This is a genomic window from Amycolatopsis sp. NPDC051102, assembly GCF_040682815.1.
GTDB lineage: Bacteria > Actinomycetota > Actinomycetes > Mycobacteriales > Pseudonocardiaceae > Amycolatopsis.
In genome coordinates, this window is record NZ_JBFBBT010000001.1 from 1,258,070 (window position 1) to 1,299,993 (window position 41,924).

Here is a 41,924-nt window from a genome sequence, read left to right on the forward strand (position 1 = left end):
CCCGCCGCCCACAGCTTATTGGGTCGACGCCTGTGGCGTGTTGTGGTGTGACAATTCAAACCCACCCACCCACCCCACCCCCCACCACGGTGGCGGGTGCTCCCAGATGGTCGCGGACGGCGGCGATCACCTTCTCCGTCTGGGCCCGCAAGGCAGCCAGCCCGGCTTCCTCGTCGGCCGAACCGACGTAACCCGCCGGGTCCGCGCGGACCCCCTGCTTCCACACCGCGGTGAGCCGCTGCGTCGCCGCGATGTCCTCGTCCGGGCGGCCGTCGACCAGGACGAGGTCGGCGCGCAACCCGGAGCGGATCCGGCCGCGGTCGGCCAGCCCGAACGCGTCCGCGGGACGGGCCGTCGCCGCGGTCAGCGCGGCCGCCGGCGCAAGCCCTGCGGCCACGAGGTGTCCCAGCTCGCGATGCAGGGTCGCGCCGTGCACGGTTCCCGGGTTGGGGGCGTCCGTCCCGGCGAGCAGCGGCACGCCGGCGTCGTGCAGCAGCCGGGCGTTGGCCCGCGCGACCGCGAAGTCCGGCAGCTGCGGCGGCAGCCAGCGCTGCGCCTGCCGTTCCAGAACCGTGCGCCACGCCGGACCCAGCCGGGGCACCAGGGCGGGCTCGTCGAGCAGAGAGCCGCCGGGGAAGCCGTCGGCCACCGACAGCGTCGAGATCACCGCCACGCCCGCCGCGGCGATCGCGTCGGCCTGTGGCGGGGACAGGGCGTCGAAGGGCACGTGCGCGAGCACGTCCACCCCGGTGGGCAGCAGGTCCACGGCGGCGCGCGCGGTCGACACGTGCGCCGCGACGACGAGACCCGCCCGGTGCGCCGCCTCGGCCAGTGCGGCGATCGTCGGCACGTCGAGCGATGGCATCGGCATCGGGCCGCCGATGCCGTCGTCGTAGAGCACCTTGAGGTGCGCCGCGCCCTCGGCGACGCGGCCGGCGACGAACCGCTCGGCGTCCTGCGGGCCCGTCACGTACGGGAAGGGCGCGTACATCATGCTCGGGTGCCCGCCCGGCGCCGTCGCTCCGACGCTGGACGAGCGCACGTCGGCGCAGTCCGGCCCGGCGGCGCGGGTCAGGGCCTCCCGGACGGTGTCCGGTTTGCTGAACATGTCGAGCACGGTCGTGACGCCGAACGTCAGCGCCTGCCGGGGCGCCCCGGGCAGCAGGTGCACGTGGGCGTCGATCAGGCCGGGCAGCAGGGTGCCGCCGCGGGCGTCCACGTGCTCGTCGCCGGGGCGGCGCAGCGTGTCGTCGCCGACCGCGTCGATGCACCCGTCCGTGAGCCGGACGGCGGTGTGGTCGGAGAGGCGCTCGCCGTCGAAGACGCGGGCGCCGGTGATGGTGGTGGTCACAGCGACGACGGTAGAAGTTGACATCGTGTGAAGGTCAATTCCAAGGTGAACGGATGCAGTACTCGATCAGCCAGGTCGCGAAGGCGTCCGGCGTGTCGGCGCGGATGCTCCGCCACTACGACGCGATCGGCCTGCTGACGCCGGCGTCCGTGGCGGCGAACGGTTACCGCTGGTACGGCCGGTTCGAGCTGCTGCGCCTGCAGCGCATCCTGCTGCTGCGCCGGCTCGGCCTCGGCCTCGCCGAAATCGGGGCCGTGCTGGGCGAGCAGGTCGACGAGGCGGCCGCGCTGCGCGGGCACCTGGCCCAGCTCGAGGAGGAGCGGCGCCGGCTCGACCGGGTGATCGCCACCGTCGGGGAGACGATCGCCGATCTCGGCGACGCCCGGATCGACGACCCGGACCGGTTCTTCGCCGGCCTGCGCAAGGACGGCGCCGCCATGCGGCAGACCTACCGCGAGACGTTCGGCGAGGGCGCCGCGGAAGCCTTCGACGTCGCCCAGGCCGCCCAGGAGGGGCTCACCGCCGCGGACTACCGGCACGCCGCCGCCCAGAGCGCGGCGCTGTTCCGGCGGCTGGCCGCCGTCATGCGTTCCGGCGCCGCACCGGAGGATCCCGCCGCGCTCGACGCCGTCGCGGAGCACTACCGGTCGGTGAGCCACTTCTGGCAGCCGACGGCCCCGGCCTACACCGCCATGGGCGGGCTCTACGTCACCGATCCCCGGCAGCGGGAGCTGGCCGCGCAGGCCGACCCGGAGCTGCCGGGCTGGCTGGCGCGGGCCATCGAGGCGTACGCCCGGGTGAGGCTCGTCCCACCGCTCGGGAAGGCCTGACCCGGCAGCCCTTACAGTCGGGGTATGCAGACTTGGTCATCGGTCGACGTGCCCCGCATCCCCGGCACCCCCCGCCCGCTGCGGCTCCACGACACGGCCACCGGGCAGATCCGCCCGACCGCGCCCGGCGCCACCGCCCGGATGTACGTCTGCGGCATCACGCCCTACGACGCGACGCATCTGGGGCACGCCGCGACGTACCTCGCCTTCGACCTGGTGAACCGCATCTGGCGGGACAACGGGCACGACGTCCACTACGTGCAGAACGTCACCGACATCGACGAGCCGCTGCTGGAGCGCGCTGCGCGCGACCAGGACGACTGGGTCGTGCTGGGCATGCGCGAGACGGCGTTGTTCCGCGAGGACATGACGGCGCTGCGCGTACTGCCGCCGAAGCAGTTCGTCGGCGCGGTGGAGAGCATCCCGGAGATCGTCGAGGTCATCGCGAAGCTGCTGGCCAACGGCGCCGCGTACCGCGCGGACGACCCGGAGTTCCCGGACGTCTACTTCGACCACACGGCGACCGGCAAGTTCGGCTACGAGTCGAACTACGACGCCGAGACCATGGCGAAGTACTTCGCCGAGCGCGGCGGCGACCCCGACCGCGCCGGCAAACGCCACCCGCTGGACGCGCTGCTGTGGCGGGTGGCCCGCGAGGGCGAACCGTCGTGGGAGTCCGAGCTCGGCGCCGGCCGCCCGGGCTGGCACATCGAGTGCAGCGCGATCGCGGTCAACCGGCTGGGCCTCGGCTTCGACCTCCAGGGCGGTGGTTCGGACCTCATCTTCCCGCACCACGAGTACAGCGCGGCGCACGCCGAAGCCGTCGCCAAGGACGGCCCGTTCGCCCGCCACTACGTGCACGCCGGGATGATCGGCCTCGACGGCGAGAAGATGTCGAAGTCCCGTGGGAACCTGGTGTTCGTCTCGCGGCTGCGCGCCGACCGGGTCGACCCGGGCGCGATCCGGCTCGCGCTGTTCGCCGGCCACTACCGCGAGGACCGCGCCTGGACGGCCGGGCTGCTGACGGACGCCGAAGCCCGCTTGGCGCGCTGGCGCGAGGCCGTCTCCCTGTCCACCGGGCCGGCGGCGGAGGACACGGTCACGCGGCTGCGCGACCACCTGTCCGACGACCTCGACACGCCGAAGGCCCTGGCGGCGGTCGACGCGTGGGCGAACGAGGCCCTGCGCCGCGACGGCACCGACCCGACGGCCCCGGGCGCGATCCGCGACGCCGTCGACGCCCTCCTCGGCATCGAGCTCTGACCCCGTAAGGGGGCACTTTCACGTGAAAGTGCCCCCCTTCCGGGTGTATAACGACCTATACGGCGACCGGGTGGCCTGCGGTCAGTTCCAGGTGGTCGCCTGACCAGTCCCGGCGCAGCCAGCGGTCGTGGGACGCGATGACGACCGCGCCCGGCGCCGGCTCCAGGGCCGCGAACAGTTCTTCCGCCAGGGTCAGCGAAATGTGGTTCGTCGGCTCGTCGAGCAGGAGCACGTCCGGCGGGTCGGCGAGCAGGATCGCCAGCGCCAGCCGCCGCCGCTGACCGACCGAGAGCGCTCCGACCGGCTGCCGGAGGTCGCGCGACGCCAGCAGGCCCAGCCGGCTCAGCGGGGGAGCGTCCTCGCCGAGCGCGTCCCGGTAGACCCGGGCCGCGGTCCGTTCCGGTCCGGCGAACGCGACGTCCTGCTCCAGCAGCCCGACCCGCACGCCGTGTCCGAAGTGGACCGTCCCGGCCGCCGGCGTGAGCCGCCCGGCCAGCACCGACAACAGCGTCGACTTCCCGGCGCCGTTCCCGCCGGTGACGAGCAGCCGGGCCGAACCGCCGACGTCGAGCCGCGGGAGCGACAGCCGTCCCGGCACCTCGAGCGAACGCACCGAGATCGCCGGGCCGTCACCCGTGACGCGGCCGGTGAGCTCGGCCCGGAACCGCAGCGGCGCCGGGGGTTTGCGCACCTGGTCGCGTTCGAGGTGCTCCAGCCGCTGCTCGGCGTCGCGCACCCGCCGCGAGATCGTCTTCTGGACGCGGGCGCCCTTGAAGGCGTGGATGAACTTGTCGTTGTCGCGCGGGCCGCGGCCGTAGGCGACGTTCCGCGCGGTGACGGCGACGGTTTCCCGCAGCTCCTTCAGTTCCTCCTGCTCCTCGGCGTAGCGCTGCTCCCACCGTGCCCGCTCGGCCTTCTTGTGGCCGAGGTAATCGGTGTAGCTGCCGCCGTAGCGGACCGCGCCGCCGGCCTGGCGGTCGGCCGCGGCCGGGTCGAGGTCGACGATGTCGGTGCAGACGGCGTCGAGGAACACGCGGTCGTGCGAGGACAGCACCACGATCCCGGTCAGCTCGGTGAGGTGGCGTTCCAGGAACTCCATCGCGGTGTCGTCGAGGTGGTTGGTCGGCTCGTCGAGCAGGAGCGTCTCCGGCTGCCGGACCAGCAGCGCGGCCAGGCCGAGCCGCGACCGCTGCCCGCCCGACAGCGTGCCGAGCCGCCGGTCCGGTTCGATGCCGCCGAGGCCGAGCCCGTCGCAGACGAGCTTCGCGCGGCGGTCGGCGTCCCACAGGTCGTGGACCTGGGCCCACTCCAGCACGCGGCCGTACTCGTCGAGCACCGCCGGGTCGTCGGGCCGGGCGGCCATCGCCGTGGTCAGCTCGTCGAGCCGGGCCGTGGCGGCGCGGATCTCGGCGAGGGCGTCGTCGAGGACGTCGGCGAAGATGGCGTCCATGGGATGCGGCAGTTCCTGCAGCAGGAACCCGACGTCCGGGCCGCGCAGCACCTCGCCGGAGCGCGGCTCTTCGAGCCCGGCCAGCAGGCGCAGCAGGGTGGACTTGCCGGTGCCGTTCTCGCCGACCAGGCCGAGCCGCTGCCCGGCCGACGCGGTCAGCGAGACGCCGTCGAGGACGACGCGGGTGCCGTAGCCGAAGACGACGTCCTTGGCCTGCAACGGAAAAAGGGGGGACATGGGTGATCACCGGGCCCTGGGGGAAGAAAGCGGAAATCCCGGCCGGGCGTCGTGGCACGCGGGAGCGTCGGCTCGACCGGGTGCCGCCTCAGGCGGGACGGGCGCAGTTCAGTTCCTCATAGTGGAACCAGGCTAACGCAACACCAGTAGAGTTAGTCAATCGGTTATGGCCTGGGTCACATCCGGCAGGTCGGCCGTCGACCGTTCCGCCGCGGCGGTGCCGTCGGTCAGGAACTCGAGCAGCGCGGTCAGCTGACGGCGGTCGAAGCGGGCGAGGCGCTCGCCGACGAACCGGGCCATCGGCGCGTACAGCTCGGCGAGCTCGGCCATCCGGTCGGGCAGCGGCCGGACCACGAGCCGGCGCCGGTCGGCGGGATCGGGGGCGCGCTCGGCGAGGCGGTGGCGTTCCATCCGGTCGAGCAGCCGGGTGAACGCGCCCGTGCTCATCCCGAGCAGCCGCGCGAGCTCGGTCGGGGAGTCGCTGACGCCGCCGTGAAGCAGGTGCAGGCAGTGCAGCTCGGTCGGGGTGACGGCCATCCGCTCGGCGACCGCGGCGTGGAAGAGCGCGGTCGAGCCCACGAAACGGGGGAGGGCCAGGGCGGCGGCGGTGGCGAGTTCGCGCTGGTCGGGCAACGTCCATCCAAGGTCGGGTGCTGGCGCAGTCACTGCTCGGTGCAGTCACTGCCCCGCGAACGATAGCGAAGCCGGTTGACAAACCCGCAGGCGGGACCAACTATGAAAGAGTACTTTCGAAATAGTTCTTTCAGATTGGACGACCGATGGCCGGGCTGCCGCCGCGCAAGCGGATCGAAGACGTCGAGCTGCTGCGCGCGCTGGCCCACCCGCTGCGGTCGGCGCTGCTGAACCACCTGACCGCCGTCGGCCCGCGCACCGCGAGCGAGTGCGCCGAGGCCGTCGGCTCGACGGCGTCCAACTGCAGCTGGCACCTGCGGCAGCTGGCGCAGTACGGCCTGGTCGAGCGGGCCGAAGGCGAGGACGGCCGCGAACGTCCGTGGCGAGCCCGGCAGGTCGGCCTCGAGATGGGCGAGCTGGCTGACGACCCGGCCCACCGGGCCGCCCAGCTGGGCGTGGTGGGCGCGCAGCTGACCCACGAGCAGGAGCTGACCCAGCGGTACCTGGACTCCCTCGACGACCTCGATCCCGCCTGGCGCGCGGCGGCCGGGCTGTCGACGTACGCCCTGCGCGTCACCCCCGCGGAGCTGACGCGGCTGACCGAAGCGATCGACGCGCTGGTCCGGCCGTACATCGGTGCCATCCGGACCGACGCCCCGGCCGGCGCGAGCTCGGTGCACGTCGGCTTGCGGGCCTTCCCACGCATCGAACACTCGGGGAAGGCGGAGGAATGAAGCAGCTGCTGGGGGTGCCGGCGTTCGCGCGGCTGTGGGTGGCCGCGTTCTTCGGCGAGACGGCCGAGTGGATGCTGCAGGTGGCGCTGCCGATCTTCGTCTTCCAGCGCACCGGCTCCGCCGCGACGACGGCACTGAGCATCGTGCTCGGCCTGCTGCCTGCCGTGCTGCTCAGCCCGGTGGCCGGCGTCGTCGCCGACCGGTGGAACCGGCGCGCGGTGCTGTTCGGCGTCTGCTGCGGCCTGGCCGCCGTGGCCCTCCCGCTGCTGGCCGAGCCCGGCGTCACCGTGGTGTACGCGGTGATGGCCGCCCAGGCGGCGCTGGCGTCGGTGTTCGAACCCGCGCGCAACGCGCTCGTGCCGGAGCTCGTCGGCGTCGCGGATGTGACCGCGGCGAACGGCCTGATGAGCGTGAACGGCAGCGTCGCCCGGCTGGCCGGCGGCTGGGCCGGCGGGGCGCTGCTGGGCTTCGGCGGCCTCGCCGACGTCGTCACCGGCTACCTGGCCGTCCTCGCGGTCGCCGCGGGCCTGCTGGCCAAGCCGTTCCGCCGGACGGCCGCCCCGGCGCTCGCGGCCGCGCGGGAACCGGTGGTGCGGGCCTGGCTCGACGGCCTGTGTGAGCTGACAGGTAACCGGCGCTTGCGGCGCACCGGCGTCGCGTTGGTGTGCACGTCGCTGGCGCAGGGCATGTTCCTGGTGCTGTTCGTGGTCTACGTCCTGGACGTGCTCGGCGGCAGCGAAGCCGACGCGGGCCTGCTGCGGGGCGTGCAGGCGCTCGGCGGGCTGGCCGCCGGGTTCGCCCTGGCCACCGTGGCGCGGCGGGTCGCGCCGGCCGCCCTGCTGGGCTGGGGTGCCCTCGCGCTGGGCCTGCTGTCCGCCGTGATCTGGAACCTTTCGCCGGTCACGACGGCGTTGGGGGTGTACGTCGGGTTGTTCGTCGTGGCCGGGGCGCCGGGCGTGGTCGTCGGTGCGGGGGTGCTGTCGGAGATCCAGAGCGTGGTCGCGCCCGAGCGCGCCGGGCGGGTGCTGAGCACGACGTTCGCCGTGGTGGCCAGCTGCTCGACCGCCGGTGCGCTGCTGGCGGGCACGCTGGTGGCGACGACCGGGCCGGCGGTGCTGCGGAACGTCCAGGCCGGCAGCTACGTCCTCGCCGGCGTGCTGATGCTGGCCCGGAAACGCAGGTTTCGCGTAGCTTCCTCGCCCGCGGTGGTTACGGTGGAGGGGTGCCGCACCTCTTCGCCACCAGCGACCTCCACGTGACCCACGAGGGCAACGGCCCGATCCTCGACTCGGTCGTCCCGGAAACCCCCGAAGACTGGCTGCTCGTCGCCGGCGACGTCGCCGAGCTGGCCGAAGCGACCATCGGGACGCTGAAGACCCTGCGCAGCCGGTTCGCGAAGGTCGTCTGGGTGCCGGGCAACCACGAGCTGTGGACGACGAAGAACGACGAGTGCCAGCTGCGGGGCCAGGCCCGGTACGAATACCTCGTGGAGCAGTGCCGCGAGATCGACGTGCTCACCCCCGAGGACGAGTTCCCGGTCTGGCGGCACGGTTCGCGGCCGCTGACGATCGCGCCGCTGTTCCTGCTCTACGACTACAGCTGGCGGACGCCGGACGCCGAGGGCAAGTCCCTGGAGGAGGCCCTGCGGCAGGCCCGCGAGGCCGGGGTGGTCTGCACGGACGAGTACTTCCTGTACCCGGACCCGTACCCGAGCCGCCAGGCGTGGTGCGAGGACCGGCTGAAGCTCAGCACCGAACGCCTCGACGCGATCCCGGCGGACCACGGCACCATCCTGATGTCGCACTGGCCGCTGCACCGGCACCCGACGGCCCCGCTGTACTGGCCGGAGTTCGCGCTGTGGTGCGGCACGACGAAGACCGAGGACTGGCACGTCCGCTACCGCGCGGAGATCGCGGTCTACGGCCACCTGCACATCCCGCGCAGCACCGAGGCCGACGGCGTCCGGTTCGAGGAGGTCTCGCTGGGCTACCCGCGCGAATGGCGGAAGCGGGCGCGGGGCGCGGTGCCGATGCGCCGGCTCCTCTGGCCGTCATGATCCCGCGCGACGCCGTTCCCTGAGCGCGCGCACCCGGCCGCGGCTGGCGCAGGCCGGGGACGGGCACCAGCGACGCCGTCCACCCGGATCGGCGAAGACACCCCGGCAGTCCTGCTCGGGGCAGGCTCGCAGGTCGTGCCGCAGGGGACCGGTGAGCCAGTCCGCGGCCTGGTGCGCCAGCCGGGCGAAGGCGGCGGCCGCGGTCGGCGGGGCGCTCCGGTGCAGCCGGTCGAGCGCGGCCAGGTGCACCGGTTCGGTCCCGAGGAAGGCCGTCAGCGGGCTCACCTGGTCGGCTTTCGGCGGAATTCCGTCGACCGCACCCAGGGCGAGTTCGCGCAGGACCTCGCGGAGCCGGTGGGCTGTGCGCAGGTCGTCGTGCGTGACGGGGGTGAGCGGGGTCAGCTCGACCCGGGCCAGCCAGTCGCGCAGCCGCTCGGTCGTCGGGATCCGTTCGACCGGCTGCGGCCCGAAGTGGCGGCCGCGGGTGGCCAGGAGGTTCAGCCAGGGTGCGCCCATGTCGAGGCGGAAGTCTTCGGACACCTCGCCATCGTAACGGTTGAGGCGTTACACTCGGCCGCGTGACTGGGGAACCCAAGGTCCGCACGGTGCTGGGGGACATCGATCCGGCCGAGCTCGGCGTGACGGACTCGCACGACCACCTGTTCTTCGCCTCGAAGCTGCTGCCTGGCCAGGAGCTGGACGACCCGACCGCCGCCGCCCACGCGCTCCTCGAGTTCAGGACGCGGGGCGGCGCGGCGCTCGTCCAGTGGACGCCGTACGGACTGACCCGGCGGACCCGCGAACTGGCCTGGATCTCGAAGGAGGTCGGGGTGCACGTGGTCGCGGCCACCGGGCTGCACCGCGCTGAGCACTACGCGCCGGTGATCCTGGACCGCGTCGTCGACGGCCTGGTCCAGGAGTTCGTCGCCGACCTGACCGAGGGCACCCAGCCCGCCGACCTGCCCGACGAGCCGCGGACGGGCCCGCGCGCCGGGCTGGTCAAGGTGGCCGGCGCCTTCCACACGATCGATTCGCACGCCCGGCTGACGATGACCGCCGCCGCGGTCGCCCACCAGGAGACCGGCGCCCCGATCGCCGTGCACCTCGAACTCGGCACGGCGGCCCTGGAGACGGTCGACCTGCTCTGCGGCAAGCTCGATGTTTCACCGGAAAAGGTGATCCTCGGGCACGTCAACCGCAACCCGGACCCGCGGCTGCAGCGGGAGATCGCCGAGACCGGCGTGTTCCTCGGCTTCGACGGCCCGTCGCGGGCCAACCACGCCACCGACTGGCGTCTCTTCGACGGCCTCGAAGCGCTCGTCGAGGCCGGGCACGGCGGGCAGCTGCTGCTGGGCGGCGACACCACGACCGCCGCGGCCCGGTTCCAGCCGGGCGCGTCCTACCTGCTCACGACGCTGGCGCCGCGGCTGACGAAACTGCTCGGCGGCGACGTCGTCACGGCCATGCTGGTGGCGAACCCCGCGCGGGCGTTCGCCACCAGCTGGCTGAAGTAGTGCCTCAGCGCAGGCCGAAGCCTTCCTGCCCGCCCCCGCGGCCGCGTCGGCGCAGGTAGCGCTCGAACTCAGCGGCGATCTTGTCGCCGCTGACGTCCTGCTCCGCGACCTCGCTCTGGGCGTCCCCGCGCTCTTCGAGGCTGCGGACGTACTCGCTGATCTCCTCGTCCTCGTCGGCCATCTCGGTGACCGTGCGCTGCCACTCCTCGGACTGCTCCGGCAGCGCACCCAGCGGGATCTCGACGTCGAGGATGTCCTCCAGCTTGTGCAGCAGCGCCAGCGTGGCCTTCGGGGACGGCGGGTGCGACACGTAGTGCGGCACCGCGGCCCAGATCGACACGGCCGGGATGCCCGCCTGGACGCAGTAGTCCTGCAGGATCCCGACGATGCCGGTCGGGCCCTGGTAGTTGTTCAGGTCGAGCCCGTAGAGCGACGCGGTGTCCTTGTCGTACGCCGTTCCGGTGACCGGGACGGGCCGGGTGTGCGCGGTGTCCGCGAGCAGCGCCCCCAGCGTCACCACCGTCGCGACGTCGAGCTGCTTGATGTGGTCCAGCAGCTCGGCGCAGAAGGCGCGCCAGCGCATGTTCGGCTCGGGGCCCTGCACGAGGACGACGTCCCGGTCGAACCCGTCCGGGCGGCACACCGACAGCGTCGTGGTCGGCCAGTCCACCCGGCGAGTGACGCCGTCCACCATCCGGACGGTCGGGCGGCTGACCTGGAAGTCGTAGTAGTCGTCGGGCTCCAGCTCGGCCAGCGGCGTGGCGTCCCAGTTCAGCTGCAGGTGCTCGACCGCCCGGCTGGCCGCGTCACCTGCGTCGTTCCAGCCTTCGAAGGCGACGACCATCAATGGCCGGTTGGGTTCGGGGCGGTCGCCGGGCGGCCGCGGGGTCTCGTCGACGGGCTCACTCACCGGACCAGCCTACGACCACCGGCCTTACGCTGTTCAGCATGTCCGACCGCCTGTCGTCCCCGTTCCTGACCGCGCTGCGATCCCGCGTCCTGGTGGCCGACGGCGCGATGGGCACCGCCCTGCAGGCCCACGACCTGAGCCTGGACGACTTCGCCGGTCTCGAAGGCTGCAACGAGATCCTCAACGTCACCCGGCCCGACGTGGTCCGCTCGGTCCACCGCGGGTACCTGGAGGCGGGCGCCGACGCCGTCGAGACCAACACTTTCGGGGCCAATTTCGCCAACTTCGCCGAGTACGACATCACCGGGCGGATCTTCGAGCTCGCCGAGGCCGGCGCGCGGCTGGCCCGCGAAACGGCCGACGAGTTCGCGACGCCGGACCGGCCCCGGTTCGTGCTCGGCTCGGTCGGCCCGGGCACCAAGCTGCCCACACTCGGTCACGCGCCGTTCGCCACGCTGCGTGACGCCTACCGCGAGCAGGTCCGCGGCCTGCTGGCCGGCGGCGCCGACGCGGTGATCGTCGAGACCACCCAGGACATCCTGCAGACGAAGGCGTCGATCATCGGCGCGAAGCGGGCGATGGCCGCCGAGGGTCGGCGGGTGCCGATCCTCGCTTCGATCACCGTCGAAACGACCGGCACGATGCTGCTCGGCACCGAGGTCGGCGCCGCCTTGGCCGCGCTGGAGCCGCTCGGCATCGACGTCATCGGGCTCAACTGCGCGACCGGGCCGGCCGAGATGAGCGAGCACCTGCGGCAGCTGGCCAAGCACGCCCGGGTGCCGCTGTCGGTGATGCCGAACGCCGGCCTGCCCGAGCTGGGCCCGGACGGCGCGGTCTACCCGCTCGGCCCGGAAGCGCTGGTCGAGGCGCTGACCGGGTTCGTCCGCGAGTTCGGCGTCGGCCTGGTCGGCGGCTGCTGCGGGACGACCGGCGAGCACATCCGGCAGCTCGCCGCCGCCGTCGCGGACACCGCGCCGGTGCCCCGGCGGCCGCGGCCCGAGCCCGGTGTGTCGTCGCTCTACCAGGCGGTGCCGTTCAAGCAGGACGCCAGCGTGCTGATGATCGGCGAGCGGACCAACGCCAACGGCTCGAAGGCGTTCCGCACCGCGATGCTCGAGGGCCGCTGGGACGACTGCGTCGAGATCGCGCGGGAGCAGACCCGCGACGGCGCCCACCTGCTCGACCTGTGCGTCGACTACGTCGGCCGCGACGGCACCGCGGACATGGCCGAGCTCGCCGGGCGCCTGGCCACGGCCTCGACGCTGCCGATCATGCTCGACTCCACCGAGGTCGCCGTGCTGGAGGCGGGGCTGCAGCGGCTCGGCGGCCGGTGCGCGGTCAACTCCGTCAACTACGAGGACGGCGACGGCCCGGAATCCCGCTTCACCCAGGTCATGGAGCTGGTCAGCGAGTACGGCGCCGCCGTCGTCGCCCTGACCATCGACGAGGAAGGCCAGGCGCGCACCGCGCAGAAGAAGGCCGACATCGCGACCCGGCTCATCGAGGACATCACCGGGAACTGGGGCCTGCGGACCTCCGACGTCATCGTCGACGCCCTCACCTTCACCATCGCCACCGGCCAGGAGGAGTCGCGGCGCGACGGCATCGAAACGATCGAGGCCATCCGCGAGATCAAACGCCGTCACCCCGAGGTCCAGACCACCCTCGGGCTGTCGAACATCTCCTTCGGCCTCAACCCGGCCGCGCGGCAGGTGCTCAACTCCGTGTTCCTGCACGAGTGCGTCCAGGCCGGGCTCGACACCGCGATCGTGCACGCGTCGAAGATCCTCCCGATGGCCCGCATCCCGGACGACCAGCGCGCGATCGCCCTGGACCTCGTCTACGACCGCCGTCGCGAGGGCTACGACCCGCTGCAGGAGCTGATGGCCGTGTTCGAGGGCGTGAGCGCGGCGTCGTCGAAGGCGTCCCGCGCCGAGGAGCTGGCCGCGCTGCCGCTGTTCGAACGCCTCGAACGCCGGATCGTCGACGGCGAGCGCAACGGCCTCACCGCCGACCTCGACGCGGCGCTGCAGCAGCGGCCGGCCCTGGAGATCATCAACGACACGCTGCTGTCCGGGATGAAGACGGTCGGCGAGCTGTTCGGCTCCGGGCAGATGCAGCTGCCGTTCGTGCTGCAGTCGGCGGAGGTGATGAAGGCGGCCGTCGCCCACCTGGAACCGCACATGGAGAAGGGCGACGACTCGGGCAAGGGCCGGATCGTGCTGGCCACCGTGCGCGGCGACGTGCACGACATCGGCAAGAACCTGGTCGACATCATCCTGTCCAACAACGGCTACGACGTGGTCAACCTCGGCATCAAGCAGCCGATCACGACCATCCTCGACGCGGCGTCCGAGCACGGCGCCGACGCGATCGGGATGTCCGGGCTGCTGGTCAAGTCCACGGTGATCATGAAGGAGAACCTCCAGGAGATGAACTCCCGGGGCGTCTCCGCGCGCTGGCCGGTGCTGCTCGGCGGCGCCGCGCTGACCCGGTCCTATGTGGAGAACGACCTCAGCGAGCTGTACCTCGGCGAGGTCCGCTACGCGCGGGACGCCTTCGAGGGGCTGCGGCTGATGGACGCGATCATGGCCGCCAAGCGCGGGGAATCGCCGCTGGTGGACGCCGACGCGGAGCAGAAGCGTCAGGAGCGCAAGGAACGCCGCGAACGCTCGCTGCGGATCGCCGAGGCGCGCAAAGCCCGCAAGGCCGGCGAGGAAGCCCTCGAAGGACCGCCGCCCGCGCGCTCGGACGTCGCCACCGACGTCCCGCTGCCGACGCCGCCGTTCTGGGGTTCGCGGGTGGTCAAGGGCGTCGCGCTCGCCGACTACGCCGCGATGCTCGACGAGCGGGCGACGTTCATGGGGCAGTGGGGGCTCAAGGGCGCCCGCGGCGGGGCCGGGCCGACCTACGACGAACTGGTGGAGTCCGAAGGCCGGCCGCGGCTGCGGTACTGGCTCGACCGGCTGACCGCCGACGGCGTCCTGGCCCACGCGGCCGTCGTCTACGGCTACTTCCCGTGCGTCGCCGAGGGCGACGACCTGGTCGTGCTGACCGAACCGGAACCGGGCGCGCCGGAGCGGGTGCGCTTCACCTTCCCGCGCCAGCGCCGCGACCGGCGGCTCTGCCTGGCCGACTTCTACCGGCCGCGCGAGGCCGGCGAGGTCGACGTCGTGCCGTTCACCATCGTCACCATGGGGCAGCCCATCGCCGACTACGCGAACGAGCTGTTCGCGGCCGACGCCTACCGCGACTACCTCGAGGTGCACGGCCTCGGCGTCCAGCTGACCGAGGCGCTGGCCGAGTACTGGCACTGCCGCATCCGCCAGGAGCTCACCCTGCCCGGCGGTGTGGCGGTCGCCTCAGAGGACCCCGAGGACGTCGAGGACTTCTTCAAGCTCGGCTACCGTGGAGCGAGGTTCTCCCTGGGCTATGGCGCCTGTCCCGACCTCGAAGACCGGGCGAAGATCGTCGCCCTCCTCGAACCGGGCCGGATCGGCGTGAAGCTGTCCGAGGAGTACCAGCTGCACCCCGAGCAGTCGACTGACGCGATCGTCTGCCACCACCCGGAAGCCAAGTACTTCAACACCTGAGGGAGACTCCACTGTGGACGGTATCGACGCCGTGTTGTGGGACATGGACGGCACGCTGGTCGATTCCGAGAAGCTGTGGGACGTCGCCCTCTACGAGACGGCGGAGTTCCTCGGCGGCAAGCTCTCCGAGGAACAGCGGATGACGCTCGTCGGGTCCAACATGGACGACACGTCGGCGTACCTGCTCGAGGTGGTCGGCCTTCCGGTCACTCCCGAGGCGATCGCGTCGACCGGCGAAGAGATCCGCCGTCGCACGGCGGGCCTGTTCGACGACGAGCTGCCGTGGCGCCCCGGCGCCCGCGAAGCGCTGACGGCGGTGCGCGACGCGGGCTTGCGTTCGGCGCTGGTCACCTCCACCGAACGCGAGCTGACCGAGCTGGCGCTGAACACGATCGGCCGGGACTTCTTCGACGTCACCGTGTGCGGCGACGAGGTCGAAGGGCTCAACAAGCCCCTTCCGCGCCCGTACCTCAAGGCGGCCGAGCTGCTCGGCGTCGACCCGGCGCGCTGCGTCGCGGTGGAGGACTCACCGCCGGGCACGGCTTCGGCCGTCGCGGCGGGCTGCACGGTGCTGGTGATCCCGAACGACGTCCCGGTCGAGGCAGGGGAGCGGCGCGTGTTCCGCGACTCCCTGGTGGGCATCGACGTGCCGGCGCTGGCGGCCCTGCTCGGCTGAGACGCCCATGTCGCTTTTCCGCTAGCCCTCGTCGTCGCACTCGGCGATGCTGGGTCCCGTGCATGAAGACTTCGAACGGTGCGTGCGGGCTGTGCAGGCGAAGGACGCCCGGTTCGACGGGTGGTTCTACACGGCGGTCCTGACGACGAAGATCTACTGCCGGCCGAGCTGCCCCGTGGTCCCGCCCAAGCCGCCGAACATGAGCTTTTACCCGAGCGCCGCGGCCGCCCAGCAGGCCGGGTTCCGGGCGTGCAAGCGGTGCCGCCCGGACGCCAGCCCGGGCTCGCCGCTGTGGAACGAGCGCGCCGACCTCGTCGCGCGTGCGATGCGGCTGATCGCCGACGGCATCGTCGACACCGAAGGCGTCCGCGGGCTCGCGGCCCGCCTGGGCTACAGCGTCCGGCAGGTCGAACGCCAGGTCTTCGCCGAACTCGGCGCGGGCCCGCTGGCCCTGGCGCGGGCCCAGCGCGCGCAGACCGCGCGGATTCTGATCGAGACGACCGCCCTGCCGATGACCGAGCTGGCCCTGGCCGCGGGGTTCGGCAGCATCCGGACGTTCAACGACACCGTGCGCGAGGTGTTCGCCCTCTCGCCGACCGAGCTGCGGCAGCGCGCGAAGGGCACGCCCACCGCGGCGCCCGGCGCGCTCGTCCTGCGGCTGCCGTACCGGAAACCGCTGTGCCCGGACAACCTCTTCGGGCACCTGGTGGCGACCGGCGTGCCGGGCGTGGAGGAGTGGCGGGACGGTGCGTACCGCCGGACGCTGCGGCTGCCGCACGGCCACGGCGTCGTTGCGCTGCGCCCGGAGGACGGCCACATCGCCTGCCGGCTCGCTCTCGCCGACCTCCGCGACCTGCCCACCGCGACCAGCCGGTGCCGCCGCCTGCTCGACCTGGACGCCGATCCGGTCGCCGTCGACGACCAGCTCGCCACCGACCCGCTGCTCGCGCCGCTGGTCGCGGCCGCACCCGGCCGCCGCGTCCCGCGCACGGTCGACGGCGCCGAGTTCGCCGTCCGGGCCGTGCTGGGCCAGCAGGTTTCGACGGCGGCCGCGCGGACCCACGCGGCCCGGCTGGTCGTCGCGCACGGCGAACCGGTCGACGACCCCGAAGGCGGCCTGACCCACCTGTTCCCCTCGCCCGAGGCACTCGCCTCCCTCGACCCCGAGACGCTGGCCATGCCCCGCAGCCGGCGTCGCACGCTGCTCGCGCTGGTCGCGGCGCTCACGGACGGCCTCGACCTCGGCGCGGGCAGCGACTGGGACGCGACCCGGGCGGCGCTGACCGCGTTGCCCGGCTTCGGGCCGTGGACGGTCGAGAGCATCGCGATGCGCGCGCTCGGCGACCCCGACGCGTTCCTCCCCACCGACCTCGGCATCAAGTACGCAGCGGAGACCCTCGGCCTCGGCGGCCAAGCCGCCGTCGTCGCCCGGTCCGCCGCGTGGCGCCCCTGGCGCGCCTACGCCACCCAGCACCTGTGGGCCACCGGTGACCACGCGATCAACCGGATGCCCGCGGCGTGAACCCGACAGGAGAAACCATGCGTTCCCACGCCGTCGTCGACAGCCCCTGCGGCCCGCTGACCCTGGTCGCCGAGGGCGACGCGCTCTGCGGCCTCTACATGGTCGACCAGCGCCACCGCCCGCACGAGCTGACCTTCGGCTCGGCGGACCCCGGCGCGGACATCTTCGCCCGCGCCGAAACCGAGCTGAAGGAGTACTTCGCCGGGCAGCGCCGGGAATTCGAAGTGCCGCTGGCGTTCGCCGGCACGCCGTTCCAGCAGCTCGTCTGGGCCGAGCTGCGCAAGATCCCGTACGGCACGACGATCTCCTACGGCCGGCTCGCCGACCGGCTGGGCAAGCCCGCGGCGTCCCGGGCGGTCGGCCTGGCCAACGGCAAGAACCCGATCGGCATCATCGTCCCGTGCCACCGGGTGGTCGGCTCCACCGGCTCGCTCACCGGCTACGGCGGCGGCCTCGAACGCAAGCGGTACCTGCTCGACTTCGAGCAGGGCGCGCTGTTCTGATCCCAGCCCGTGGGAAGCGCCGTCCACGGCCGTGTGAGATGGGCGGCATCCGCGGCGGGGCGGGGCGGCGATCCCGGGCCGGGGATGGAAGGATCGCGGACCGTGAAGACCTTCGATGAGCTGTTCGCGGAGCTTGCCGAGCGCGCGCGTTCCCGTCCCGACGGGTCCGGCACCGTCGTCGCCCTCGACGCCGGGGTGCACGCCCAAGGCAAGAAGGTGCTCGAGGAAGCCGGCGAGGTGTGGATCGCCGCCGAGCACGAGTCGGACGAGCGCCTCGCCGAGGAGATCTCCCAGCTGCTGTACCGGGTGCAGGTGCTGATGCTCGGCCGCGGCCTGTCGACCGAGGACGTCTACCGCTACCTGTGACGGGGTTTCGCCCGGTGCTGGACCGGGCGAGTGATCGAGGAGAAGAGCGAAATGCTGCGTGTTGCCGTGCCGAACAAGGGAGCCCTCGCCGCCGCGGCGACGGAGATGCTCGGCGAGGCGGGCTACCGGAAGCGGCATGAGCAGCGCGACCTGACCGTGCTCGACCCGGTCAACGAGGTCGAGTTCTTCTTCCTGCGCCCCAAGGACATCGCCATCTACGTCGGCTCCGGCGAGCTCGACCTCGGCATCACCGGCCGCGACCTCGCGCTCGACTCCGGCGCGCCGGTCGAGGAGGTCCAAGCGCTCGGCTTCGGCGGCTCGACGTTCCGCTACGCCGCCCCGGCGGGCCGGGACTGGAAGCCGGCGGACCTGCACGGCAAGCGGCTGGCGACGTCGTACCCGCGGCTGGTCCGCGACGACCTCGCCCGCCACGGCGTCGAGGCCGAGGTGATCCGGCTCGACGGCGCGGTCGAGATCTCGATCCAGCTCGGCGTCGCGGACGCGATCGCGGACGTCGTCGAATCCGGGCGCTCGCTGCGGCAGCACAACCTGGTGGCGTTCGGCGACCCGATCTGCGTGTCGGAAGCCGTGCTGCTGCGCCGCCGGGGCAGCGAGGACAGCAAGGCGAAGTCGCAGCTGGCCGCGCGCCTGCGCGGGGTGGTGTTCGCGCAGCAGTACATGATGCTGGACTACGACTGCCCGCGGACGCTGGTGGAGCGCGCGATCGCGATCACGCCGGGCCTGGAGTCGCCGACGGTCGCCCCGCTGGCCGACGAAGACTGGGTCGCGGTGCGCGCGATGGTGTCGCGCAAGAAGGTCAACCTCATCATGGACGAGCTGGCCGAAGTGGGCGCGAAGGCGATCCTGGCGTCGGACATCCGTTCCTGCCGCCTCTGACGCACGCCCGTCGTGAGTGGTGAGGCGGGTTGGAACCCGCCTCACCGCTCACGAGCGGGGACGGTGGGGTTTCTTCGGCAGCAGGTCGTAGAGGCCCTTGCGGGCGCCGTTGTCGTTGACGTTGCGGGCCACCGCCACCTCGGAGATGAAGTCCTCGAAGACGAACTCCTCGTCGGCCGGGACCACCGCGGGTGCCTGGTTCTGCTCCAGGTAGCTGTCCAGGGTCCCGGCGATTTCGCGGAACGACAGCGCCTGCAACGTCTCCGGCGCGTACGTCGTCACCGGGACGCCGTGCGCCGCCGCCTCGTTCATCACCACGCCCAGCGGCAGGTGCGAGAGCATCGGGATGCCGAAGTCGTACATCTCCTGGAGCGCCGCGGCCGCGTAGTGCGAGATCGGCCGCCGGTACAGGCTCGGCACCAGGCCGAACCACGACAGCGGCTGCCGCCCGACGGTCTGCTCGACGTACCGCACCTGGTCGGCCAGCAGCCGCAGCGCGCGGATGCTCGTCTTGTCCGGCTGGACCGGGACCAGGATGCCGTGCGACGCCGCCAGCGCGTTGTTCGTCAGCACGTCCAGCGCGGGCGGGCAGTCGATGACGCAGTGGTCGTAGTTGGCGAACTGGATAACCCGCGCGAGCTGCCAGCCGGGGACGCGGAACGAGTCGAGCCGCCGGATCAGGTCGAACATCCCCGGCGACGTCGGCACGACGTCGAGCGCGCCGCCGCGGCCGAGGTTGCTGCGCGGGTGCGGCACGACGAGTTCCTCGATCGGGCCCTTCCACGTCTTGGCCAGCGCCTTCGCCAGGCTCGGCTGGTCCGCGGGCACCTCGGACAGCCCGAGCATCTCGGTCGTCGCGTGGCCCTGCGGGTCGAGGTCGACCAGGAGCACCCGGCGGCCCTTCTCAGCCAGTGCGGCCGCGGTGCCGACGCTCAGTGAGGTCTTGCCGACCCCGCCTTTCTGGTTGACCACCGAGGTGATCTGCATGCCGGAGCGCTCCTCAAGTCGGTCGTTCCGCGAAGGTTATTGGATGCGGGCCCGTTGTGGGTGGCTATCCGCCCCCGGCCTGTCGCGGCCGGACCATCAGCGCCTGCGCGCCGGTGGCGACCGGGCCGCCGTCGTCGTGCAGGATGCTGGTCGCCGTGCCGATGCCGTGCGTGCCGACCAGCGTCACCGCGTCGAGGCCGATCCACTCGCCCTGCGGCACCCGCCGCAGGTGCACGGTCAGCTCGGAGTTGATGAACCACCACTTCCGCGGGTCGAGGTAGTTCGACACGCCGTTGCCGGAGTCGGCGACGGCGAACAGCCGCTGCAGGCCGCTCGGCTCCTCGCCGTCGACCAGCGGGACGCGCTGGCGGGCCCACACCGCGGCCGGGCCCGGCACGTCCATGCCGCCGCGCACCGCCCGCCACTCCACCGCGTCGAGGTAGCCGCCTTGCCAGCCTTCCGGCCACGAGGATTCTTCGACGCTGCCGGGCCCGGGCAGCAGCGGGCCGGCGTCGGTGCCGATCTCCGCCGTGTCCGACGTCGCGATCCGCCACGCCGACGCCCGCGCCACCACGCGATCGGCGCTCGCCAGCTCGGCTTGGAGGAGTTCGACCGACCGGCCGGGCCGCTCGATCCGGGCCCGCACGGTGAGTTCGGCGACCGGTGCCGGGCCGAGGATCTCCACGGTCACCCGGGCGAGCTCCGCCGGGTGTGTGGTTTCGACGTTTTCGAGAGCGTGGACGAGCAACGCCGACGGCGGGCCGAAGTGCTGGGCGTCCGGGGTCCACGGGCCGGCCGTGTGCGCGGTCGCGGAGAACCGGCCGCCGCCGAGCGGGACGTAGAAGGCGTCGGCCATCAGTCGGCCCGGTCCAGCGGCGTCTCGTCGCCCGCGTCGGGCTCCGGCCAGCCGGGGTACGCCGGTGGCGTGCCGCCGTACTCGGGGCAGTGCGCCTGGTGGTCGCACCAGTTGCACAGCTTGCTCTTGTTGGCCCGGAAGTCGCCGGTCTTGCCCGCCTTGAGGATGGCCTGCCAGATGGCTTCCAGCGTGCGCTCGAAGCGCAGCAGCTCGGCTTCGTCGGGGGTGTAGGCCAGCGACTGGCCGTCGGTCAGGTACATGAGCTTCAGCTGGCGGGGCACGATCCCGCGCAGCCGCCACAGGACCACGGCGTAGAACTTCATCTGGAACATCGCCTTGGCCTCGCCGATCTCGCGCGGGGCGGCGCCGGTCTTGTAGTCGACGACCCGGATCTCGCCGGTCGGCGCGACGTCGAGCCGGTCGATGTAGCCGCGCAGCAGCACACCGGAGCCGAGCTCGATCTCGACGTGCAGCTCGCAGGCCTCGGGTTCGAGCCGCCGCGGGTCCTCCAGCTCGAAGTAGGCGTCCAGCAGCTTTTCCGCCGAGCGCAGCCAGTCCGCGTGGTCGTCGGGCTTTCCGCCGTCGAACAGTTCGGTCCACTCCGGACGGTCCGCGGAGAGGTCCGTCCAGGCCGGGCCGAGCAGCTCCCGCGCCTGCGCCGGGACGCGCTCGGCGGCGGGCAGCGCGAACAGCCGTTCCAGCACCGAGTGGACGAGCGTGCCGCGCAGCTGGGCCTTCGTCGGGACCTCGGGCAGCCGGTCGACCGCGCGGAACCGGTAGAGCAGCGGGCACTGCTTGAAGTCGCTGGCCCGTGACGGCGACAACGCGGGCCGCCGCCGCACCTCGGTCGCGACGGCGGAGGTTGAGGGTTCCGTGGTGACGGTGTCGGCGTCGGGCATGGGCAGAGCGTAACGCCGGGGTACGACAGTTCCGGCGACCGCAACGCCCGCCACCCCTCCCGGCCCGTACCCGAACGGTCGGTTCGCGCACCCGGGTGCGACACCCGGCGACCCCGGATCACCTGCTCCCCACACCCGGGGCTCTAGGCTCTGCGCATGGCCGCGACCAGTGAACAGGGCACCGGGGGTACCCGGCAGGCCGTCCTTTCGGACGGTGGGCTCGTGCTGTTCCGGGTCGCCGGCGTGCCGGTGCTGCTCGCCCCCTCCTGGTGGGTCGGCTCGCTGATCGTCGTCGTGCTGTACACGCCGCTGGTCGGACGGCTGCTGCCGGACGCCTCGACCGGGACCTCCTGGCTGCTGGCCGGCGCGTTCGCGCTGCTGCTGGGGCTGTCGGTGCTCGCCCACGAACTCGGGCACTGCCTGGTCGCGCTGCGGCTGGGGATCCCCGTGCGGCGGGTGCGGCTGTTCCTGCTCGGCGGCCTGTCCGAAGTGGCCCGCACGCCCAAGCGTCCCGGTGACGAGGGCCTGGTCGCCGCGGCCGGGCCCGCGGTGTCGCTGCTGCTCGGCGGGTTCTGCGCCCTGCTGATGTTCGCCGTGCCCGCGGACGGCGCGGTCTGGCTCCTGATCGGCGAGTGCGCGGTGGCGAACCTCGCCGTCGGCGTGTTCAACCTGCTCCCCGGGCTGCCGCTGGACGGCGGCAGGCTGGTCCGTGCCGGTGTGTGGGCGGTCACCGGAATCCGCGCGAAGGGCACGCGGGCCGCGGTCGCCGGCGGCGCCGTCGTGGCCGCCGGTCTGCTCGTCTGGGCGCTGTGGGGCCTGGCGACGGCGAGCCCGGACCGCTGGCTGCGGCTGGGCGTCTGCGTCGTGACGGCGTGGTTCGTGATCCTCGGTGCCCGCTCGGAGCTGGCCGCCGAGGCGCGCCGCACCTGGCCGGAGGGGCTCGTCCTCGGCGAGCTGGTGCGGCCGGTGCTGCAGCTGCCCGCCGAGAGCCCGGTGTCGGACGCGCTGGCGGCGTCGGCCGGCCGGGGTGTCGTGCTGGTCCGCGCCGACGGCGTGGCCGCCGGGCTCCTCGACGAGGGCGCGGCGGAGCGGCTGGCGGGTTCGTCGCCGCACGCGCCCGCCGAACTGGCGGCCGAGCCGATCCGGGCGGAAACCGTCCTGCTGGCGTCGGAGCCGGGCGAAGACGTCATCGAGCGGGTCCGCGAAACCGCCGCGTGGCAGTTCCTCGTCGTCGACGACGAGGGCCGCCCGGCGGGCGTGCTGCGCCGGGACGACCTGCGCGCGGCGATGAACCGCCGCACCCGCTGAGGCCGGGCCCCGGACCGCCTGCGAAGATCTGTCGTCGGCCATTCGGGTCACCGGCCGGATGGGTGACGAGCGGCACAGTACAGGAGGAAGTGTTGTCGGTCAGCGGACCGTTTCGCGCGGGTGATCGGGTGCAGTTGACCGACTCGAAGGGGCGGCACTACACCCTGACGCTGGCCGACGGCGGTGAGTACCACACCCACCGCGGCGCCCTCGCCCACGACGACCTGATCGGCAGGCCCGAAGGTTCCGTGGTGACGTCCGCGGGCGGGTCGACGTACCTCGCGCTGCGCCCGCTCCTGCCGGACTACGTGCTCTCGATGCCCCGCGGCGCGCAGGTGATCTACCCGAAGGACGCGGCGCAGATCGTGATGTGGGGCGACATCTTCCCCGGCGCGCGCGTGCTCGAGGCGGGCGCCGGTTCCGGCGCGCTGACCTGCTCGCTGCTGCGCGCGGTCGGCCCGGCCGGGCACGTGCACTCCTACGAGATCCGCGACGACCACGCCGAACACGCCGAGCGCAACGTGGTCAAGTTCTTCGGCGAGAAGCCGGCCAACTGGTCGCTCACGGTCGCCGACCTGGCCTCGCACGAGGGCGAGGTCGACCGGGTCGTGCTGGACATGCTGGCGCCGTGGGACCAGCTGCCGAACGTGGCGGCCCACCTGGTGCCCGGCGGCGTCCTGACCGTCTACGTCGCGACGGTGACGCAGCTCTCGCGCGTCACGGAGTCACTGCGCGAGCAGCAGTGCTGGACCGAGCCCGAGTCGTGGGAGACGCTGATGCGCCCGTGGCACGTGGTGGGCCTGGCGGTGCGCCCGGACCACCGGATGGTCGCGCACACGGCGTTCCTGCTCACCGCGCGGCGGCTGGCCGACGGCACGGTGTCCCCGCGGGTGTCGCGCCGGCCCAGCAAGGGCAAGGGCTGAGCCGCTAGCCGGGCACGCACCAGCGGCCGTTCTCCTTGTGCAGCGGGAAGGGCGTGTCCTTGGTCCCGCCCGCCGCTTCGACGTGCACCTTCGCCGTCGCGGACTCGCCGCGCAGCTCCGGCGGTCCGGTCAGCTTCGCCGTGACCGGGCCGGCCGCGTCCCACGTCCGCTGGAGGCCCGCCAGGGCCTCGGTGCTCTGCGGGCGGCAGGTGAGCTTGCCGAACGCCGCCGAGTCGTGCCGGGTGATGGCGTCGACGATCGCGCGGGCCAGCACGGCCACCGCCGCCGTGTCGGCCGCGTCCGGGGCGGCCGGTGCCGAGGGGCGGGGCGGCGCCGGCGGGCTCGACGCGGCGGGCGGCGAACCCGACGGCGCGACGAGCACCAGACCCAGCACGACACCCGCGGCGGCCACGCCGAGCAGCACCAGCCCGGCGGTGAGCGCGCGGTTCACCGCCGACGGGTGCTCACGAGCCGTCCGCCTTGACGTTGGACAGGCACCAGAGCCCGGATTCCTTCTGCGCCGACATGGTGCCGACCTTGGTCTTGCTGCCGTCGGTGGCCGAGTAGCGGACCGTGGCCTTGTCGCCGGTCTCCTGCGGGTCGCCGGTCAGCTTGACCGTCACCTTCGGGATCTGGCCGGTCGTGCCCTCGTAGACGCTCCGGCAGATGACGTCGCCGAGCGCCTTCTCGTCACCGGCGTTGTAGGCCGTGATGGTCGAGTCGAAGAGCTCCTGCGAGCTGGCCTTGCCGCCGGGGGCGGGGCCGCCCGCGGGCTTGCTGGTCTTCGACGTCGGGCTGGCCGGCGAACTGGTCTTGGGCTTGGGCGTCGACGCCTTGGGCGCGGACGTCGGCGAGGCGCTGCTGCTGCTCGCGGGCGGGGCGGCGGTCTGGTCGTCCTTGCCGTTGGCCAGGACGAACGCGGTCACGCCGCCGCCGACGAGCACCACGGCGGCCGCCGCGATGCCGACGATCAGGCCGGTCTTTTTCTTCTTGGGCGGGGGAGCATCGCCGAAGCCGCCGCCGTACTGGTCGAAGCCGCTGTAACCCGGCTGCGGCGGCTGGCCCCACTGGTCCTGCTGGCCGTACTGGGGGTGGCCGTGCTGGGGCTGAGGGCCCGTCTGCGGCGGGTAACCGCCCTGGCCGGACTGGTCGTACGGACCCGGCTGGCCGAACTGCTGGGTGCCGCCTTCGTACGGGCCGGGCTGGCCGAACTGCTGCGTGCCGCCGTAGCCGGGCTGCTGCTGGGGTCCGCTCTGGGGGTAACCACCGGGCTGTGGATGACCGTACGGCCCGGGCTGCTGCCCGTAGCCGCCGGGCTGCTGGCCGTAGCCGCCCGGTTGCTGCGGCGGGTAGGTCATGAGTGGTGCCCCCTAGCGTTCCCTCGAAAGCGCCCGGCCGTCGGGGCCGGGTACCGCGTCGCCCGATGCTAGCCACCGGCCCGTCCCGCCGCGCGGTTAGGGCGGAACTGGCCGGAATTGCCCGGATCCCCGGCCGGGGTTGGGCCACCCGTGGGCGGGGTACTCCCGACGTGCTTGCTTCATCCCGGCCCGGCCGGACCCGCGACACACCGGCGCCACGGCACCGAAATGGCCGCTTGCGCTGCGGGAATGTCCGTGCTGGAGGGGGCCGGCAAACCGCGACGCGCCGATCTTGTGATCCGGAAAGGCCTTTTCTTGTCGGTGATCGCCGGTACCGTGGAATGAAAAGCACTCCGAGGAGGTGCCCGATGCATCATGACCTTCCCGGAGGTCGGCGCGAGGAGGCCGACCCTTCAGCAACATCCGGAGCTGGGACGACGGCGGACGAGCAGGCTCGGCAGATCCGTTTTCTCGAGGAAGAAGTGGCGCTGCTGCGCCGCAAACTGACGGACTCGCCACGGCAGAACCGGGTTCTCGAACAGCGGCTCGCCGAGGCCTCGGAAAGGGTGAGCCAGCTCACCGAACGCAACACCAAACTGGTCGAAACCCTGCGCGAAGCGCGAGGACAGCTCCTCGCCCTCCGCGAGGAGGTCGACCGGCTGGCCCAGCCACCGTCCGGGTACGGCGTCTTCGTCGAGGCGTACGAGGACAACACGGTGGACGTCTTCACGGCCGGCCGGAAGATGCGGGTGTCGGTTTCGCCCGCGGTCGAGCTCTCGTCCCTGCGTCGCGGCCAGGCGCTGCGGCTCAACGAGGCGCTCACCGTGGTCGAAGGCGGCGGTTTCGAACGCACCGGTGAGGTGTGTGCCCTGCGCGAGGTGCTCGCCGCGGACGTCGAGGGCGGCAGCCCCCGTGCGCTCGTGGTCGGGCACGCGGACGAAGAGCGGGTGGTCCTGCTCTCCGACCTGCTGGCCGAGCAGCCGCTCAAGCCGGGCGACTCGCTGCTGGTCGACTCCAAGGCCGGCTACGCGTACGAGCGCGTGCCGAAGGCGGAGGTCGAGGACCTGGTGCTGGAGGAGGTGCCCGACGTCCGCTACGAGGACATCGGTGGCCTCACCCGGCAGATCGAGCAGATCAGGGACGCGGTCGAGCTGCCGTTCCTGCACGCCGACCTGTACCAGGAGTACCAGCTGCGGCCGCCCAAGGGTGTCCTGCTCTACGGCCCGCCGGGCTGTGGCAAGACGCTCATCGCCAAGGCGGTGGCGAACTCGCTGGCCAAGAAGGTGGCGGCGGCGCGGGGCGACAACGCGGACGGGAAGTCCTACTTCCTGAACATCAAGGGTCCCGAGCTGCTCAACAAGTTCGTCGGGGAGACCGAGCGGCACATCCGCCTGATCTTCCAGCGGGCGCGGGAGAAGGCTTCCGAGGGCACCCCGGTGATCGTGTTCTTCGACGAGATGGACTCGATCTTCCGGACCCGCGGGTCCGGCGTGTCCTCCGACGTGGAGACCACGATCGTGCCGCAGCTGCTGTCGGAGATCGACGGTGTCGAAGGCCTGGAGAACGTCATCGTCATCGGCGCCTCCAACCGCGAAGACATGATCGACCCGGCGATCCTGCGGCCGGGCCGGCTCGACGTCAAGATCAAGATCGAGCGTCCGGACGCCGAAGGCGCGAAGGACATCTTCTCCAAGTACCTGGCCGAAGGCCTGCCGATCCACGCCGACGACCTCGCCGAGTTCGGCGGGGACCCGAAGGCGACGTTCGACGCGATGATCCAGCACACCGTCGAGCGCATGTACGAGGAGAGCGACGAGAACCGGTTCCTCGAGGTGACCTACGCCAACGGGGACAAGGAAGTCCTGTACTTCCGCGACTTCAACTCGGGCGCGATGATCCAGAACATCGTGGACCGGGCCAAGAAGTCGGCGATCAAGTCGGTGCTGGAGACCAAGCAGCCGGGTCTCCGCGTGCAGCACCTGCTCGACGCGATCGTCGACGAGTTCGCGGAGAACGAGGACCTGCCCAACACCACCAACCCGGACGACTGGGCCCGGATCTCCGGCAAGAAGGGCGAGCGGATCGTCTACATCCGCACGCTCGTCACCGGCAAGAACCAGGACTCGGGGCGGGCGATCGACACCGCCACGAACACCGGTCAGTACCTGTAGGGATCGAACGCGCGATGGGGCGGCTGCTGGTTCAGCCGCCCCATCGGCGTGTCTAGCGGCGGACCAGTTCCGCGTCGACCGGAGTTGAGCGGCGCAGGCGCAACTTTTCGTGCGCGGCGAGGATCCCCGTCACCACCAGCAGTGCCCCGGCCGGCTGGTTCCAGCTCACCGGTTCACCCAGCACCAGCACGCCGAGGAGCACGCCCACCACCGGCGTCAGGTACGTCACCGCCGAGGCGTTGGCCGCACCCCAGGCCGCGATGATGCGGACGTTCCACACGTAGGCCAGGCCCGTGCCGAACACGCCGAGCGCCACCATGCTCGCCACCACCGGCAGGTCCAGGTGCACCGGTGTCGCCGCGATCGCCGGGGCCAGCAGGCCCAGGATCACCGTCGCCGACGCCGTCTGCCCGAACGCGACGACCACCGGGTCCGTCCCGCGGGGTGAGAGGAACCGGCGCACGTAGACGAAACACGCGCCGTAACACGCCGTCGCTCCGAGGCAGGCGAGCTGGGCCGTCAGCTGGTGGCTGACGTCGACGCCGTGCCACACCCCGACGATCGTGAGCACGCCGGCGAACCCCAGCAGCAGGCCGAGCACCCGCGGCGGCGTGAACCGCTCCTCGGGCAGCGCCACGGCCGCCAGCAGCATCGTGACCAGCGGCGTCGTCGCGTTGAAGATGCTCGCCAGCCCGGACGGGATGTACTGTTCCGCCCACGAGAACAGCAGGAACGGCACGACACACAACAGCACCGACACGACCGCGAGGTGGCCCCACAGCACGGGATCGCGGGGGAGTGGCCGCCGCCGCACCACCAGGACCGCCGCGAGCGCCAGCGCGCCCAGCGCCACCCGGGCGAGCGCGACCTGGGCGGGGGAGAGCCCGCCGAGACCGACCTTGATGAACAGGAAACTCGCACCCCACACCACGGCCAGCAGCGCGAACCGCACCGTGACCCCGAAATCCGCCCGTCGCATGGCCGCAGTCAAACCCGAGGCCCGCCCGCGAAGCCAGCGGTTTTCGGACCGGGCGTTGTGTATAACGACCTATACCGTCCGGCGGTAGGCTGCCGGACATGGTGCGGAGCCGGTGGCAGGACGCGGTGCGGTACGTGGCCGGCCGGGTCTCGGGGCCGCCGCTGCCGGAGGACCTGGACGTCACGATCCACTTCCACCCGGAGCGGCTGGTGGGGGAGGTACCGCTGCTGCGGCACTGGCTGACCGACGGGCGCTACCGCTCGCAGTTCGAGACGGGCACCGGCAACGGCGGCCTGACCGCGCACCCCGGCGGGGCCCGGTGGCAGTGGGAGCACCGGATGTTCGGCGGGGTCTACGACGAGCTGCCGCCTTCGGCCCGCCCGAAGTACGGCTCGCTCAACCACCGCCGCCGCCCGGCCGGCGGCTCGGTCCGGTTCGGTTCGGCGCACTTCCGGCTCAAACGGGACGTGCTGCCGCGCACGACGTTCTGCTACCCGGACAGCTTCCACGAGCCGGCCGGCTTCGGCACCGCCACGCGCATGCCGCTGATCCCCCTCGTCGAAGCGGACGCCCCCGACGAGCTCGACGACTACGTCGAGGCCCACGTCCACGGCCCGCTCCGGCTGCCGGACGACGTCGCCGCCCTCGTGCTGGACCCGTCCTTCCGGGGCACCGACGTCGAGGCGGCGGCCGCGGAGTTCCGGTTCCCGGTGTACTGGCACCACGGGTTCCGGCTTTCCGTGACGGCCCTCGCGGAGCACGCGGACTACCGCGGCGAGGACGCCGTGCGGGCCGGCGAAGACATCGCCGAGGACGGGTGGCTGGACGCCCGCGTCATCGGTGATGCCGTCCGCGCCGGCCGGCACGACCCGCAGGTGCTCAAGCGCGTGTGGCACTGCACCGCGCGGTTCGGGTCACCCGGGTAGCAGCGCTTCGGTCAGCCGGCGCCAGTGCGGCATGGCGCTGGTGCCCGGCTCGACGCCGATCACCTGGACGCCCACGTGGTCGGCGCCCGCGTCGAGGTGGCCGCGCAGCTTCGCGGTGATCGTGTCGAGGTCGCCCCAGAACACGAGGTCGTCGACGAGGCGGTCGCTGCCGCGGCCGCCGTCGATGTCGGCTTCGGTGTAGCCGAGCCGCCGGAACTTGGCGACGTTGTACTCCGAGGTGAGGTACATGTGCAGGTGGGCGCGGGCGGTCTCCCGCGCCTTGGCCGGGTCGGTCTCGAACAGCACGGCGTGCTCGACGCCGAGGAACGGTTCCGCGCCGAGGATCTCGCGCGCCTGGGCGGTGTGCTCGGGTGTCACGTGGTAGGTGTGCGCGCCCGCCGCCCGGTCGCGGGCCAGCTCCAGCATCTTCGGGCCGTACGCCGCCAGGATCCGGCGCATCGGTGCGCGCGGGGCGGGGTTGACGTTCTTGTCCACGTCCAGTGCGTCGAGGTAGTCGTTCATCGCCCGGAGCGGTTTCGCGCCGGGCTTCCCGGCGCCGAAGCCGAGGCCCAGCAGGTGGCGGTCCGGGTAGGCGTCGGCCAGCAGCAGGGCCCCGCCGCGGGTCCACTGCGCCTCGCGGGACCAGATCTGCGCGATCCCGTTGACGACGGTGAGGCGTTCGGTGGCCGACAGCAGGAACCCGGCGTGCGTCAGGGCTTCCCGGCCCTCGCTCTCCGGGATCCAGATCGCCGGCCAGCCGAGTTCTTCCAGCTCCTGGACCGAATCCCGGATCAGGCCGGCCGGCTGGTCCTCGAAGTCGAACGTCCAGATCCCGTAGCGGCCCAGCCGCATGTTTTCGATCGTACCCATGAATCGAAGTATCGCAGATTTACGATATGTAGCGCAACGACGGGTGCCGCCGGGGGAGAGGGGCAGGTCAGAGAGTGCGGCCGAACAGCTCGACCAGCTCGGCGATCCGGGCTTCGTCGCGCTTGTAGTGCGTCCACTTGCCGACGCGCGTCGCCCGCACCAGGCCGGCGCGGTGCAGCACCGCCATGTACGCCGAGACGGTCGACTGCGCGAGCCCGAGCTTCTCCTGGATGTGGCTCACGCACACCCCGACCTCGGCCGGATCGGCGATGGCCCGATCCACGGGGAAGTGCCGCTCCGGCTCCCGCAACCAGCCGAGCACCTGCAGCCGCACCGGATTCGCGAGCGCCTTGAACACCTCGAGCAGCTGCTCGACATCCGGCGCGGGTTCGATGTGCGTTGTCATGACCGGATCCAGTATAGGCACGCCGATCCGAGATCCCCGGACTCTCGCGTATAACGACCTATACTGCACGGCGTGAGCGAAGAAACCCCGCGGCCGCGCGCGCCCATCACCGAATCCGACGTCCTCGCCTGGCTGGAGACGACGGCGGCCGCCGTCGAAGCGGGGGAGGTGGGCGCCCAGGAACTCATCGACCTGCTCGGCGAGCTGCGCCGGGCCTCCGCGGCCTGCGCCGACGCGTCGGACTGGCTGCTCCTCGCGGCGCGTGAAGGCGGCGCCAGCCTCCGCCAGATCGCGCCGGTCTTCGGCAAGGGCTACGTCCGCGCCCCGGCCGCGCGCCTCGAGAAGCTCCACCGCCAGGCCCAGAACTCCGATCAGTGGCTGGCCATCCTCCGGCACAAGCAGTCGGCATGAGCGCGGACCGCATCGCGCTGGGGCTGGCGGCGCTGGGCCGGCCCGCGTACATCAACCTGGGCCGGGACGGGGCGCTGCCGCCGGTGCGGGACGTCGATTCGATGCGTGCGGCGACGTTCGCGGTGCTCGACGACGCCTACGCCGCCGGCGTCCGGCACGTCGACGTCGCCCGGTCGTACGGGCGCTCCGAGGAGTTCCTGGCCGGGTGGCTCGCCGAGCGCGGGCACGGCGACGTGGCGATCTCCAGCAAGTGGGGCTACGCCTACGTCGGCCAGTGGCGGCTCGACGCCGAAGTGCACGAGGTGAAGGAGCACTCGGCCGCGCGGTTCGCCGCGCAGTGGGCGGAAACCCTGGCGCTGCTGGGGGATCGGGTCGGCCTGTACCAGGTGCATTCGCTCACTGTGTACAGTCCGCTGTTCACCGACGAGCCGCTGCTCGAAGCCCTGGCCGAGCTGGCCGCGAACGGCGTCGCGGTCGGGTTTTCAACGTCGGGGCCGGCGCAGGCGGCGGCGATCGAGCGGGCGTTCGCGCTGGAAGTGGCCGGGCGCCCGGTGTTCTCCGCGGTGCAGTCGACGTGGAACGTCCTGGAACCGTCGGCGGGGCCGGCGCTCGCCGCGGCGCACGCGGCCGGGAACCGGGTGCTGGTCAAGGAAACCCTGGCCAACGGCAGGCTGGCGGTCGAGGCGCCGGCCGCCGTGCGCGAGCTCGCGGCGGCGCACGGCACCGGCCCGGACGCGGTCGCGGTGGCCGCGGTGCTGGCGAACGGCTGGGTGGACCGGGCGGTGATCGGCCCGGCGAGCCCGGCGCAGCTGGCGGCGAACCTGCGGGCCACGACCCTGCAACTGAGCGCGGCGGAACGGGATTCGCTGGCCGCGCTCGCCGAGGAACCCGAGGTGTACTGGCGACACCGGTCCTCGTTGGAGTGGGACTGAGCGGCTGCACTACCCTTCGCAGGCACGCCACGGACGACAGGAGGCCGGAGCAGGTGCGTCATCGGCAGGCGATCGCGTTGGCCGCGGTCGCGTTGGTCGGCCTCACGGGCTGCGACGGGCCCGACCCGAACAACCTCGAGACGTACTACGACGATCCGGTGCCCACGTCCGCGCCGCCGCCGGTCACGGAAGCCCCGGTGAGCCCGGCAAAGGCGGCCCCGGTCACGCCGCCTCCGGTCGTGCCCGATGCCGGCCGGCTCGCGGAGCAGGCGCTGCTGTCGGACGCCGACGTCGCCGGAGAAGGTGTCCAGCCGGGCTCGGGTGAAGCTTCGGGCTGCCTGGCGGACGGGCCGTCGGCGGCGAGCCGGACCGCGACCTGGCGTTATCCCACCGGGTCGGTGCTGAGCCACCGCGTCGTGGCGTTCCCGGACCGATCGGCCGCCCAGGCCGTCGCGGAAAACGAGTGCCCGGGCAAGCCGGTGACCGTTCCCGGTCAGCCCGGCGTCGAGCGGCAGCAGGCCTGGTGCGAAGGCAAGACCTGCACGGTGTTGCTGGCCAGGGGAAGCCTCGTGTCCGAGCTGACGGTCTCGGCGAGCACGGAGGCCCGTGCGGTGGACGCGGCGAAGCGCCTGCTGCCGGCGATGGCGGCGAAGCTCGCGGCTCAGCCGTAGCGGCGGAACCATTCCTGGACGCCTTCGCGGCCGTCGGGGATGAAGGGCAGTTCCGGGGCGGGGTCCTCGGCCCAGGCCCGGAGGTCTTCGAGCGGGATCCAGCGGCCTTCGGCGATCTCCTCGGCCTGGTGGCGGATCGGGCCGTCCCAGCGGACCTCGAAGGCGAAGTTGTGGCAGCGGTTGCGGCCGTCGTCGTAGACCTTGGTGAACAGCGGGACGGGTTCCACTCCCTGGACACCGAGTTCTTCGGCGAGTTCGCGGCGGGCGCACTCGGCCGGGGTCTCGCCGGCGGCGACCACCCCGCCGGCCCAGCAGTCCCAGGTCGAGGGGAAGACGTCCTTGCCCGGGGTGCGGAGGTGCACGTAGACCGCGGTTCCGTCACCCGAACGGACCAGGACGACGCCGGCGGCGTGCCACAGGCCCTCGGCGCGCACGCGGGCGCGGGTGGTGGTGCCGACGACCGCGCCGGCCTGGTCATAGAGGGCAACGAGTTCGTCACTGCCTGGCATGGGTGCATCGTTCCACTAGGGCGACCCCGTAGGGTGGGGACATGCGGCGGATCATGGGAACCGAAGTCGAGTACGGCATCTCCGTGCCGGGCGACGCGACGGCGAACCCGGTACTCACCTCCACCCAGGTCGTGCTGGCCTACGCGGCGGCGGCCGACATCCCGCGCGCCCGGCGGGCGCGGTGGGACTACGAGGTGGAGTCCCCGCTGCGCGACGCGCGCGGGTTCGACCTGACCGGCCCGGGCGGGCCGGGCCACGACCCGGACGTCGAGGACCTGGGCGCGGCGAACGTCATCCTGACCAACGGGGCGCGGCTGTACGTCGACCACGCGCACCCGGAGTACTCGGCGCCCGAGGTGACGAACGCGCGGGACGCGGTCATCTGGGACAAGGCCGGCGAGCGGGTGATGGAGGAGGCGGCGATGAAGGCCGCTTCCGTGCCGGGCCAGCCGCAGCTGCAGCTGTACAAGAACAACGTCGACGGCAAGGGCGCGAGCTACGGCACGCACGAGAACTACCTGATGGCGCGTTCGACGCCGTTCACCGCGGTGATCGCCGGGCTGACGCCGTTCTTCGTGTCGCGGCAGGTGGTGACCGGCTCCGGCCGGGTCGGGATCGGCCAGCAGAGTGAAGAGGCCGGCTTCCAGCTCTCCCAGCGTGCGGACTACATCGAGGTCGAGGTCGGCCTGGAGACGACGCTGAAGCGCGGGATCATCAACACCCGCGACGAGCCGCACGCGGACGCGGACAAGTACCGCCGGCTGCATGTCATCATCGGCGACGCGAACATGTCGGAGTACTCGACGTACCTCAAGGTCGGGACGACGGCGCTGGTGCTGGACCTGATCGAGTCCGGCATCCGGTTCGACGACCTGAAGCTGGACGAGCCGGTCAAGGCCGTCCACCAGATCAGCCACGACCCGACGCTGAAGACGCAGGTGGCGCTGGCGAACGGGAAGAAGTACACCGGCCTGGACCTGCAGTTCGCCTACCATGAGATCGCGTCGCAGAACCTGGAGCGCACGGGCGCGGACCAGGCGTCGAAGGAGGTCCTGCGGGTCTGGGGCGAGATCCTGGACGCGCTGGCGCGGGACCCGCAGGAGTGCGCGGACCGGCTGGACTGGCCGGCGAAGCTGCGGCTGCTGGAGGGCTACCGGCAGCGCGACAGCCTGGCCTGGGGCGCCCCCCGGCTGCGGCTGGTGGACCTGCAGTACTCGGACGTGCGGCTGGCGAAGGGCCTGTACAACCGCCTGGTGACGCGCGGGTCGATGAAGCGGCTGGTCTCGGAGGAGGAGGTGCTGGCCGCGGTGACGACGCCCCCGTCGGACACGCGGGCCTACTTCCGGGGCCGGGCGCTGGAGAAGTACGCGACCTCGATCGCGGCGGCGTCGTGGGATTCGGTCATCTTCGACGTGGGCAAGGAGTCGCTGGTGCGGATCCCGACCTTGGAGCCGCTGCGGGGGACGAAGGCGCACGTCGGCAAGCTGCTGGACAACGCCGCGACGGCGGAGGAGCTCGTGGAGGCGCTCACCGGTTCGGACTAGGCGGGACGCACCAGCGATCGCGGCGTGACCCCGAATGTCGGGGCCGCTGGGTAGGCTAGGAAACATCAGCCACACCGGGAGGCGAGATGGCCCAGGAAAAGATCGAAAAGCACGGCGGTGGTGACTCCGACGAGGAGTTCGAGGACACCGGCGCGGCGGGTCAGGAGCGGCGCGAGAAGCTCGGCGAGGACGTGGACACCATCCTCGACGAGATCGACGACGTGCTCGAAGAGAACGCCGAGGACTTCGTCCGGGCCTACGTGCAGAAGGGCGGCGAGTAGCCGCTCGGGGCGCTGCGCCCTTGCCGACCAGTTCAGCCGGCGGCCGGGGCTCCGCGTGGTGGTGGCCGTGACGGGCTGCCGCGCGCGGGGCCGCGGCCCGCACAGATGGGATTCTTGAGCACGTATGGACAACACCAGGGGCATCTCGGGTCCCGCGCTGCCCGGGGCGTACTTTTCGTCGGCGACATCGTCGTTTTCGGACTTCCTGCGTGAGCAGGCGCCGGAGTTGCTCCCGCAGCGCCGGGTGGCGGCGAGTGCGGCGGAGCTGGGCGTGCCGCACGGGACGACGATCGTCGCGTGCACCTTCGCGGGCGGGGTGCTGATCGCCGGTGACCGGCGGGCGACGTCGGGAAACCTGATCGCGAGCCGCGACATGGAGAAGGTGCACGTCACCGACGAGTACTCGGCGGTGGGCATCGCGGGCACGGCGGGGCTGGCCGTGGAGATGGTGCGGCTGTACGCGGTGGAGCTGGCCCACTACGAGAAGATCGAGGGCGTTTCGCTGTCGCTGGACGGCAAGACGAACAAGCTGGCCGGGATGGTCAAGGCGAACCTCGAGATGGCGATGGCCGGGCTGGCGGCGATCCCGTTGTTCGTGGGGTACGACCTGGATGCCGAGGACGCGAAGCACGCCGGCCGGATCGTCTCGTACGACGCCGCGGGCGGCCGCTACGAGGAGAACGGCGGCTACGCGTCGATCGGTTCGGGTTCGCTGTTCGCGAAGTCGGCGATGAAGAAGCTGCACGACCCGGACGCCGACGTCGAGGGCGCGATCCGCGCGGCGGTGGAGGCCCTGTACGACGCGGCGGACGACGACACGGCATCGGGCGGCCCGGACCTGGTGCGGCGGATCTTCCCGACGGTCGTGACGATCACCGCGGAGCAGGGCGCCCTGCAGCTGCCGACGGCCGAGGCGGCGGCGGTCGCCGAAGCTGTGGTGGCGGGGCGGATCGAGCGCCACCAGCGGCGGCTCTCCTGACCGCGGGACCTGAACCAGTGAACGATGGAACACCGGAAGACCTGGAGCGCACACCGTGACGATGCCGTTGTATGCCTCTCCCGAGCAGCTGATGCGGGAGCGTTCCGAGCTGGCGCGCAAGGGCATCGCGCGCGGCCGGAGCGTGGTGGTGCTGAAGTACGCGGGTGGCGTGCTGTTCGTGGCGGAGAACCCGTCGGCCACCCTGCACAAGGTCTCCGAGATCTACGACCGGATCGGGTTCGCCGCGGTCGGCCGCTACAGCGAGTTCGAAAACCTGCGCGTGGCGGGCATCCGGCACGCGGACCTGAAGGGCTACCAGTACGACCGGCGTGACGTGAGCGCCCGGGCACTGGCGAACGCGTACGCGGCGACGCTGGGCAGCATCTTCACGGAGCAGCTGAAGCCGTTCGAGGTGGAGATCTGCGTAGCGGAGGTGGCAGCAACCGCGGCGGAGGACCAGCTGTACCGCTTGACGTACGACGGCTCGATCTTCGACGAGCCCCAGTACGTGGTGATGGGCGGCCAGAACGAGAAGATCGCGGCCAAGCTGAAGGAGACGTTCGAGGACGGCCTGGACCTGCAGGCGGCCTTGGGCGTGGCGGTGGCGGCCCTGCGAACGCCGACCCAGCCGGCCCCGGCAACATCATCGGGCTCAACGGCATCGACAAACGCGGCGGCGAACGGCAACGGCGACGCGGACCCGATCAAGCTGGAGGTGGCGGTCCTGGACCGCGACCGCCCACGCAGGTCATTCCGCAGGCTGACGGGCACGGCCCTGGACACCCTGCTGCCAGTCCCGGACCCCCAGGGCGAGGAGCCGGAGGGCAAGCCGGAAGGCGAATGAGGCCCTGACGAGACGGGGGCGCGGCCGACAGGCAGCGCCCCCGTCTTCGTCATCACCCCGGCAGACCCACAACGGCAAGCCACAGGTCAAGCCCCCCAACCCACCGCCCGCCGGCAGGGCACGGTCCGCAAGGCAGGCCTCGAAGAGACGGCCGAACCACCAAGCCGAAACCCTCCGGCCACACCCCCCCTGCCGACCCGATACGCAGCCGCATCAGCGGCCGACAGGCCGTGTCAAGGCACGCTTTCCCGCCTTGACACGGCCTGTCGGCCGTTGAACAATCCGGCGTTCGGGCCGGCGGGGAAACCCCGCCAGAGCCGCTCCAGCCAAGGTCAGTCAGCCCGCCGCGCAACAGCAAGCAGATGAGCACTGACATCAACAAGCCCCGGGTCCCGTTCAGCAATCTCGGCAGCCCGAAGAGCGCCTTCGACCAAACCGTCGAACCGCTCAAGCCCAGCGACATCAAGCGCAGGCCAGCCAGGCCCTTCAACACCGTAAACATCAACATCGGCAAACCCGGCAGAAGCAACCTCGCCCCGAAGCTCGGCAGCGGTATGCCAGTGCGTAGGCACAAACCCGACATGCCCGTCGTAAGCACCGGTCTCAATGACCGTGCGGACCGACGCGACCCGTCCGGCGGTAAGGGTCCCAGCCGCGGCAGTCTCCAGCAGCGAGAGATACCGGCTGATGCCAGCGGCCGCCAGGAGCCCGCCGGGACGCAGAACCCGCCGAGCTTCCGCCAAGGCACAGGCCCGATCAGCAACCTCAACAAGGTGATAGAGCGGCCCAAGAAGCAGAACGACATCGAACGCCGAGTCCGGCGCGCTGAGATGACGGGCGTCCCCCACCTCAGCAGTCACTCCAGGCCGTGCCCCGGCCTGCACGACGTGATCCGCAACCAAGTCGACCAGGTGGACGGAGTGCCCCTCCGCCGCAAGCCAGGCAGCGTGCACACCGGTACCCCCACCAACGTCGAGCACGCGGCCACAAGCAGGCAGAAAGCGCCGAAGCAGCGCCCGGGTCCGGAGGTACTCGAGCCGCCCGTGCGGAGTACGAGCCAGCCGGTCGTTCTCGTCCGGCCCGGTCCCGTAGTGCATCGCGAGGTCCATGCCCCAGGGTCCCGGACGCGGCAACCGGATTTCAGGACGCCGCCGGAGACTCCCGGAACGTCTGGTCGGCGAAGGCCAGCAGGTACGGCAGCGTCGCCCGAGCCGTGTGCCAGGTGTGGTTGAACCCGCGTTCGGCGTGGACCACCGCGTTCTGCCCGCGAGCGTGCAGCGCCCCCGCGATCCGGCGGGCCGTGGTGACGTCCGTGGGAGCGCCGGTGCCGACGGCGAGCATCACCGAGATCGGGGCGCTGAACTTCATCGTCGGCAGGTAGCGGCGGGGCGTGTTGGCGGCGATGGCGGCCTGGTTGCCGCCGAGGATGCCGACCGAGTCGTTGAGGTCGTCGTAGGGCAGGGCGATCACCAGGGTGGCGAACTCGTCGACGTGGTGCAGGCCGATGTTCAGGGCGCCGAAGCCGCCGCCGGACATGCCGCCGAGGGCGCGGTGGGTGCGGTCGGCGAAGGTGCGGTAGCGGTGGTCGACGGCCGGGACGACCGTCTTCGCGAGGTAGGTCTCCAGCTGGGGGCCGCCGGGGACGTCGAGGCACTCCCAGTCGGTGCTGGGGTTGCCCGCGGTCAGGTCGACGCTGACCACGATCATCGGCGCGATGACGTTGGACTGCTGCAGCGCCAGCAGCGTGCCGGGGGCGTCGCCGGAGGTCAGCCAGTCGCGGGGGCCGCCGAAGGGGTAGCCGTGGATGAGGTAGACGACCGGGTAGCGGCGGGCGGGGTCGGCGTCGTAGCCCGGCGGCAGGATCACGTAGTTGCTGCCCGAAGGCACGCCGTGGGCGGGGTCGGGCAGGTCGACGACGTCGATGCGCTGCCCGGCGGCGGCGGTGCCTGCGCCCTTGCCGGCCCGCGGCGCGGAGGCGGAGTCCGACGACGGTTCGGGGGCTTCCTTGCCGTCGTCGAGCAGGTGACCGGCGACGTTGACGACGCCGGGGCCGCGCTGGAGGAGCCGGGCGAGGTCGTCGGGGGTGCGGACGTACCCGACGTAGCTGTTGACCGCGGTGACGGCGGCCAGCAGCAGCAGGACGCCGAAGGTGGCGAACCCCCAGCGCCGGACCCGGCGGCGGTACCACAGCGCGACCACGAGGGCGAGGACGGCGACGGCGGCCGAGGCGAGCCCGAGCCAGATGAGCGGCGACTCGAGCGGGCCGAGGTCGCGGGCGCGCGCGGTGATGTTCCCCGGCAGCACCGGGTCGGTCGCGGCCCGGTGGATGACGCTCGCCAGGCCGTACCCGTCCATGCAACCCCGCTCGTCCCGGCCGCGGGCAGGATCGCCCGCAACTCGGTCGCGAAGGTAGCCGGAACTGCCTGTGTGTTCGTTGAGAGAAGGTAAAGCAACCTCAGCGGCGGTAAAGCGTCAGGGCGCTGGGGCGGGACCGGAACCGGAACCGGTTGCCGAGCGGGCCGACCTCGCCGTCGGTGGCGACGCGGCGGTTGCCGTCGAGCAGCTCGACGTCCAGCTCCGGCAGGTCGAGCTCCTGGTAGACGTGGCTGGCGGCGAGGCTGCGGGTGATCATCGCGAGCAGGAACCGGGCGCGGGAGTAGGGCAGGTCGGCGCGCAGGTAGCGGATGTCGAGCAGGCCGGTGTCGAGCGCCGGGCGCCGGCTGGGTGCGAAGCCCTTGGGCGCGTACGTCCCGTTGCCCACGAACAGCAGCCAGACCTGCGTCCGCTTGCCGTTGAGCCGGACGGTCAGCGGTTTGGCGTGCCGCAGCGTCCTGGCCAGCGCGATTGCGGCCGAGGGCCACTTCGGGTGCTTTTCCTGCAGCTTCTCCCGCAGCCGGACCATCTCCGGGTAGCCGCCGAGGCTGGCGGTGTTGACGAACCAGCGGTGGTCCGCGTCGCCGGCGCCGTCGATCTCGACTTCGCCCAGGTCGACGCGGACGGCGTTGCCGACCTCGGTCGCCGCGTCGGCGTCGGGCATGGAGCTGACGCCGACGTCACGGGCGAAGTGGTTGAGCGTCCCGGCCGGGACCAGGGCCAGCGGCAGGCCGCGTTCGGCGGCGACGGAGGCCACCGCCGCGATGGTGCCGTCGCCGCCTGCGACGGCCAGCGCGCGGATCGTGCCGCGGGCGTCGATCTCGGCTTCGAGCTGGGCGCGCAGGCCCCGGTCGGGGTCCGGGTAGAGGACCGTGGCCTTCGGCCAGGCGAACTTGACGTCCTCGGTGGGGTCCTCGCCCGCCACCCCGGAGTTCGGGTTGACGACGGCGAGCATGTCGTCGCCGTCGACCATTTCGGGCGCGTCCGCGTCGAGGGCGGCGCGGCCCGGGACGTCGTCGTGCAGCGGCCACCAGTGCCGGGTGGCCAGGCCCACGCCGACGCCGATGCCCAGGCCGACACCGACGTCGGAGGGCCAGTGCACTCCCGTGTGGACCCGGGAGTAGGCGACGGCCAGCGCCAGCGGCGCCACCGCGAGCCCGGCCCGCGGCGACTCCATCGCCACCGCCGTGGCGAAGGCCGCCGCGGACGCGGAGTGCCCGGACGGGAACGACGAGGATGTGGGCCGTTTCCGCAGGCGGCGGCGCATCGGCGTCTCCTCCTCGGCCGGGCGCCGGCGCGGGAACAGCGGCTTGCCGACCAGGTTGGCGACGGCGCTGGCGCCGGCGATCGCGACGACCCCGCGCAACGCGGCCCGGCGCGTCTCGCCCGGGCGCGCGGCCAGCAGCGCGGCGACGCCCCACCACAGGCGCGACTTGTTCGCCGATCTGGACAGGGTCATCAGCGCGTCGTCGGCTTTGGTGGCCGGGAGCGAGGCGCTGCGCCGCATCAGCGCGCGATCGGTCCGGCCGACCCGCCGGAAGGCCCGGATGAGCTGATGTGACAAGGAGTCCGCCTTCCACGTGCCGTCAAGAGCTGTGCTCCAATCGTGCCTGATTCGGGGAGATTTCACCGTCTGTGGCGTACTGGGGGCGTGTCGACGCCCGAACGGCGCACCGTCGGAGGGGGTCCAGCGCCTACTCTGGTGGAATGCAGCGGCGGATCTTTGGCATCGAGACCGAGTTCGGGGTCACGTGCACCTTCCACGGTCAGCGCAGGCTCTCGCCCGACGAGGTGGCGCGATACCTGTTCAGGCGGGTCGTGTCGTGGGGACGCTCCTCCAACGTGTTCCTGTCGAACGGCTCGCGGCTCTACCTCGACGTCGGCTCGCACCCCGAGTACGCGACGGCCGAGTGCGACGACCTGGTCCAGCTCGTCACGCACGACAAGGCCGGCGAGCGGATCCTCGAGGACCTGCTGGTCGACGCCGAACGGCGGCTCGCCGACGAGGGCATCGGCGGCGACATCTTCCTGTTCAAGAACAACACCGACTCGGCGGGCAACTCGTACGGCTGTCACGAGAACTACCTGGTGACCCGCGCGGGTGAGTTCTCCCGGATCGCGGACGTGCTGCTCCCGTTCCTGGTGACCCGCCAGCTCATCTGCGGCGCCGGCAAGGTGCTGCAGACGCCGCGGGGCGCGGTCTACTGCCTGTCCCAGCGCGCGGAGCACATCTGGGAGGGCGTCTCGAGCGCCACCACGCGCTCGCGGCCGATCATCAACACCCGCGACGAGCCGCACGCCGACGCCGAGCGCTACCGGCGGCTGCACGTCATCGTGGGCGACTCGAACATGGCCGAGCCGACGACCATGCTCAAGGTCGGCTCGGCGAACCTCGTGCTCGAGATGATCGAGGCCGGCGTCCAGTTCCGCGACTTCACCCTGGACAACCCGATCCGCGCGATCCGCGAGATCAGCCACGACCTCACCGGCCGCCGCCAGGTGCGGCTGGCGGGCGGGCGCGAGGCGTCGGCGCTGGACATCCAGCGCGAGTACCACGCCCGCGCCGTCCAGCACATCAAGGACAACGGCTCGACGGCGGCGAACGAGCGCGTCGTGGAGCTGTGGGGCCGGGCCCTGGACGCGGTCGAGCAGCAGGACTTCGGCAAGATCGACACCGAGATCGACTGGGCGATCAAGCACCGGCTGGTCGAGCGCTACCGGCACAAGCACGACCTGGACCTGTCCAGCCCGCGGATCGCCCAGCTCGACCTGGCCTACCACGACATCCGCCGGGGCCGGGGCATCTTCGACCTGCTGCAGCGCAAGGGCCTGGTCCGCCGGGTCACCGACGACGGCGAGATCGAAGCGGCCAAGGACACCCCGCCCCAGACGACCCGCGCGAAGCTGCGCGGCGACTTCATCGCCGCGGCGCAGGCCGCGGGCCGCGACTTCACGGTCGACTGGGTGCACCTGAAGCTGAACGATCAGGCCCAGCGCACGGTCCTGTGCAAGGACCCGTTCCGCTCGGTCGACGAGCGGGTGGAACGCCTGATCAGCTCGCTCTAGCCCGCCGGCACCGCGGTCGTGGGGGGTTGTGAGGAGGGGTAAAAAGCGAAAAAAAAACACAACCAGGGACAGTGAAAAAAGAAGAACGGTGTGGGG

General features: G+C 72.2%; 41 protein-coding genes. 24 read left to right on the forward strand and 17 right to left on the reverse strand.

The window, feature by feature from the left end; translation table 11 throughout:
- Window positions 1–55: 55 nt before the first annotated feature.
- Window positions 56–1,351, reverse strand: a complete 1,296-nt coding sequence (locus tag AB0M93_RS05275; protein ID WP_364268585.1) for an amidohydrolase family protein — start codon at window positions 1,349–1,351, stop codon at window positions 56–58.
- Between the two features lie 53 nt (window positions 1,352–1,404).
- Between AB0M93_RS05275 and AB0M93_RS05280 the strand changes: the two genes are divergently transcribed.
- Complete coding sequence (locus AB0M93_RS05280; protein WP_364268587.1) at window positions 1,405–2,181, forward strand: MerR family transcriptional regulator; 777 nt, start codon at window positions 1,405–1,407, stop codon at window positions 2,179–2,181.
- Between the two features lie 24 nt (window positions 2,182–2,205).
- Window positions 2,206–3,444 carry a cysteine--1-D-myo-inosityl 2-amino-2-deoxy-alpha-D-glucopyranoside ligase gene (gene mshC, locus AB0M93_RS05285; protein WP_364268589.1) on the forward strand — a complete coding sequence of 413 codons (1,239 nt, stop codon included), beginning with the start codon at window positions 2,206–2,208 and terminating at the stop codon, window positions 3,442–3,444.
- A 55-nt stretch (window positions 3,445–3,499) separates the two neighbouring features.
- On the opposite strand, the gene AB0M93_RS05290 is transcribed toward mshC, so the two are convergent.
- Window positions 3,500–5,131: an ABC-F family ATP-binding cassette domain-containing protein gene (locus AB0M93_RS05290; protein WP_364268591.1), complete on the reverse strand. Its 1,632-nt coding sequence runs from the start codon at window positions 5,129–5,131 to the stop codon at window positions 3,500–3,502.
- Between the two features lie 156 nt (window positions 5,132–5,287).
- Window positions 5,288–5,764: a MarR family transcriptional regulator gene (locus AB0M93_RS05295; protein ID WP_364268593.1), complete on the reverse strand. Its 477-nt coding sequence runs from the start codon at window positions 5,762–5,764 to the stop codon at window positions 5,288–5,290.
- A 146-nt stretch (window positions 5,765–5,910) separates the two neighbouring features.
- Here AB0M93_RS05295 and AB0M93_RS05300 point away from each other — a divergent pair, with 146 nt between their 5' ends.
- From AB0M93_RS05300 to AB0M93_RS05310, 3 genes are read left to right on the forward strand one after another with little or no spacing between them, the layout of a single operon-like run.
- Window positions 5,911–6,498 carry a helix-turn-helix domain-containing protein gene (locus AB0M93_RS05300; RefSeq protein WP_364268595.1) on the forward strand — a complete coding sequence of 196 codons (588 nt, stop codon included), beginning with the start codon at window positions 5,911–5,913 and terminating at the stop codon, window positions 6,496–6,498.
- On the forward strand, window positions 6,495–7,757 hold the full coding sequence (locus tag AB0M93_RS05305; protein WP_364268597.1) for an MFS transporter: 1,263 nt from the start codon (window positions 6,495–6,497) through the stop codon (window positions 7,755–7,757). The genes AB0M93_RS05300 and AB0M93_RS05305 overlap by 4 nt, the downstream gene beginning before the upstream one ends.
- Window positions 7,721–8,554 carry a metallophosphoesterase gene (locus AB0M93_RS05310; RefSeq protein WP_364268599.1) on the forward strand — a complete coding sequence of 278 codons (834 nt, stop codon included), beginning with the start codon at window positions 7,721–7,723 and terminating at the stop codon, window positions 8,552–8,554. The genes AB0M93_RS05305 and AB0M93_RS05310 overlap by 37 nt, the downstream gene beginning before the upstream one ends.
- Here the strand turns inward: AB0M93_RS05310 and AB0M93_RS05315 are convergent.
- Window positions 8,549–9,094, reverse strand: coding sequence for a CGNR zinc finger domain-containing protein (locus AB0M93_RS05315; protein WP_364268601.1), 546 nt, complete (start codon window positions 9,092–9,094; stop codon window positions 8,549–8,551). The two genes, AB0M93_RS05310 and AB0M93_RS05315, sit on opposite strands and share 6 nt — an antisense overlap.
- Before the next feature lie 38 nt (window positions 9,095–9,132).
- On the opposite strand from AB0M93_RS05315, the gene AB0M93_RS05320 reads away from it, so the two are divergent.
- Complete coding sequence (locus AB0M93_RS05320; protein WP_364268603.1) at window positions 9,133–10,068, forward strand: phosphotriesterase; 936 nt, start codon at window positions 9,133–9,135, stop codon at window positions 10,066–10,068.
- A gap of 4 nt (window positions 10,069–10,072) precedes the next feature.
- On the opposite strand, the gene AB0M93_RS05325 is transcribed toward AB0M93_RS05320, so the two are convergent.
- Window positions 10,073–10,978, reverse strand: coding sequence for a PAC2 family protein (locus AB0M93_RS05325; RefSeq protein WP_364268605.1), 906 nt, complete (start codon window positions 10,976–10,978; stop codon window positions 10,073–10,075).
- Window positions 10,979–11,016: 38 nt separating this feature from the next.
- Here AB0M93_RS05325 and metH point away from each other — a divergent pair, with 38 nt between their 5' ends.
- The 6 genes from metH to hisG all read left to right on the forward strand — a co-directional run bounded on the left by metH (window position 11,017) and on the right by hisG (window position 18,535).
- Complete coding sequence (metH, locus tag AB0M93_RS05330) at window positions 11,017–14,571, forward strand: methionine synthase (protein WP_364268607.1); 3,555 nt, start codon at window positions 11,017–11,019, stop codon at window positions 14,569–14,571.
- A gap of 13 nt (window positions 14,572–14,584) precedes the next feature.
- Window positions 14,585–15,247: an HAD family phosphatase gene (locus AB0M93_RS05335; RefSeq protein WP_364268609.1), complete on the forward strand. Its 663-nt coding sequence runs from the start codon at window positions 14,585–14,587 to the stop codon at window positions 15,245–15,247.
- A gap of 58 nt (window positions 15,248–15,305) precedes the next feature.
- Window positions 15,306–16,769, forward strand: coding sequence for an AlkA N-terminal domain-containing protein (locus tag AB0M93_RS05340; protein ID WP_364268611.1), 1,464 nt, complete (start codon window positions 15,306–15,308; stop codon window positions 16,767–16,769).
- Window positions 16,770–16,786: 17 nt separating this feature from the next.
- A complete protein-coding gene (locus AB0M93_RS05345; protein WP_364268613.1) occupies window positions 16,787–17,272 on the forward strand; it encodes a methylated-DNA--[protein]-cysteine S-methyltransferase in 486 nt (161 codons plus the stop codon).
- Between the two features lie 102 nt (window positions 17,273–17,374).
- Entirely contained in the window at window positions 17,375–17,638 is a 264-nt protein-coding gene (locus tag AB0M93_RS05350) for a phosphoribosyl-ATP diphosphatase (protein ID WP_364268615.1), read from the forward strand.
- 51 nt (window positions 17,639–17,689) lie between these two features.
- Complete coding sequence (hisG, locus tag AB0M93_RS05355) at window positions 17,690–18,535, forward strand: ATP phosphoribosyltransferase (RefSeq protein WP_364268617.1); 846 nt, start codon at window positions 17,690–17,692, stop codon at window positions 18,533–18,535.
- A gap of 48 nt (window positions 18,536–18,583) precedes the next feature.
- On the opposite strand, the gene AB0M93_RS05360 is transcribed toward hisG, so the two are convergent.
- From AB0M93_RS05360 to AB0M93_RS05370, 3 genes are all read right to left on the reverse strand, one after another.
- Window positions 18,584–19,522: a ParA family protein gene (locus tag AB0M93_RS05360; protein WP_364268619.1), complete on the reverse strand. Its 939-nt coding sequence runs from the start codon at window positions 19,520–19,522 to the stop codon at window positions 18,584–18,586.
- Between the two features lie 64 nt (window positions 19,523–19,586).
- Window positions 19,587–20,378: a thioesterase family protein gene (locus tag AB0M93_RS05365; protein WP_364268621.1), complete on the reverse strand. Its 792-nt coding sequence runs from the start codon at window positions 20,376–20,378 to the stop codon at window positions 19,587–19,589.
- A complete protein-coding gene (locus AB0M93_RS05370; RefSeq protein WP_364268623.1) occupies window positions 20,378–21,277 on the reverse strand; it encodes a RecB family exonuclease in 900 nt (299 codons plus the stop codon). Before AB0M93_RS05370 ends, AB0M93_RS05365 begins: the two co-directional genes overlap by 1 nt.
- Window positions 21,278–21,433: 156 nt before the next feature.
- Here AB0M93_RS05370 and AB0M93_RS05375 point away from each other — a divergent pair, with 156 nt between their 5' ends.
- Both AB0M93_RS05375 and AB0M93_RS05380 read left to right on the forward strand, forming a co-directional pair.
- Complete coding sequence (locus AB0M93_RS05375) at window positions 21,434–22,585, forward strand: M50 family metallopeptidase (RefSeq protein ID WP_364268625.1); 1,152 nt, start codon at window positions 21,434–21,436, stop codon at window positions 22,583–22,585.
- A 92-nt stretch (window positions 22,586–22,677) separates the two neighbouring features.
- Complete coding sequence (locus AB0M93_RS05380) at window positions 22,678–23,508, forward strand: tRNA (adenine-N1)-methyltransferase (protein ID WP_364243056.1); 831 nt, start codon at window positions 22,678–22,680, stop codon at window positions 23,506–23,508.
- Between the two features lie 4 nt (window positions 23,509–23,512).
- Here AB0M93_RS05380 and AB0M93_RS05385 read toward each other — a convergent pair whose 3' ends face one another.
- Both AB0M93_RS05385 and AB0M93_RS05390 read right to left on the reverse strand, forming a co-directional pair.
- Window positions 23,513–23,959 (reverse strand): hypothetical protein, encoded by a 447-nt coding sequence (locus AB0M93_RS05385; protein WP_364268627.1) that lies wholly within the window; start codon window positions 23,957–23,959, stop codon window positions 23,513–23,515.
- A gap of 13 nt (window positions 23,960–23,972) precedes the next feature.
- Window positions 23,973–24,866: a hypothetical protein gene (locus AB0M93_RS05390; protein ID WP_364268629.1), complete on the reverse strand. Its 894-nt coding sequence runs from the start codon at window positions 24,864–24,866 to the stop codon at window positions 23,973–23,975.
- A gap of 368 nt (window positions 24,867–25,234) precedes the next feature.
- Here AB0M93_RS05390 and arc point away from each other — a divergent pair, with 368 nt between their 5' ends.
- Entirely contained in the window at window positions 25,235–27,037 is a 1,803-nt protein-coding gene (arc, locus tag AB0M93_RS05395; RefSeq protein WP_364268631.1) for a proteasome ATPase, read from the forward strand.
- Between the two features lie 52 nt (window positions 27,038–27,089).
- Here arc and AB0M93_RS05400 read toward each other — a convergent pair whose 3' ends face one another.
- Window positions 27,090–28,016, reverse strand: coding sequence for a DMT family transporter (locus AB0M93_RS05400; protein WP_364268633.1), 927 nt, complete (start codon window positions 28,014–28,016; stop codon window positions 27,090–27,092).
- 98 nt (window positions 28,017–28,114) lie between these two features.
- On the opposite strand from AB0M93_RS05400, the gene AB0M93_RS05405 reads away from it, so the two are divergent.
- Window positions 28,115–28,942: a DUF3626 domain-containing protein gene (locus AB0M93_RS05405; RefSeq protein ID WP_364268635.1), complete on the forward strand. Its 828-nt coding sequence runs from the start codon at window positions 28,115–28,117 to the stop codon at window positions 28,940–28,942.
- On the opposite strand, the gene AB0M93_RS05410 is transcribed toward AB0M93_RS05405, so the two are convergent.
- Together AB0M93_RS05410 and AB0M93_RS05415 are read right to left on the reverse strand one after the other, a co-directional pair.
- A complete protein-coding gene (locus AB0M93_RS05410; RefSeq protein ID WP_364268637.1) occupies window positions 28,931–29,812 on the reverse strand; it encodes a TIGR03620 family F420-dependent LLM class oxidoreductase in 882 nt (293 codons plus the stop codon). The genes AB0M93_RS05405 and AB0M93_RS05410 overlap by 12 nt on opposite strands.
- A 67-nt stretch (window positions 29,813–29,879) precedes the next feature.
- A complete protein-coding gene (locus tag AB0M93_RS05415; RefSeq protein ID WP_364268639.1) occupies window positions 29,880–30,218 on the reverse strand; it encodes a metalloregulator ArsR/SmtB family transcription factor in 339 nt (112 codons plus the stop codon).
- 72 nt (window positions 30,219–30,290) lie between these two features.
- Here AB0M93_RS05415 and AB0M93_RS05420 point away from each other — a divergent pair, with 72 nt between their 5' ends.
- Genes AB0M93_RS05420 through AB0M93_RS05430 form a run of 3 tightly spaced genes read left to right on the forward strand, consistent with a single transcriptional unit; the run spans window position 30,291 to window position 32,232 of the window.
- On the forward strand, window positions 30,291–30,629 hold the full coding sequence (locus AB0M93_RS05420) for a hypothetical protein (protein WP_364268641.1): 339 nt from the start codon (window positions 30,291–30,293) through the stop codon (window positions 30,627–30,629).
- Window positions 30,626–31,561, forward strand: coding sequence for an aldo/keto reductase (locus AB0M93_RS05425; protein ID WP_364268643.1), 936 nt, complete (start codon window positions 30,626–30,628; stop codon window positions 31,559–31,561). The genes AB0M93_RS05420 and AB0M93_RS05425 overlap by 4 nt, the downstream gene beginning before the upstream one ends.
- Window positions 31,562–31,614: 53 nt before the next feature.
- Window positions 31,615–32,232 (forward strand): hypothetical protein, encoded by a 618-nt coding sequence (locus AB0M93_RS05430; protein ID WP_364268645.1) that lies wholly within the window; start codon window positions 31,615–31,617, stop codon window positions 32,230–32,232.
- Here the strand turns inward: AB0M93_RS05430 and AB0M93_RS05435 are convergent.
- A complete protein-coding gene (locus AB0M93_RS05435) occupies window positions 32,223–32,741 on the reverse strand; it encodes an NUDIX domain-containing protein (RefSeq protein WP_364268647.1) in 519 nt (172 codons plus the stop codon). The genes AB0M93_RS05430 and AB0M93_RS05435 overlap by 10 nt on opposite strands.
- Window positions 32,742–32,782: 41 nt before the next feature.
- Here AB0M93_RS05435 and dop point away from each other — a divergent pair, with 41 nt between their 5' ends.
- The 4 genes from dop (at window position 32,783) to prcA (ending at window position 36,389) form a co-directional block, all read left to right on the forward strand.
- On the forward strand, window positions 32,783–34,285 hold the full coding sequence (gene dop, locus AB0M93_RS05440; RefSeq protein ID WP_364268649.1) for a depupylase/deamidase Dop: 1,503 nt from the start codon (window positions 32,783–32,785) through the stop codon (window positions 34,283–34,285).
- Window positions 34,286–34,371: 86 nt separating this feature from the next.
- Window positions 34,372–34,566 carry a ubiquitin-like protein Pup gene (locus AB0M93_RS05445; protein WP_003075646.1) on the forward strand — a complete coding sequence of 65 codons (195 nt, stop codon included), beginning with the start codon at window positions 34,372–34,374 and terminating at the stop codon, window positions 34,564–34,566.
- A gap of 124 nt (window positions 34,567–34,690) precedes the next feature.
- Window positions 34,691–35,545, forward strand: a complete 855-nt coding sequence (gene prcB / locus AB0M93_RS05450; RefSeq protein WP_364268651.1) for a proteasome subunit beta — start codon at window positions 34,691–34,693, stop codon at window positions 35,543–35,545.
- A 55-nt stretch (window positions 35,546–35,600) separates the two neighbouring features.
- On the forward strand, window positions 35,601–36,389 hold the full coding sequence (gene prcA / locus AB0M93_RS05455; protein WP_364268653.1) for a proteasome subunit alpha: 789 nt from the start codon (window positions 35,601–35,603) through the stop codon (window positions 36,387–36,389).
- Between the two features lie 332 nt (window positions 36,390–36,721).
- On the opposite strand, the gene AB0M93_RS05460 is transcribed toward prcA, so the two are convergent.
- The 3 genes from AB0M93_RS05460 to AB0M93_RS05470 form a co-directional block, all read right to left on the reverse strand.
- Window positions 36,722–37,498, reverse strand: coding sequence for a class I SAM-dependent methyltransferase (locus tag AB0M93_RS05460; RefSeq protein ID WP_364268654.1), 777 nt, complete (start codon window positions 37,496–37,498; stop codon window positions 36,722–36,724).
- A gap of 31 nt (window positions 37,499–37,529) precedes the next feature.
- Window positions 37,530–38,744, reverse strand: coding sequence for an alpha/beta hydrolase-fold protein (locus AB0M93_RS05465; RefSeq protein WP_364268656.1), 1,215 nt, complete (start codon window positions 38,742–38,744; stop codon window positions 37,530–37,532).
- Between the two features lie 100 nt (window positions 38,745–38,844).
- Window positions 38,845–40,326, reverse strand: coding sequence for a phosphatase PAP2 family protein (locus AB0M93_RS05470; protein WP_364268658.1), 1,482 nt, complete (start codon window positions 40,324–40,326; stop codon window positions 38,845–38,847).
- A gap of 143 nt (window positions 40,327–40,469) precedes the next feature.
- Here AB0M93_RS05470 and pafA point away from each other — a divergent pair, with 143 nt between their 5' ends.
- Window positions 40,470–41,828 carry a Pup--protein ligase gene (gene pafA, locus AB0M93_RS05475; RefSeq protein WP_086681172.1) on the forward strand — a complete coding sequence of 453 codons (1,359 nt, stop codon included), beginning with the start codon at window positions 40,470–40,472 and terminating at the stop codon, window positions 41,826–41,828.
- The last annotated feature ends 96 nt before the right edge of the window (window positions 41,829–41,924 follow it).

Excerpts from the sequence above, each read along its gene's own strand:
- AB0M93_RS05280 (WP_364268587.1), top strand. The coding sequence starts at position 1,405 with ATGCAGTACTCGATCAGCCAGGTCGCGAAGGCGTCCGGCGTGTCGGCG.
- mshC (WP_364268589.1), top strand. The coding sequence starts at position 2,206 with ATGCAGACTTGGTCATCGGTCGACGTGCCCCGCATCCCCGGCACCCCC.
- AB0M93_RS05290 (WP_364268591.1), bottom strand. The coding sequence starts at position 5,131 with ATGTCCCCCCTTTTTCCGTTGCAGGCCAAGGACGTCGTCTTCGGCTAC.
- AB0M93_RS05300 (WP_364268595.1), top strand. The coding sequence starts at position 5,911 with ATGGCCGGGCTGCCGCCGCGCAAGCGGATCGAAGACGTCGAGCTGCTG.
- AB0M93_RS05305 (WP_364268597.1), top strand. The coding sequence starts at position 6,495 with ATGAAGCAGCTGCTGGGGGTGCCGGCGTTCGCGCGGCTGTGGGTGGCC.
- metH (WP_364268607.1), top strand. The coding sequence starts at position 11,017 with ATGTCCGACCGCCTGTCGTCCCCGTTCCTGACCGCGCTGCGATCCCGC.
- AB0M93_RS05345 (WP_364268613.1), top strand. The coding sequence starts at position 16,787 with ATGCGTTCCCACGCCGTCGTCGACAGCCCCTGCGGCCCGCTGACCCTG.
- hisG (WP_364268617.1), top strand. The coding sequence starts at position 17,690 with ATGCTGCGTGTTGCCGTGCCGAACAAGGGAGCCCTCGCCGCCGCGGCG.
- AB0M93_RS05360 (WP_364268619.1), bottom strand. The coding sequence starts at position 19,522 with ATGCAGATCACCTCGGTGGTCAACCAGAAAGGCGGGGTCGGCAAGACC.
- AB0M93_RS05365 (WP_364268621.1), bottom strand. The coding sequence starts at position 20,378 with ATGGCCGACGCCTTCTACGTCCCGCTCGGCGGCGGCCGGTTCTCCGCG.
- AB0M93_RS05370 (WP_364268623.1), bottom strand. The coding sequence starts at position 21,277 with ATGCCCGACGCCGACACCGTCACCACGGAACCCTCAACCTCCGCCGTC.
- AB0M93_RS05375 (WP_364268625.1), top strand. The coding sequence starts at position 21,434 with ATGGCCGCGACCAGTGAACAGGGCACCGGGGGTACCCGGCAGGCCGTC.
- AB0M93_RS05390 (WP_364268629.1), bottom strand. The coding sequence starts at position 24,866 with ATGACCTACCCGCCGCAGCAACCGGGCGGCTACGGCCAGCAGCCCGGC.
- arc (WP_364268631.1), top strand. The coding sequence starts at position 25,235 with ATGCATCATGACCTTCCCGGAGGTCGGCGCGAGGAGGCCGACCCTTCA.
- AB0M93_RS05400 (WP_364268633.1), bottom strand. The coding sequence starts at position 28,016 with ATGCGACGGGCGGATTTCGGGGTCACGGTGCGGTTCGCGCTGCTGGCC.
- AB0M93_RS05405 (WP_364268635.1), top strand. The coding sequence starts at position 28,115 with ATGGTGCGGAGCCGGTGGCAGGACGCGGTGCGGTACGTGGCCGGCCGG.
- AB0M93_RS05410 (WP_364268637.1), bottom strand. The coding sequence starts at position 29,812 with ATGGGTACGATCGAAAACATGCGGCTGGGCCGCTACGGGATCTGGACG.
- AB0M93_RS05415 (WP_364268639.1), bottom strand. The coding sequence starts at position 30,218 with ATGACAACGCACATCGAACCCGCGCCGGATGTCGAGCAGCTGCTCGAG.
- AB0M93_RS05425 (WP_364268643.1), top strand. The coding sequence starts at position 30,626 with ATGAGCGCGGACCGCATCGCGCTGGGGCTGGCGGCGCTGGGCCGGCCC.
- AB0M93_RS05435 (WP_364268647.1), bottom strand. The coding sequence starts at position 32,741 with ATGCCAGGCAGTGACGAACTCGTTGCCCTCTATGACCAGGCCGGCGCG.
- dop (WP_364268649.1), top strand. The coding sequence starts at position 32,783 with ATGCGGCGGATCATGGGAACCGAAGTCGAGTACGGCATCTCCGTGCCG.
- AB0M93_RS05445 (WP_003075646.1), top strand. The coding sequence starts at position 34,372 with ATGGCCCAGGAAAAGATCGAAAAGCACGGCGGTGGTGACTCCGACGAG.
- prcB (WP_364268651.1), top strand. The coding sequence starts at position 34,691 with ATGGACAACACCAGGGGCATCTCGGGTCCCGCGCTGCCCGGGGCGTAC.
- AB0M93_RS05460 (WP_364268654.1), bottom strand. The coding sequence starts at position 37,498 with ATGGACCTCGCGATGCACTACGGGACCGGGCCGGACGAGAACGACCGG.
- AB0M93_RS05465 (WP_364268656.1), bottom strand. The coding sequence starts at position 38,744 with ATGGACGGGTACGGCCTGGCGAGCGTCATCCACCGGGCCGCGACCGAC.
- pafA (WP_086681172.1), top strand. The coding sequence starts at position 40,470 with ATGCAGCGGCGGATCTTTGGCATCGAGACCGAGTTCGGGGTCACGTGC.